The 55140-nt window shown below is 66.1% G+C and carries 53 protein-coding genes (1 of these 53 cut by a window edge); 32 read left to right on the top strand and 21 right to left on the bottom strand.

All coding sequences use genetic code 11. The features are described from left to right. Nucleotides 1–70: 70 nt before the first annotated feature. Complete coding sequence (locus C6P61_RS04185) at nt 71–586, bottom strand: porin family protein (RefSeq protein WP_105728666.1); 516 nt, start codon at nt 584–586, stop codon at nt 71–73. A gap of 137 nt (nt 587–723) precedes the next feature. Then, the gene (locus C6P61_RS04180; RefSeq protein ID WP_105728665.1) at nt 724–2136 is read right to left on the bottom strand and encodes an ATP-binding protein; all 1413 of its coding nucleotides are present in this window, start codon (nt 2134–2136) and stop codon (nt 724–726) included. A gap of 120 nt (nt 2137–2256) precedes the next feature. Here C6P61_RS04180 and C6P61_RS04175 point away from each other — a divergent pair, with 120 nt between their 5' ends. Continuing rightward, nucleotides 2257–3975, top strand: a complete 1719-nt coding sequence (locus tag C6P61_RS04175; protein WP_105728664.1) for an AMP-binding protein — start codon at nt 2257–2259, stop codon at nt 3973–3975. A 7-nt stretch (nt 3976–3982) separates the two neighbouring features. Further along, nucleotides 3983–4738, top strand: coding sequence for a 5'-methylthioadenosine/adenosylhomocysteine nucleosidase (locus C6P61_RS04170; RefSeq protein WP_105728663.1), 756 nt, complete (start codon nt 3983–3985; stop codon nt 4736–4738). Nucleotides 4739–4780: 42 nt separating this feature from the next. Here C6P61_RS04170 and corA read toward each other — a convergent pair whose 3' ends face one another. Further along, nucleotides 4781–5767 carry a magnesium/cobalt transporter CorA gene (corA, locus tag C6P61_RS04165; RefSeq protein ID WP_105728662.1) on the bottom strand — a complete coding sequence of 329 codons (987 nt, stop codon included), beginning with the start codon at nt 5765–5767 and terminating at the stop codon, nt 4781–4783. A 393-nt stretch (nt 5768–6160) separates the two neighbouring features. Here corA and hpf point away from each other — a divergent pair, with 393 nt between their 5' ends. The 3 genes from hpf to hprK all read left to right on the top strand — a co-directional run bounded on the left by hpf (nt 6161) and on the right by hprK (nt 8058). Beyond that, nucleotides 6161–6493, top strand: a complete 333-nt coding sequence (gene hpf, locus C6P61_RS04160; RefSeq protein WP_105728661.1) for a ribosome hibernation-promoting factor, HPF/YfiA family — start codon at nt 6161–6163, stop codon at nt 6491–6493. Nucleotides 6494–6623: 130 nt separating this feature from the next. Beyond that, nucleotides 6624–7094, top strand: a complete 471-nt coding sequence (locus C6P61_RS04155; RefSeq protein ID WP_105728660.1) for a PTS sugar transporter subunit IIA — start codon at nt 6624–6626, stop codon at nt 7092–7094. Nucleotides 7095–7104: 10 nt separating this feature from the next. Continuing rightward, nucleotides 7105–8058, top strand: coding sequence for an HPr(Ser) kinase/phosphatase (gene hprK / locus C6P61_RS04150; RefSeq protein ID WP_105728659.1), 954 nt, complete (start codon nt 7105–7107; stop codon nt 8056–8058). A 10-nt stretch (nt 8059–8068) separates the two neighbouring features. On the opposite strand, the gene fur is transcribed toward hprK, so the two are convergent. Beyond that, nucleotides 8069–8506: a ferric iron uptake transcriptional regulator gene (gene fur / locus C6P61_RS04145; protein ID WP_105728658.1), complete on the bottom strand. Its 438-nt coding sequence runs from the start codon at nt 8504–8506 to the stop codon at nt 8069–8071. A gap of 154 nt (nt 8507–8660) precedes the next feature. Here fur and C6P61_RS04140 point away from each other — a divergent pair, with 154 nt between their 5' ends. From C6P61_RS04140 to C6P61_RS04120, 5 genes are all read left to right on the top strand, one after another. After that, complete coding sequence (locus C6P61_RS04140; RefSeq protein ID WP_202428120.1) at nt 8661–9230, top strand: outer membrane protein assembly factor BamE; 570 nt, start codon at nt 8661–8663, stop codon at nt 9228–9230. 6 nt (nt 9231–9236) lie between these two features. Continuing rightward, entirely contained in the window at nt 9237–10046 is an 810-nt protein-coding gene (gene dapB / locus C6P61_RS04135) for a 4-hydroxy-tetrahydrodipicolinate reductase (protein ID WP_105728657.1), read from the top strand. Between the two features lie 38 nt (nt 10047–10084). Next, nucleotides 10085–13237 carry an MASE3 domain-containing protein gene (locus C6P61_RS04130; protein ID WP_105728656.1) on the top strand — a complete coding sequence of 1051 codons (3153 nt, stop codon included), beginning with the start codon at nt 10085–10087 and terminating at the stop codon, nt 13235–13237. A gap of 112 nt (nt 13238–13349) precedes the next feature. Further along, nucleotides 13350–16166, top strand: a complete 2817-nt coding sequence (locus C6P61_RS04125) for a leucine--tRNA ligase (protein WP_105728655.1) — start codon at nt 13350–13352, stop codon at nt 16164–16166. 5 nt (nt 16167–16171) lie between these two features. Further along, complete coding sequence (locus C6P61_RS04120) at nt 16172–16759, top strand: LPS-assembly lipoprotein LptE (RefSeq protein ID WP_105728654.1); 588 nt, start codon at nt 16172–16174, stop codon at nt 16757–16759. Here the strand turns inward: C6P61_RS04120 and C6P61_RS04115 are convergent. Further along, nucleotides 16690–16992 carry a DUF2917 domain-containing protein gene (locus tag C6P61_RS04115; protein ID WP_105728653.1) on the bottom strand — a complete coding sequence of 101 codons (303 nt, stop codon included), beginning with the start codon at nt 16990–16992 and terminating at the stop codon, nt 16690–16692. The genes C6P61_RS04120 and C6P61_RS04115 overlap by 70 nt on opposite strands. A gap of 183 nt (nt 16993–17175) precedes the next feature. Between C6P61_RS04115 and C6P61_RS04110 the strand changes: the two genes are divergently transcribed. Next, nucleotides 17176–18651, top strand: a complete 1476-nt coding sequence (locus C6P61_RS04110) for an aminotransferase-like domain-containing protein (RefSeq protein ID WP_105728652.1) — start codon at nt 17176–17178, stop codon at nt 18649–18651. An 18-nt stretch (nt 18652–18669) separates the two neighbouring features. Here the strand turns inward: C6P61_RS04110 and rocF are convergent, their stop codons facing one another. After that, the gene (rocF, locus tag C6P61_RS04105) at nt 18670–19620 is read right to left on the bottom strand and encodes an arginase (protein ID WP_105728651.1); all 951 of its coding nucleotides are present in this window, start codon (nt 19618–19620) and stop codon (nt 18670–18672) included. A 47-nt stretch (nt 19621–19667) separates the two neighbouring features. Here rocF and holA point away from each other — a divergent pair, with 47 nt between their 5' ends. Beyond that, on the top strand, nt 19668–20720 hold the full coding sequence (gene holA, locus C6P61_RS04100) for a DNA polymerase III subunit delta (RefSeq protein WP_105728650.1): 1053 nt from the start codon (nt 19668–19670) through the stop codon (nt 20718–20720). A 64-nt stretch (nt 20721–20784) separates the two neighbouring features. On the opposite strand, the gene C6P61_RS04095 is transcribed toward holA, so the two are convergent. After that, the gene (locus C6P61_RS04095; protein WP_419889356.1) at nt 20785–21756 is read right to left on the bottom strand and encodes an AraC-like ligand-binding domain-containing protein; all 972 of its coding nucleotides are present in this window, start codon (nt 21754–21756) and stop codon (nt 20785–20787) included. A 157-nt stretch (nt 21757–21913) separates the two neighbouring features. Here C6P61_RS04095 and C6P61_RS04090 point away from each other — a divergent pair, with 157 nt between their 5' ends. The 5 genes from C6P61_RS04090 to C6P61_RS04070 are packed head-to-tail and all read left to right on the top strand — an operon-like array spanning nt 21914 to nt 26736. Beyond that, entirely contained in the window at nt 21914–23365 is a 1452-nt protein-coding gene (locus tag C6P61_RS04090) for an aldehyde dehydrogenase (RefSeq protein ID WP_105728649.1), read from the top strand. Nucleotides 23366–23418: 53 nt separating this feature from the next. Next, nucleotides 23419–23706 (top strand): c-type cytochrome, encoded by a 288-nt coding sequence (locus C6P61_RS04085; protein WP_105728698.1) that lies wholly within the window; start codon nt 23419–23421, stop codon nt 23704–23706. A gap of 11 nt (nt 23707–23717) precedes the next feature. Further along, on the top strand, nt 23718–24242 hold the full coding sequence (locus C6P61_RS04080) for a hypothetical protein (protein ID WP_105728648.1): 525 nt from the start codon (nt 23718–23720) through the stop codon (nt 24240–24242). 16 nt (nt 24243–24258) lie between these two features. After that, nucleotides 24259–25809, top strand: a complete 1551-nt coding sequence (locus C6P61_RS04075) for an FAD-binding oxidoreductase (protein ID WP_105728647.1) — start codon at nt 24259–24261, stop codon at nt 25807–25809. Nucleotides 25810–25851: 42 nt separating this feature from the next. Beyond that, nucleotides 25852–26736, top strand: coding sequence for a SphA family protein (locus C6P61_RS04070; RefSeq protein ID WP_105728646.1), 885 nt, complete (start codon nt 25852–25854; stop codon nt 26734–26736). A gap of 63 nt (nt 26737–26799) precedes the next feature. Here C6P61_RS04070 and C6P61_RS04065 read toward each other — a convergent pair whose 3' ends face one another. The 4 genes from C6P61_RS04065 to C6P61_RS04050 form a co-directional block, all read right to left on the bottom strand. Next, on the bottom strand, nt 26800–27180 hold the full coding sequence (locus C6P61_RS04065; protein ID WP_105728645.1) for a rhodanese-like domain-containing protein: 381 nt from the start codon (nt 27178–27180) through the stop codon (nt 26800–26802). Nucleotides 27181–27253: 73 nt separating this feature from the next. Then, nucleotides 27254–28363, bottom strand: coding sequence for a 3-deoxy-7-phosphoheptulonate synthase (locus C6P61_RS04060; protein WP_105728697.1), 1110 nt, complete (start codon nt 28361–28363; stop codon nt 27254–27256). 14 nt (nt 28364–28377) lie between these two features. Beyond that, on the bottom strand, nt 28378–28995 hold the full coding sequence (locus tag C6P61_RS04055) for a 3'-5' exonuclease (RefSeq protein WP_211296920.1): 618 nt from the start codon (nt 28993–28995) through the stop codon (nt 28378–28380). 45 nt (nt 28996–29040) lie between these two features. Continuing rightward, nucleotides 29041–29466 (bottom strand): hypothetical protein, encoded by a 426-nt coding sequence (locus C6P61_RS04050; protein WP_105728643.1) that lies wholly within the window; start codon nt 29464–29466, stop codon nt 29041–29043. 110 nt (nt 29467–29576) lie between these two features. Between C6P61_RS04050 and C6P61_RS04045 the strand changes: the two genes are divergently transcribed. The 3 genes from C6P61_RS04045 to C6P61_RS04035 all read left to right on the top strand — a co-directional run bounded on the left by C6P61_RS04045 (nt 29577) and on the right by C6P61_RS04035 (nt 32213). Beyond that, nucleotides 29577–30827 (top strand): diguanylate cyclase domain-containing protein, encoded by a 1251-nt coding sequence (locus C6P61_RS04045; RefSeq protein ID WP_170067319.1) that lies wholly within the window; start codon nt 29577–29579, stop codon nt 30825–30827. Between the two features lie 148 nt (nt 30828–30975). Continuing rightward, nucleotides 30976–31530: a TIGR01841 family phasin gene (gene phaP, locus C6P61_RS04040; protein WP_105728641.1), complete on the top strand. Its 555-nt coding sequence runs from the start codon at nt 30976–30978 to the stop codon at nt 31528–31530. A gap of 74 nt (nt 31531–31604) precedes the next feature. Then, a complete protein-coding gene (locus C6P61_RS04035; RefSeq protein WP_105728640.1) occupies nt 31605–32213 on the top strand; it encodes a BLUF domain-containing protein in 609 nt (202 codons plus the stop codon). Nucleotides 32214–32326: 113 nt separating this feature from the next. Here the strand turns inward: C6P61_RS04035 and C6P61_RS04030 are convergent, their stop codons facing one another. Next, nucleotides 32327–34036, bottom strand: coding sequence for an ABC transporter ATP-binding protein/permease (locus C6P61_RS04030; protein WP_105728639.1), 1710 nt, complete (start codon nt 34034–34036; stop codon nt 32327–32329). 177 nt (nt 34037–34213) lie between these two features. On the opposite strand from C6P61_RS04030, the gene C6P61_RS04025 reads away from it, so the two are divergent. Beyond that, nucleotides 34214–34774, top strand: coding sequence for a superoxide dismutase family protein (locus C6P61_RS04025; RefSeq protein ID WP_244908767.1), 561 nt, complete (start codon nt 34214–34216; stop codon nt 34772–34774). A gap of 70 nt (nt 34775–34844) precedes the next feature. Continuing rightward, a complete protein-coding gene (gene ydfG, locus C6P61_RS04020; RefSeq protein ID WP_105728638.1) occupies nt 34845–35591 on the top strand; it encodes a bifunctional NADP-dependent 3-hydroxy acid dehydrogenase/3-hydroxypropionate dehydrogenase YdfG in 747 nt (248 codons plus the stop codon). 20 nt (nt 35592–35611) lie between these two features. Here the strand turns inward: ydfG and C6P61_RS04015 are convergent, their stop codons facing one another. Then, nucleotides 35612–36646 carry a TRAP transporter substrate-binding protein gene (locus C6P61_RS04015; protein WP_170067318.1) on the bottom strand — a complete coding sequence of 345 codons (1035 nt, stop codon included), beginning with the start codon at nt 36644–36646 and terminating at the stop codon, nt 35612–35614. Between the two features lie 150 nt (nt 36647–36796). Between C6P61_RS04015 and C6P61_RS04010 the strand changes: the two genes are divergently transcribed. Beyond that, entirely contained in the window at nt 36797–37225 is a 429-nt protein-coding gene (locus C6P61_RS04010; protein WP_105728636.1) for an acyl-CoA thioesterase, read from the top strand. 12 nt (nt 37226–37237) lie between these two features. Here the strand turns inward: C6P61_RS04010 and C6P61_RS04005 are convergent, their stop codons facing one another. Continuing rightward, on the bottom strand, nt 37238–38179 hold the full coding sequence (locus C6P61_RS04005) for a LysR family transcriptional regulator (protein ID WP_105728635.1): 942 nt from the start codon (nt 38177–38179) through the stop codon (nt 37238–37240). Nucleotides 38180–38396: 217 nt separating this feature from the next. Between C6P61_RS04005 and C6P61_RS04000 the strand changes: the two genes are divergently transcribed. The 5 genes from C6P61_RS04000 to egtD all read left to right on the top strand — a co-directional run bounded on the left by C6P61_RS04000 (nt 38397) and on the right by egtD (nt 43588). After that, nucleotides 38397–38693 carry a DUF4148 domain-containing protein gene (locus C6P61_RS04000; protein ID WP_105728634.1) on the top strand — a complete coding sequence of 99 codons (297 nt, stop codon included), beginning with the start codon at nt 38397–38399 and terminating at the stop codon, nt 38691–38693. 195 nt (nt 38694–38888) lie between these two features. After that, nucleotides 38889–39650, top strand: coding sequence for a gamma-glutamylcyclotransferase (locus C6P61_RS03995; RefSeq protein WP_105728633.1), 762 nt, complete (start codon nt 38889–38891; stop codon nt 39648–39650). 557 nt (nt 39651–40207) lie between these two features. Then, nucleotides 40208–41773 (top strand): methyl-accepting chemotaxis protein, encoded by a 1566-nt coding sequence (locus C6P61_RS03985; protein ID WP_105728632.1) that lies wholly within the window; start codon nt 40208–40210, stop codon nt 41771–41773. 166 nt (nt 41774–41939) lie between these two features. Next, complete coding sequence (gene wrbA, locus C6P61_RS03980) at nt 41940–42542, top strand: NAD(P)H:quinone oxidoreductase (protein ID WP_105728631.1); 603 nt, start codon at nt 41940–41942, stop codon at nt 42540–42542. A gap of 74 nt (nt 42543–42616) precedes the next feature. Continuing rightward, on the top strand, nt 42617–43588 hold the full coding sequence (egtD, locus tag C6P61_RS03975) for an L-histidine N(alpha)-methyltransferase (RefSeq protein ID WP_105728630.1): 972 nt from the start codon (nt 42617–42619) through the stop codon (nt 43586–43588). A gap of 32 nt (nt 43589–43620) precedes the next feature. Here egtD and senA read toward each other — a convergent pair whose 3' ends face one another. The 7 genes from senA to dnaA all read right to left on the bottom strand — a co-directional run bounded on the left by senA (nt 43621) and on the right by dnaA (nt 53403). Further along, nucleotides 43621–44784 carry a selenoneine synthase SenA gene (gene senA, locus C6P61_RS03970; RefSeq protein WP_105728629.1) on the bottom strand — a complete coding sequence of 388 codons (1164 nt, stop codon included), beginning with the start codon at nt 44782–44784 and terminating at the stop codon, nt 43621–43623. A gap of 81 nt (nt 44785–44865) precedes the next feature. After that, nucleotides 44866–46050 (bottom strand): acetyl-CoA C-acyltransferase family protein, encoded by a 1185-nt coding sequence (locus tag C6P61_RS03965; protein ID WP_105728628.1) that lies wholly within the window; start codon nt 46048–46050, stop codon nt 44866–44868. Nucleotides 46051–46198: 148 nt separating this feature from the next. Continuing rightward, a complete protein-coding gene (locus tag C6P61_RS03960) occupies nt 46199–46672 on the bottom strand; it encodes a hypothetical protein (RefSeq protein ID WP_105728627.1) in 474 nt (157 codons plus the stop codon). A gap of 436 nt (nt 46673–47108) precedes the next feature. Further along, nucleotides 47109–48107, bottom strand: coding sequence for an Abi family protein (locus tag C6P61_RS03955; protein WP_105728626.1), 999 nt, complete (start codon nt 48105–48107; stop codon nt 47109–47111). A 6-nt stretch (nt 48108–48113) separates the two neighbouring features. Further along, nucleotides 48114–50744: a DNA topoisomerase (ATP-hydrolyzing) subunit B gene (gyrB, locus tag C6P61_RS03950; RefSeq protein ID WP_105728625.1), complete on the bottom strand. Its 2631-nt coding sequence runs from the start codon at nt 50742–50744 to the stop codon at nt 48114–48116. Nucleotides 50745–50836: 92 nt separating this feature from the next. Then, nucleotides 50837–51943, bottom strand: coding sequence for a DNA polymerase III subunit beta (gene dnaN / locus C6P61_RS03945; RefSeq protein WP_105728624.1), 1107 nt, complete (start codon nt 51941–51943; stop codon nt 50837–50839). A gap of 56 nt (nt 51944–51999) precedes the next feature. Next, nucleotides 52000–53403 carry a chromosomal replication initiator protein DnaA gene (gene dnaA / locus C6P61_RS03940; protein WP_105728623.1) on the bottom strand — a complete coding sequence of 468 codons (1404 nt, stop codon included), beginning with the start codon at nt 53401–53403 and terminating at the stop codon, nt 52000–52002. A 248-nt stretch (nt 53404–53651) separates the two neighbouring features. Here dnaA and rpmH point away from each other — a divergent pair, with 248 nt between their 5' ends. The 4 genes in view from rpmH to yidC are tightly spaced (at most 42 nt apart) and all read left to right on the top strand, a layout consistent with a single transcriptional unit that may run on beyond the window. Beyond that, nucleotides 53652–53786, top strand: a complete 135-nt coding sequence (rpmH, locus tag C6P61_RS03935; protein ID WP_105728622.1) for a 50S ribosomal protein L34 — start codon at nt 53652–53654, stop codon at nt 53784–53786. A gap of 42 nt (nt 53787–53828) precedes the next feature. Next, a complete protein-coding gene (locus C6P61_RS03930; protein ID WP_244908765.1) occupies nt 53829–54284 on the top strand; it encodes a ribonuclease P protein component in 456 nt (151 codons plus the stop codon). A gap of 1 nt (nt 54285) precedes the next feature. Then, on the top strand, nt 54286–54561 hold the full coding sequence (yidD, locus tag C6P61_RS03925; protein WP_105728695.1) for a membrane protein insertion efficiency factor YidD: 276 nt from the start codon (nt 54286–54288) through the stop codon (nt 54559–54561). After that, on the top strand, nt 54554–55140 hold the 5' end (the start) of the coding sequence (gene yidC, locus C6P61_RS03920) for a membrane protein insertase YidC (protein ID WP_105728620.1). It continues 1093 nt past the right edge of the window; 587 of the gene's 1680 nt are visible here — the first part of the coding sequence; its start codon is at nt 54554–54556; the stop codon falls past the right edge of the window. Before yidD ends, yidC begins: the two co-directional genes overlap by 8 nt.

Raw genomic sequence — 55140 nt, 5'->3', positions numbered from 1 at the left:
CGCCAAAAACGAACCCGGCCAGCAGCCGGGTTGTCATCAATCCAGGGCCGGTCAAGGCCGCTGGTCGATATCAGAACTTCATGCCGACGCCGATCGTGATGCCGTCACCCTTGATGTTGTCCTTGTCGTAGAAGCGCAGGTAATTGGCGCTGACATAGCTGTTGCGGTCGAAATAGTAGTTGCCGCCCAGCCCGTAAGCCCAGTCACCGTCGGTGTCGGTCAGCGAGCGATAGCCCGGGGCCGAGGCCTTGAGCTTGCTCTCCACATAGCCGAGGCGGCCGAACAGTTCGAAGTTCGGGCTCAGCATGATGCGGGGCTTGGCGAACAGGCCATAGCTGTGTTCGAGCTCGACCTTGGCGCCGCCGATCTTGTCGTCCTGGACGCCGAAGGCCAGCATGCCCTCCACGGCAAGGTTCTCGTGCACGCCGTAACCGATGGTACCGCTCAGCGCCCCCAGATCGACACTGCTGCCGGCGCCTTCGACATCGAGGGCCGAGTAGCCAAGCTCGCCGTACAGCTGGGCTTGCGCACCTGCAGCGGCCAAGGCCAGGGCGGCGATCGCGGCGGTCTTGATAACGAATTTCATAATCTCCCCTTCAGCGTGTGACGAAAAGGGCAGTCTACCCCCGAGGTGCTGGGTGCCATGTATTCATTTGTATCATTGTTGTTCCAGGGCAACAACTAGCTGATGGCGGCGCGCTGCCACCGGACGATGTGCTGGTTTCAGTGGCCCAGCCAGTGCCGCAGCTTGTCCAGCAGCACCTGGGCCGTGATCGGCTTGGAGATGTAGTCGTCCATGCCGGCCGCCAGGCATTTCTCGCGATCGCCAATGATCGCGCCCGCCGTCATCGCGATGATCGGATGGTGCTTGTCCCGGCGTTTGCTTTCCTGCTTGCGGATCAGGCGCGTGGCCTCGAAGCCGTCCATCACCGGCATCTGCACATCCATCAGCACGGCGTCGAAGGCCAGCGCGGTCATCAGCCGGACGGCTTCGGCGCCGTTCTCGGCCAGCGTGACCTGAAAGCCGTGGCGCGTCAGCAGCCAGGTCGCGAGCTTCTGGTTGGCCGGATGGTCCTCGACCAGCAGCACCCGGCTGGCGCGCGCGCGCCGCTCGGGCTGGTTGGGCGGCGGGCCGCTGGACGGACGCGGCTCGGGCAGCGTCTCGCGCCGGCAGGGCAGCGTGAAGTAGAAGCGGCTGCCCAGTCCGGGTTCGCTCGTGAAGCCGATATGGCCGCCCATCAGCTCGATCAGATGGCGCGATATGCTCAGGCCCAGGCCGGTGCCGCCGAAGCGGCGCGCGGTCGAGGCGCTTTCCTGCGCATAGGGATTGAAGACCTGGTCCTGCTGTTCGTGCGCGATGCCGACGCCGGTATCGGTCACGACGAACCTGAGCAGTTCGTTGCCGTCCCCATCGCCGCTGACGCTGATATCGAGTTCCACGCAACCCTGGTGGGTGAACTTGAGCGCGTTCGAGAGCAGGTTGAGCAGCACCTGGCGCAGCCGGGACGGGTCACCCAGCACGACAGCGGGCACGTCGGGTGCCAGCGCGCAATGCAGCGCCAGTCCCTTCTCGCGCGCCTGCTGCGCCACCAGGCCAACGGCGTCGTCCACCATCGCCTTCAGCGCGAACGGCAGGCGCTCGATCGTGAACTTGCCAGCCTCGATCTTGGACAGATCCAGGATGTCGTTGATGATGGCCAGCAGCGCATCGGCAGAACTCTTGACAATGCTCAGGTATTCGCGCTGCTGCGGGTCGACCGTGGTCTCGAGTGCGAGCGCCGTCATGCCCAGGATGCCGTTCATCGGCGTGCGGATCTCGTGGCTCATATTGGCCAGGAACTCGCTCTTGCGCCGGTTGGCCGTCTCGGCGATCGCGTGCGCGCGCTCGAGCTCGAGCCGCTCAAGCTCGCAGGCACGCGCCTGTCGAGCGATGCTGGCGGCCAGCTGCAGCAGCTCATCGTCGGCCGCACCGCCAGCTGCCGGACCGGGCGGCACCATGTCGGCCTGCTGCGCCAGAGCCTCGCGCAGACAGGCGATGGCCTGCGCACGCACAGCGGGCCAACGCGCCGCATCGAGAGGCATTGCGATGGCATCGGCCGCCACAGGGGCGGGAGTGGGTGGCAGGTGCTGGCTCATGTGTATTTATCAATTGTACTGGGGTGCAAATCAATCGCACTCGAGCCCTTCCCGACGCAATAATGGACCGCCGACCAGCCTGCCAGGCTGGGCCCCGTCCGCAGATGATCCGGAGACGACATGGCCATCACCGCAGCAGATCGCCCCTGGCTGGGCCATTATCCGCCCGGCATGCCCGCCGCCATTGACACCAGCCAGTACCGTTCACTGGTCGAACTGCTCGAGACCAGCTTCAGCCAGTATGCCGGTCGCAAGGCCTGCAGCTTCATGGGATGTGATTTCAGCTATGCCGAACTCGACCATCGCTCGCGCGAGCTGGCGGCCTGCTTCCAGTGCCTGGGTCTGCGCCGCGGTGAGCGGATCGCGGTCATGCTGCCCAATATCCCGCAGTATCCGGTCACGGTCGCGGCCATCCTGCGCGCCGGCTGCGTGGTCGTCAACGTCAACCCGCTCTATACGCCGCGCGAGCTCGAACATCAGCTCAATGACTCGGGCGCCAGCGCCATCGTCGTGCTCGAGAACTTCGCTGCCACGCTGCAGGCCTGCCTGGCGCGTACCGGGCTGCGGCAGGTCCTGCTCTGCGCCATGGGCGACATGCTCGGGCTATTCAAGGGGGCGCTGGTCAACCATGTGGTGCGGCGCGTGCGCCGGCTGGTGCCGGCCTACGCGCTGCCGCAGGCGCTGCGCTTCAATACCGCGCTGGCCTGTGGCCGCGGGGTCAAGCTGATCCGGCCAGCGCTTGGGCCCGACGACCCGGCGCTGCTGCAATACACCGGCGGCACCACCGGTATCGCCAAGGGCGCGCTGCTGCTGCACCGCAATCTGATCGCCAACGTGCTGCAGTCCGAGGCCTGGAATGCTCCGGCATTGCGCCGGCTGGCGCCCGGCGAGCCGGTCTGCTATGCCTGTGCCCTGCCGCTGCACCATATCTTTGCCTTCACGGTGTCGATGATGCTGTGCCTGCGCAACGGTGGCCAGTTCGTGCTGATCCCGAATCCGCGCGATCTGCCGGCCACGATCCAGGAACTGGCGCGGCACCGCATCCATATCTTTCCGGCCGTCAACACCCTGTTCAAGGCCTTGCTGGCCCACCCCGATTTCGACCGGGTCGACTGGAGCCATCTGCTGGTTTCGGTCGGCGGCGGCATGGCGGTGCAGCCCGAGGTCGCGCAGCGCTGGCTGGAACGCACCGGCAGCCCGATTTGCGAGGGCTATGGTCTGTCCGAGGCCAGCCCTTCGGTCAGCTGCAATCCGGTGCTCGGTGGCGAGTTCGACGGCTCGATCGGCATGCCGCTGCCGGGCACCGAGATGATGTGCGTCGACGAGGCCGGCGCCGAGGTCGCCTCGGGCCGGCCCGGCGAGATCGCGATCCGCGGCCCGCAGCTGATGGTGGGCTACTGGCAACAGCCCGAGGAGACCGCCCAGGCTATGCTGCCGCGTGGCTGGTTTCGCACCGGCGACATCGGCGTCATGGATGAACGCGGCTATTTTTGGCTGGTCGACCGCAGGAAGGACCTGATCCTGGTCAGCGGCTTCAAGGTCTATCCGAGCGAGGTCGAGGCCGTCGTGGCCGAGTTGCCCGGGGTGCTCGAGTGCGCCGCCGTGGGCATGCCTGACCCCCATTCCGGCGAGGCGGTCAAGCTCTGGGTCGTCAGGCGCGATTTGCAGCTCGACGAACGCCAGATCCGCGACCATTGCCGCACGCGACTGACCGGCTACAAGCGGCCACGCCGGATCGAATTCTGCTCCGAGCTGCCGAAGAATCCGATCGGCAAGGTGCTGCGGCGCCGGCTGCGCGACGCCGACTCGTGCCAGCCTGGGGCTGGCCAGGCGCAATAATCGCGCCATGGGACAGACTATCGCGATCATCAGTGCCTTGCACGAGGAACAGGCCGGCCTGCTGGCGCTCATGCCCGGGCAGCGGCCCGAGCGCCTGGGCGGACGCGAGTTCTGGCGCGGCCAGCTGCAGGGTCACGAGGTGATCGCGGTGCTGTCGGGCATCGGCAAGGTGGCAGCGGCCACCACCACGGCGGTGCTGATGGAACGCTTCCAGCCGCAGCAGGTCATCTTCACCGGCGTGGCGGGTGGCATCGCCAGCGGGGTGGCGGTCGGCGACATCGTGGTCGGCAGCAGCTACCTGCAGCATGACATGGACGCCTCGCCGCTGTTTCCGCGCCACGAGCTGCCGGGCTACGGCCGCTCCCGCCTGCCGGCCGACCCGCGCCTGCTGGCGCTGATGCAGCAGGCGGCCGAAGAGGCCATCGCCTGGCTGCCGCGCCAGCTCGGCCCTGCCACCCGCACCGCCTTCAGCCTGCACTCGCCGCGCGTGCACAGCGGCAAGATCGTCACCGGCGACCGCTTCGTCGCCACCGCAGCCGAGAGCCGCGCGCTGCGCAGCGAACTCGGCGCGGCGCTGGCAGTCGACATGGAGAGCGCGGCCGTGGCCCAGGTCTGCCACGACTACGGCGTGCCGTTCTGCGCCGTCCGCACGATCTCGGACCGGGCCGACGACCAGGCCCATGTCGACTTTCCGGCCTTCCTGCAGCAGGTCGCACGCCATTACAGCGGCCGCATGCTGGAGACGGCGCTCAACCTGCTGTGAGTCGCCGCCTGGACCGGGCTTGCGGGCTGCAGCCCGCCCGGCTCACTTGAGCCAGCCGCGCTTGCGGAAGTAGAGCATCGGGCCGACCGCGGACGCGACCATCAGGCACAGCGCAGCCGGATAGCCCCAGGTCTGGCTCAGCTCGGGCATGTACTGGAAGTTCATGCCGTAGATGCTGGCGATCAGCGTCGGTGGCAGCAGCGCCACGCTGGCGACCGAGAAGATCTTGATGATCTTGTTCTGGTTGATGTTGATGAAGCCGACCGTCGCGTCCATCAGGAAGTTGATCTTGTCGAACAGGAAGGCGGTGTGGCTGTCGAGCGAGTCGAGGTCGCGCAGGATCTGGCGCGCGTCCTCGAACTGCTCGGCGCCGAGCATGCGGGTGCGCATCATGAAGCTGACCGCGCGTCGGGTATCCATCACGTTGCGCCGGATCCGGCCCGCCATGTCCTGGTGACGCGCGATCGCGGCCAGCACCTCGCCGGCCATGTTGTCGGTCACGTCGCCGGCCAGCACCTGGCGGCTGACCTCGTCGAGTTCGTCGTAGATGTCCTCGACCGTGTCGGCGCAGTATTCGGCGTCGGTGTCGAACAGGCTCAGCAGCACGTCCTTGGCGTCGGCGATCAGGCCCGGCATGCGACGCGCGCGCAGCCGCAGCAGGCGGAACACCGGCACATCCTCGTCGTGGATCGAGAACAACACGCCGTGGCTGTTGAGTTCGGTGTTCTGCTGGTTCAGGATGAAGGCCACCCGCACCGAGCGCGGCTTGTCCTCGTCATCGATCAGGAAGTCGGAGCGGATGTGCAACTCGCCGTTGTCTTCCTCGAAGAAGCGCGCCGACTCCTCGATGTCCTCGTCCATCGCGTCTTCGGGAATCGAGAGTCCGAAATGCTGGCGCACCCAGCGCCGTTCTTCGGGCGTGGGTGATTCGAGATCAACCCAGATCGGCTTGAAGCGGGTCAGTTCCTCAAGGGATTCGATTTCTTCCTGGAACAGGCGGCCGTTGGCCAGGGTGAAGACGTTGAGCATGGGCGGGCTCCCGTGACAAGTTGGGGGGCGAACAGGGTTCGCGAGGGCGGTGAGGTGCTTTCAGCCGCCAGCCCGGCCCCCTAGCCAGCCCGAGCCGGTGTCAGGAGCGCAGCGCCGGCACTGAAAGCATGCGACTGGGGCTGCTTTCCATGGTGGTTTCCGGAGGTGAGTTCAACTCGGATTATGGCATTGGAGCCGGCGCTTTTTTGCCCTGGGCCGGGATGGCGCGAACGTCGATCGGGCGACTGCGACGGTGCCGAATTTGACGATCGAAAAATCGGACAAACCCGCTTGCCAGGCACGACCGAAGGGGGCATAGTGGAGACGGAAATCGAGATTTCCGCCGTTGTCCGAACACAGCGGCATGGTCAATCCGAGCATAGGAGGCTCTCTATGAACCTGACGATCAGCGGTCATCACCTCGAAGTCACGCCTGCCCTGCGCAGCTACGTCGCTGAAAAACTCGATCGCATCACCCGGCATTTCGATCAGGTTGTCGATATCAAGGTTTTGCTCTCGGTGGACAAGCTCACCGAGAAGGATCTGCGCCAGAAGGCAGAGTGCAACATCCACGTCAAGGGCAAGGACATCTTTGCCGAAAGCGCGCATGCCGACCTCTACGCGGCAGTCGACGAACTCGCCGACAAGCTCGACCGCCAGGTCCTGCGCCACAAGGACAAGCTTCAGGAGCACCACCACGACAGCGCCAAGCGCACCCTGCAGTGAGCCCTGAGCCCGCTGTGGCACAATGCCTGTAGCGCAAAAAGCCGCTTGACGCCTCAAGCGGCTTTTTCGTTTTTCCGCGTCAGCTTGATGTGGTTAGGCATAATTTGCGCTCCCATCCCGAGGCTGTCACATGAACCGACTCTCCGTCATATTGCCTGCTGACCAAGTTCTGGTGGCCGTTGATGCCACCAGCAAGAAACGCGCGTTCGAGGAAGCAGGCCTGTTGTTCGAAACCCTGCATGGCCTCAACCGGGCGCTGGTCACCGACAGCCTGTTCGCCCGCGAACGTCTGGGCTCGACCGGCCTGGGCCACGGCGTGGCCATTCCGCACGGTCGCATCAAGGGCCTCAAGCAGCCGCTGGCTGCGGTGTTCCAGCTCGCGCAGCCGATCGGCTTCGACGCGCCTGACGAGTCGCCGGTCGGACTGCTGATCTTCCTGCTGGTGCCCGAGGCTTCGACCCAGAAGCATCTCGAGATCCTGTCCGAGATCGCCGAGCTGCTCAGCGACGGCGTGCTGCGCGAGCGCATGAAGGGCAGCACCGATGCCGCCGATCTGCACCGGATGATTGCCGCCTGGCAGTCGGCCCACAGCGCCGCCTGAGGCCCGTGCCATGAAACCCAAGCTCATCAGCGCCGACGCGCTGTTCGAGGACCACCGCGAGAGCCTGGGCTGGCAGTGGCTGGCCGGCCAGAGCGCGTCCGAGCGTCGCTTCGACGAACTCGCGATCCAGCAGGCGCGCTCGAGTGCCGACCTGGTCGGTCACCTGAACTACATCCACCCCTACCGCATCCAGGTGCTGGGCGAGCGCGAGGTGCGCTACCTGATCCACTCGGGTCAGGACGACTGCCGGCGCCGGGTCTCGCGCATCGTCACGCTCGAGCCGCCGGTGCTGGTGGTGGCCGACGACCAGCCGGCGCCCGACGCGCTGGTCTCGATGTGCGAGCGCGCGCATATTCCGCTGTTCTCGACCCGCGGCTCGTCGGCCCATGTGATCGACGTGCTGCGCGCCTATCTGGCGCGGCATTTCGCCGAGCGCGCCACGCTGCACGGCGTCTTCATGGACATCCTGAGCATCGGCGTACTGATCACCGGCGAGTCCGGCCTCGGCAAGAGCGAGCTCGGCCTCGAGCTGATCTCGCGCGGCAACGGCCTGGTGGCCGACGATGCGGTCGATCTGTTCCGGATCAACCAGAACACGATCGAGGGCCGCTGCCCCGAATTGCTGCAGAACCTGCTCGAGGTGCGCGGCATCGGCCTGCTCGACATCAAGCAGATCTTTGGCGAGACCGCCGTGCGGCGCAAGATGCGGCTCAAGCTGATCGTGCACCTGGTGCGCAAGGAGACGATGGAGCGCGACTACGAGCGCATGCCGTCCGAGCCGCTGTACCAGGATGTGCTGGGCGTGCCGGTGCGCAAGGCCGTGATCCAGGTCGTGGCCGGGCGCAACATCGCGGTGCTGGTCGAGGCTGCCGTGCGCAACACCATCCTGCAGCTGCGCGGCATCGACACCTATGCCGAGTTCACGCAGCGCCAGCGCGAGGCCATGGAGCGCGGCCCGCGCTGAAGCTGCTGCTTCAGCGCTTGGTGCGCGCGCGGTGCTCGCAGTCGGGCTTGCTGCAGCTGGCGTAGAGCGACAGGGCGTGCTCCTGCAGCGTGAAACCGCGCTCCTGCGCGATCTGGTGCTGGCGCCGCTCGATCTCGGGGTCGTAGAACTCCTCGACCCGGCCGCAGTCCAGGCAGACCAGATGGTCGTGGTGCTGACCTTCGTTGAGCTCGTAGACCGCCTTGCCCGACTCGAAGCTGCTGCGCGTCAGCAGGCCGGCCTGCTCGAACTGCATCAGCACCCGGTAGACGGTGGCCAGGCCGATGTCCGAGCGGCTTTCGAGCAGGACGCGGAACACGTCCTCGGCCGTCATGTGGCGTTGGCGGCTGTTCTGGAACACGTCCAGGATCTTGAGCCTGGGCAGGGTGGCTTTGAGTCCGGTGTTCTTGAGTTCTTCGATGTTGGACATGGCTGACTGGCTGGCTGGGGTCCGTCGCGGACCCGGGCCCGGCGGGGCCCAAGCCGGGCACGGCTGGGTCGCGCCCCAAGGGCTACAATGCCTCGGATCATATCGCCATGCGCTCCAGCCTGCGCAGGGTTTCACCTTTGACCGCAGAGACATGATGTTCATCCCCTCCCCGCTGCGCATCCGCACCTTTGGTGCAACCCTGCTCGCCGCCTCGGCGCTGCTGGCGCTGTCCGCCTGCTCCAGTGTGGGCAAGGTCGGCGAGGCAGTCGGCTCGCTCGGTGGTGTGCTGACGCCTTATCAGAGCGATGTACTGCAGGGCAATGTCGTGACGCGCGAACAGGTCCAGGCCTTGCAGATCGGCATGCCGCGCGAGCAGGTGCGCAGCATCCTGGGCACCCCCCTGCTGACCAGTGCCTTCCATGCCGACCGCTGGGACTATGTGTTCGGCTTCCGGCGTCAGGGTCAGCCGCCCCAGCAGCGCAAGGTGACGGTGTTCTTCAAGCGCGAGGCGCTCGAGCGCGTGCAGGCCGACGACCTGCCGTCCGAGCAGGAGTTCGTCTCCTCGCTCGACGTGCGGCGCAAGGGCGCCAAGGTGCCGCCGCTGGTGGCGACCGAGGCCGAGCTCAAGGCCTTCGCGACCAAGAACCGCCAGCCGGCCGAGCCCGAAAAAACCGCTCCCGCCGCCGCGCCTGCGGCGAGCTACCCGCCCCTCGAATCCCGTTAATCCGCCATGAGCAATTCCCTTCACCGCGTCTGCATCGCAGGCGCCAGCGGCCGCATGGGCCGCACGCTGATCGAAGCCGTCCAGGAAGCCGATGACTGCACCCTCGGTGCCGCGCTCGACCGCGCCGGCAGCCCGGCACTGGGCCTGGACGCCAGCGGCTTCATGGGCCAGGCCAGCGGCGTGGCGATTGCGTCCGACCTCGACGCGATGGCCGGCAGCCAGTATCTGATCGACTTCACCCGCCCCGAGGGCACGATGGAGCATCTGCGTGCCTGCGTCCGGCATGGCGTCAAGCTGATCATCGGCACCACCGGCTTTTCCGACGAGCAGAAGGCCGAGATCGCCGAGGCGGCCAAGAGCATCGCGATCGTGATGGCACCGAACATGAGCGTCGGCGTCAACGTCACGCTGAAACTGCTTGAGATGGCCGCCAAGGCGCTCTCGACCGGCTACGACATCGAGATCATCGAGGCGCACCACCGCCACAAGGTCGACGCGCCGAGCGGCACCGCGCTCAAGATGGGCGAGGTGATCGCCGACGCGCTGGGCCGCGACCTCAAGGACTGCGCGGTCTACGAGCGCTACGGCCACACCGGCGAGCGCGACCCGTCGAGCATCGGCTTTGCGACCGTGCGCGGTGGCGACATCGTCGGCGACCACACCGTGCTGTTCGCCGGCATTGGCGACCGGATCGAGATCACGCACAAGTCGAGCAGCCGCGCCACCTATGCCCAGGGCAGCCTGCGCGCCGCCCGCTTCCTGGCCGACAAGCCCAACGGCCTGTACGACATGTTCGACGTGCTCAGCCTGCGCTGACATAAGCCCCGGCAGTTCCCCAGGCTGCAGAGCACCGCATGAGCATATTCGGCATTAGACAAGGCGATGTCCGTCAGCCAGACGAGGGCAAGCGCTACGAGCCATTCGGCTTATGGGTGTTTCTTGTACTGGCGCTGGTGATCATGGTGCTGGCGCGCCGCGAGCATTACCTGCTGTTTCACACGATGGCCGAGATCATCGCCATCATGGTGAACTTCTCGATCTTCTCGCTGGTCTGGACGGCGCGCCGTCAACTGTCGAACCACTATCTCACCTTGCTCGGATCGGCCTATGGGGCGATCGGTCTGGTCGATATCTTCCATGCCCTGACCTTCAAGGGCATGACCCTGCTGCCGGATGTCACGACGAATTATCCGACCCAGCTGTGGTTGATCGCCCGGCTGATCGAGGCGGTCGCAGTCGTGCTGGCGCCGCTGCTGATCCGGTGCCAGCTGGGTTTCCTGCGTCCGGCGCTGGCATTCGGTCTGGTTGGCGGCATCGGCGTGTTGTCGGTGTTCAAGGGCTGGCTGCCGCCTACCTTCGAGGATGGTGTCGGCCTGACGCCGTTCAAGATCGTCACGGAATACGTGATCATCGGCCTGACGCTGGTCGGCATGGTCTTGCTGTGGCGCCACCGTGATCAGTTCACGAAAAAAGTCTTCTGGCTGCTCGTGGGCTCGCTGTCGTCGGCGGCGATCACGGAATTCTGCTTCACCCAGTATGTCGATTTCTACGATTTCTCGAATGAAATCGGACATTACTTCCGCATTGCCTCCGCCGTGTTCGCCTACTTGGCGATCGCCGTCACCGGGGTACGACAGCCCGCCGAGCTGCTGATCGCCCGCCTGAAGCAGGAAGAGCGCAAGCTGCACGACACGAATCAGCAACTGCTCGAAACCAGCCGTCAGCTCACTCAGGCGCAGAGCATTGCCCATCTCGGCAGCTGGTATCTGGACATCCCGAACAACCGGCTCGCCTGGTCTGACGAGACCTACCGCCTGTTCGGCATCCCGCTGGGTACGCCGATGAGCATCGATCGCTTCTGGTCCTGCCTTCCAGCGGAAGATCTGCCTGCCGTCATCGAAGCCTGGAATGCCGCGCTGGCGGGTGCCGAATACGACCTCGAACACCGGATTGTCGTGGCGGGCGAGGTCCGTTGGGTCAGGGAGCGGGCCGAGATCCGGCGCAGCGCGACCGGCGTGGCGCTCGAGGGCGTGGGAACCGTGCAGGACATCACCGAGCGGATGCAGACCGAGCTGATCTTGCGTGAAAGCGAGAACCGGTTGCGCGCGATCATCAATGCCTCGCCGGTTCCGATGGTCATCAACAGCGGGTCGCAGGTCACCTATGTGAACCGGGCTTTCGTCAAGGTACTCGGCTATACCCTGGACGACATGCTCAAGCTGGAGGAATTCCGCGCCCAGGCCTACCCCGATCCCGACTACCGTCAGCAGTTGATCGAGGAATGGCGGTTTCGGCGCGAAATCTCGGTGCGCGACGGCAGCCCGTTCGAACCGATCGAAGTACGCATCTGCTGCAAGGACGGCAGTTTCAAGACGCTGCTGGCTGAATCGGCCATCCTGCCGGGACGCGACCTGCATCTGGCCACGCTGGTGGATATCTCCTCGCAGAAGAATGCCTTGACTCGCATGGAGTGCTTGCTCGAGACGGCCATCGACGGCATCCACATCATCGACGAAGCCGGCAACCTCGTGGAATGCAGTCCGTCCTTCGCGCGCATGCTGGGCTACCAGCAGCAGGAAGTCCTGGGCCTGAACCTCACCGACTGGGATACTGGCCTGCCCAGGGACCAGATCACGGCCGGGGTCCGTCGCCTGATGAAGCAACCGGCCGTCTTCGAAACCCGCCATCGCCGCAAGGATGGCTCGTTCTTCGACGTGGAAATCAGCGCCAAGGGCATCTTGCTCGACGGTCAGCATTATCTCTATGCCTCGAGTCGCGACATCACGGAGCGCAAGCGCATGGAGGCGGTGCTGGTGGTGGCCAAGGAAACCGCCGAGGCCGCCAACCTCGCCAAGAGCCAGTTTCTGGCCACCATGTCGCACGAGATCCGCACGCCGATGAACGGCATCCTCGGCATGGCACAGCTGCTGTTGTCGTCCACGCTGCCGGATGCCGAGCGCCTCGATTACGCGCGCATCATTCTGAATTCCGGCCAGATGCTGTTGACCCTGCTCAACGACATCCTCGACATGGCCAAGGTCGATTCGGGCAAGCTGGTGCTCGAGGCGGCGGTCTTTGATCCGGCACAGCTGCTGGGCGAGCTCAAGTCGCTCTTTTCCACATCGGCGCACAGCAAGGGGCTGGAGATCGAATTCCGCTGGCTCGGAGGGGCAAGGCGTTATCGCGGCGATCCGCATCGGCTGCGCCAGATGGCAACCAACCTGATCACGAATGCGATCAAGTTCACCGAGCAAGGTTCAGTCATCATCGAAGCCAGCGAACATGACGCACAGGGCGGCAAGACCCTGCTGAAGTTCGCGGTCACGGACACGGGCATCGGCGTTCCGCCCGACCGGCTGCCCCATCTGTTCCAGGCCTTCAGCCAGGCCGACAGTTCGATGACCCGCAAGTACGGCGGCACCGGCCTGGGCTTGTCGATCGTGCGCAGCCTGGCCCAGTTGATGGGCGGTACGGTCGGGGTGGAGAGCCAACCCGGCCAAGGGTCGTGCTTCTGGTTCCAGGTCTGTCTCGAGACGGTTGACGCGGTCGAGGACCGGCGCCAGGTCGCCCGGACCGGCGTCGCCAATCGCGACAACAGCAATCAGGCCGGAGACGAACGGCTGACGGGCCGCATCCTGGTGGTCGAGGACAACGCCACCAATCGCATCGTCATCCAGTCCATGTTGCGCAAGATGGGACTGGAAGTGGCGATGGCCGAGGATGGTCAGCAAGGCGTCGCGGCGGTGCAGGGCCAGGCCGCCTTTGACCTGGTCATCATGGACATACAGATGCCGGTGATGGATGGCCGCTCGGCCACCCGGGCCATCCGCGAATGGGAAGGCCGCGAGCAACGCGCGCACCTGCCCATCATCGCCTTGACCGCCGATGCCTATGCCGCCGATTGCCAGCAAGCCTTGGCTGCGGGCATGGACGATTTCCTGTCCAAGCCCGTCCTCTATGAGGCTTTGCGCGCTGCCTTGCTGCGCTGGTTGCCCAGGCGCAGCTGACGCCCCGTTTCGGGATCTGGCCGGCTGCCCCGGCGGCGTCATGAAGACAACGGCCTAAAATGCCATCCATTGACCGGGAAACACACAGCCGGTTTTTGTTGCCAATATCGCCATGCAAGACAAATACCAGCACCAAGAGATCGAACGCGCCGCGCATGCCCACTGGACGGCGGCTGACGCCTACCGCGTGAGCGAGGACAGCAGCAAGCCCAAGTACTACGCCTGCTCGATGCTGCCTTATCCGAGCGGCAAGCTGCACATGGGCCATGTGCGCAACTACACGATCAACGACATGCTGACGCGCCAGCTGCGCATGCAGGGCTACAACGTCCTGATGCCGATGGGCTGGGACGCCTTCGGCCTGCCGGCCGAGAACGCGGCGCTCAAGAACAAGGTGCCGCCGGCGCAGTGGACCTACTCGAACATCGCCTACATGAAGCAGCAGATGCAGGCGATGGGCCTGGCGGTCGACTGGTCGCGCGAGATCGCCACCTGCTCGCCCGAGTACTACAAGTGGAACCAGTGGTTGTTCCTCAAGATGCTCGAAAAGGGCATCGCCTACCGCAAGACCCAGGTCGTGAACTGGGACCCGGTCGACCAGACCGTGCTGGCCAACGAGCAGGTGATCGACGGCCGCGGCTGGCGCACTGGCGCGCCGGTCGAGAAGCGCGAGATCCCGGGCTACTACCTCAACATCACGTCCTATGCCGAGGAGTTGCTGCAGCATGTGCAGCTCGGCAACGAGGCGGCGACGCTCGACGGCTGGCCCGACAAGGTGCGCCTGATGCAGGAGAACTGGATCGGCAAGAGCAGCGGCGTGCGCTTTGCCTTCCCGCACCAGATCCGCGGTCATGACGGCAATGCCATCCAGGACGGCCATCTCTACGTGTTCACGACGCGCGCCGACACCATCATGGGCGTGACCTTCTGCGCCGTGGCGGCCGAGCACCCGCTGGCGCTGCACGCGGCCGAGACCAACCCGGCGCTGGCCGCTTTCCTCGAGGAATGCAGGCAGGGCGGCACCACCGAGGCCGAGCTCGCGACGCAGGAAAAGAAGGGCATGCCGACCGGCCTGCTCGTGACCCATCCGCTGACCGGCGAACAGGTACCGGTCTGGGTCGGCAACTATGTGCTGATGAGCTACGGCGACGGCGCCGTGATGGGCGTGCCGGCACACGACGAGCGCGATTTCGCCTTCGCGCTCAAGTACGGCATCGCCATCAAGCAGGTCGTTGGCGTTCCGGAGGGGGTGAGCCAGGGCGCAGGGGACGGAGCGGTCAGGCCGCCGCGCGACGAATCGGAGCTTGTGACTGAGGAGCGCGGCGGACTGGCCGCTTCGGCCCCGTCCGGCTTCAAGGTGTTCGATGACACCCGCTGGCAGGACTGGTACGCGGACAAGACCGGCGCGCTGGTGTGCGTGAACTCCGGCGCGCTCGATGGCCTGGGTTACAAGGCGGCGGTCGACAAGGTGGCCGAACTGCTGGGCGCCAAGGGCCTGGGCGAGAAGAAGACCACCTTCCGCCTGCGCGACTGGGGCATCAGCCGCCAGCGCTACTGGGGCACGCCGATCCCGATCATCCACTGCGCCCAGCACGGCTCGGTGCCGGTGCCGGAAAAAGACCTGCCGGTCGTGCTGCCCGAGGACTGCGTGCCGGATGGCTCCGGCAACCCGCTGGTCAAGCACGAAGGCTTCCACGCCGGCGTGACCTGCCCGATCTGCGGTGCCGCGGCGCGGCGCGAGACCGACACCATGGACACCTTCGTGGATTCGTCCTGGTATTTCCTGCGCTACTGCGACCCGAAGAACGCCGAGGCCATGGTGGCCGAAGGCGCCGACTACTGGATGCCGATGGACCAGTACATCGGCGGCATCGAGCACGCGATCCTGCACCTGCTCTACGCGCGCTTCTGGACCAAGGTCATGCGCGACCTGGGCCTGGTCAAGGTCGACGAGCCGTTCAAGAAGCTGCTGACCCAGGGCATGGTGCTGAACCATATCTATTCGCGCCGCACCGAGAAGGGCGCCAAGGAATATTTCTGGCCGCACGATGTCGAGCATCTGCTCGACGAGGGCGGCAAGATCGTCGGTGCCCAGCTCAAGAACGCGGTGGAAAGCGCCGACGGCTTGCTGCCGGTCGGCACCGCGATCGACTACGAGGGCGTGGGCACCATGTCCAAGTCCAAGAACAACGGCGTCGATCCGCAGGACCTGATCGAGAAGTACGGCGCCGACACGGCCCGCCTCTACACCATGTTCACCGCGCCGCCCGAGGCGACGCTGGAATGGAACGATGCCGCGGTCGAGGGCAGCTACCGCTTCCTGCGCCGGGTCTGGAACTTCGGCTACAAGCTGTCGCACACCAACTGGACCCAGGCGATCGAGAGCGTGGCACAGGCGCACAAGCTCAACGATGTCGCGTTCGGCAAGGAAGCCAAGGCGCTGCGCCGCGAGCTGCATACCGTGCTCAAGCAGGTCGACTACGACTACCAGCGCATGCAGTACAACACCGTGGTCTCGGGCACGATGAAGATGCTCAATGCGCTTGAGGGCTTCGACGCCGATGCCACGGCCGGCGGCCAGGTCGCGCTGATCGAGGGCTTCGGCATCCTGCTGCGCTGCCTGTACCCGGCGACGCCGCATATCACGCACCAGCTCTGGAGCAGCCTCGGCTATGCCGGCGAGCTTGGCGAGCTGCTCGACGCGCCCTGGCCCAAGGTCGATCCGGCCGCGCTGGTGCAGGACGAGATCGAGCTGATGCTGCAGATCAACGGCAAGCTGCGCGGTTCGATCCTGGTGCCGGCCAGCGCCGACAAGGCCGCGATCGAGGCGGCTGCCGTCGCCAGCGAGCCGGTGCAGAAGCAGGCCAACGGCGCGACACCGAAGAAGGTGATCGTGGTGCCGGGCCGCCTCGTCAACGTGGTGCTGTAACCCCGATGCGCGCCCCGACCTCGCACCCGCCATCCGGCTCGCTGCTGGCCGCCGATGCCGCGGCCTTGGCGGTTGGGGTTGACCGCCGCGCCTGGCTGCGGGCCGCTGCAGCTGGCGGACTGACGCTGGCGCTGGCCGGCTGCGGCTTCCGGCTGCGCGGCGCGCTCAAGCTGCCCTTTGCCAGCCTGCGCAGCAACCTGTCGGAGCACAGCGAGATCGGGCGCGAGCTGCGCGCCCAGTTGCAAGCCAGCGGTGTGCAGCTGGTCGAGCCGGCGCTGGCAGGCCAGTTGCAGGCGCCGGCCGAGGTCGAGCTGACGGTGCTCAACGAGCAGCGCGAGCGCGCCGTGGTCGGCATTACCTCGATTGGCCAGGTGCGCGAACTGCAGCTGCGCGTGCGCTTCAAGTTCCGCGTCCGCAGCGGCAAGGGCCGCGACCTGATTGATGATCTCGAACTGCTGCAGGAGCGCGACCTCAGCTACGACGAGGCACTCGTGCTCGGCAAGCAGGCCGAGGAAGAACTGCTCTACCGCGAGATGCAGTCCGACATCGTGCGCCAGCTGATGCGCCGGCTGGCAGCGATCAGGCCCGACTGAGCTGCAGCCGGGCGGATCAGCGAGTAACGAGCTGGTCCGGCGTCGGCTTCGAGCACCAGCAGGCCTTGGCCCAGGGTCAGGGTCTGGCCAGCCGCCACGAAATAGTCGTTCGGATCGCCCGAGCCAGTGATCCAGAGCCGGCCGCTCCAGACTCGCAGCCGCAGGCCTGGGGCGGCGCGCAGGGTCCGGGCCTGTCCGGGCCACAGTTCGATCAGGGATGGTGAAGAGGTCATGGGCGGGTTCCTTCCTGTATGGCTCCACTGTCCGCTGGCGGCACCAGGGCGCCAAGCCACAACACGGCCCTATTCGCAGCCTGTCAGGCCCGACGGCGCGCCGATCTGTGTAGTGCGAGCCGGTGGCAATCTGTACTGTGTGCTTCCTCGGGTTCCGGGCCTGGATTCGGCACAATAGCCCGCATGAGCAATCTGTCGCCCTCGGTCAAGACACCCCTGTATGCCCAGATCGGGCAGCGGATCGGGCAGATGATCGACGCCCAGGTATTCCGGGTCGGGCAGCGTCTGCCATCGCTGCGCGACCTGGCGTCGCAGAACGGGGTTTCGGTGTCCACGGCGGTGCAGGCCTTCCAGTGGCTCGAGGAGCGCCAGCTGGTGGTGGCCCGGCCGAAAGCGGGCTATTTCGTGGCGCCGCGCAGCCGCCGGCCGGCCTTGCCCGCGGTCAGTCGCCCGCCCCGGCACAGTCTGGTGCTGCAGCGCAAGAGCCGCACCGAAACCATCGCGGTGTTCCAGCCCCAGGGCCGGGAGGTGACCTTCGGCGCGGCCTACCCGGTGGTCAGCTTTGGTGGCGCCTGTCCGAAGGACCCCCTGTTCTTCGATGACGACCGCGTCCGCGTCGCGCTGGCGCGGGCCACCCGCATCCATCGCCAGAGTCTGATCGAATACAGCGACTCGCCGGGCACGCTGGCCTTGCGCGAGGCGGTGGCTCGGCGCGCCCTGCACCTGGGCTGCCAGCTGCTGGCCGACGACCTCATCATCACGTCGAGTTGCATTCATGCGGTCGGCCTTTGCCTGCGCGCCGTGACCAAGCCCGGTGACGTGGTGGCGCTGGAGTCGCCAACCCATTTCGGCTTCCTGGACTTGCTGGAGTCCCTGAACTTGCGCGTGCTGGAGGTGCCGACCCATCCGAAGCAGGGCCTGTCCTTGCCGGCCTTGCAACTGGCGCTGGACACGCAGCCGGTCAAGGTCGTGCTGTCGGTGCCGACCCTGTCCAATCCGCTCGGGGCGGTCATGAAGCACTCGGACAAGCGTGCCCTGGTGCAGATGCTGGCCAGCCGGCAGATTCCCCTGATCGAGGACGTGGTCTTCAACGACCTGCTGGCGGCGGACGAGCGGCGCAAGGCCGCCAAGGCGTTCGACCAGGACGGGGGTGTGATGGTCTGCGGCTCGTTCTCCAAGACCGTGGCACCCGGGCTGCGCCTCGGCTGGGTCGAGGCCGGGCGCTGGAAGGACAGCGTGAGCATGCTGAAACGGGTGCAGGGCGGCCCGACCAATGTGGTGCTGGAGCAGGCACTGGCCGATCTGCTGTCGCAGGCCGGCTACGAGGCCCGCATGCGCCGTCTCGGCGCCTTGATGAAGGACCGGCTGCAAGAGGCCCGCGGCCTGATCAGCGACGGCTTTCCACGTGGCACCCGGGTCAGCGATCCGTCGGCGGGCTATACCCTGTGGGTGGAGCTGCCCGGACAGCTCGATGCCATGACCCTGTTCCAGCGCTGCGTCGCCGAGGGCATCACCTTCGGGCCGGGCGCGCTGTTCACCGCGACCGATCGCTTTCGCCACTGCCTGCGGCTGAGCTTTGCCGGCGCCTGGACCGACGTGGAACGGCGGGCGCTGGCGCGGATCGGAGAACTGGCGCGGCACCAGGGCGATGCGCCATGAGCGGGATCGAGCGAGCGCTCAGTTCCCGCCGGCTTCGGCCCGCGCGCGTGGTCGCATCAGCGTGCTCTTGCCGAACAGGCTCTCGATCAGGTCGACCGCCAGCCGCGCGCTGCGGTTGCGCAGATCGAGCGCCGGGTTGAGCTCCATCAGGTCCAGGCTGGCCAGCCGGCCGCTGTCGGCGATCATCTCCATGCAGAGCTGGGCCTCGCGGTAGTTCGGTCCGCCGCGCACCGGGGTGCCGACGCCGGGCGCGATCTCCGGGTCCAGGAAGTCCAGGTCCAGGCTGAGATGCAGGTGGGTGTCGGCATCGACACCGAGCAGGGCCTGTTCCATCGCGTGGCGCATGCCGTGTTCGTCGATGTAGCGCATGTCGTAGACCTCCAGGCCCTGTTCATGCACCAGCCGCTTCTCACCCGGGTCGACGCTGCGGATGCCAAGCTGGCGCAGCTGCCCGGGCTGCAGCGCCGGCGCATCGCCGCCGCCCAGCCGGGTCAATCCGGGCGGTCCGAGGCCGCACAGGCAAGCCACCGGCATGCCGTGCATATTTCCGCTCGGCGTCAGCTCGCGGGTATTGAAGTCGGCATGGGCATCGAGCCAGAGCACGCGCAGGCGCCGGCCGCGCTCGCGGCAGTGAAGCGCGACCGCGCTGATGGAGCCGATCGCCAGGCAATGGTCGCCGCCCAGCAGCAGCGGCAGCCGGTCCTGCCGCAGCTCGGCCAGCACCGCCTCGTGCACGCGCTGGTTCCAGGCGATCACCTGGGCCAGATGACGGTAGCCGCCTTGCGCCGGCAGGTCGGGGTTGGCCGGCCCGGCCAGGTTGCCCTGGTCAAGCACCCGCAGCCCGCGCTGTTCGAGCGCCGCTTGCAGGCCGGCGACCCGCATCGCCTCCGGCCCCATCGAGGCGCCGCGCACGCTGGCGCCGATGTCGGTCGGCGCGCCGATCAGGCTGATGCAGGTTGAGCTGTCCATGCGGTTTTCCTCCGGGTGACAGGCCACTCTACAATCAAACGCACACCATGCAAGTCCCCGCCCTCCAATTACCCGCGCAGCTGCAGCGCGGGCTGAAAACCCTCTACACCCTGCACGGTGACGATCCGCTGCTGCAGCAGGAGGCGGCCGACGCGATCCGCGCTGCTGCACGCGCCCAGGGTCACAGCGAGCGCAGCGTCTTCACCGTCGCCGGCGCGCATTTCGACTGGAGCGCGGTGATGGCCGCCGGCGGCTCTCTGAGCCTGTTCGCCGACAAGCAGCTGGTCGAGATCCGCATCCCGTCCGGCAAGCCGGGCAAGGAGGGTTCGGTCGCGCTACAGCAGATCGCCGCCGGGGCGGCCGGCAACGACAGCATGCTGACGCTGGTGCTGCTGCCGCGGCTCGATGCCGCGACCCAGAAAAGCGCCTGGTTCGGCGCCCTCGACGCCCATGGCGTGACGGTGCGGATCGATCCGGTCGAGCGGGCCCAGCTTCCGGGCTGGATCGCGCAGCGCCTGCAGCAGCAGGGCCAGCGCGTCGCCGCGGGCGAGCCGGGCCAGCGCATCCTGGCCTTCATGGCCGACCGGGTCGAGGGCAACCTGCTGGCCGCGCACCAGGAGATCCAGAAGCTGGCGCTGCTTTACCCGCAGGGCGAGCTCAACTTCGAGCAGGTCGAGAGCGCGGTGCTCAATGTCGCGCGCTACGACCCGTTCAAACTGGCCGAGGCCGTGCTCGACGGCCAGCCGGCGCGGGTGCAGCGCATGCTCGACGGCCTGCAGGCCGAGGGCGAGGCCGCCGTGCTGGTGCACTGGGCGCTGGCCGACGATATCCGGGCCCTGAACCGCGTCAAGCGCGCGGTCGCCGACGGCCGGCCGCTGCCGATGGTGCTGCGTGAGCAGCGGGTCTGGGGCGCGAAGGAAAAGCGCTTCGAGCGCGTGCTGCCGCGCCTGGGTCCGGCCCAGCTTGCGCAGTGGCTGCAGGACGCGCACAAGGTCGACGGCATCGTCAAGGGACTCAAGGACGCCGACTGGCCGGCCGACCCCTGGCAGGCGCTGCACCGGCTGGCGCTGGCGGTCTGCCGCGGCTGCGCGGCGCGTTAGCCGGCGGTCGCGCGCCAGTCTGGGGTAGCCTGGGCGTTGCGCGCGCGCCAGCGGCTGACGGCTCTCAGTGCGGCAGCAAACCCGCTGCCAGCGAGGCGGCGCGAAAATCGCTCGGCGACAGCCCGGCATGCTCGCGGAACACGCGGCTGAAATGGGCGCCGTTGTTGAAACCCCAGGAAAACGCGATGTCGGTGATCGTGCGCGGCTGGTACTGGGGATTGCGCAGGTCGCGCATGCAGGCCTGCAGCCGGCGCTGCAGGATGAACTGGGCCAGCGTGACTTCCTCGTCGGAAAAAGCCTGGTGCAGATGGCGCTTGCTGCACCTGAGCACCTCGGCAATCCGGTCGATCGACAGCGCCGGGTCGCGCAAATGCTGGCCGATGTAGTCGCGAATCCGGTCCTTGAACGCCTCGCGCTGGGTCGCGCCATTGCCCCGGCCTGCCAGCTCCTGCAGCGACAGCCGCACCATTTCCAGGATCAGGTCGCCAGCACCGCGCGCGGCCTCGGGCGTCATGCTCGGCAGCTCCTGGTAGGTATGGCGCATGGCCTCGAGCGCCACCCGTGAGATGCCGCTGGCCCCGCCCACATGCCGGCCCATCAGCGGGTCGAGCCGCAGGCCGCGCTCGATCAGCTGCTCCTTGGGCAGCATCACGATCAGGTGCTGCGAACGCTCGGGGTTGGCGACTTCGTAGCTGCCGGTGGTGTCGTAGATGGCCCAGCCACCGGGCCTGACCCAGGCCTGGCGGCCATGCTGCTCGACGGCGGCATTGCCTTCCCAGGGCGCGATGATCTTGAGGTAGCTGGCCTCGCTGGCACGCGCCAGTCCGGGGCTGCGGATCACGCGGTGGCGGTTGGCATCGAGCCGGGTCATCAGCACGTCGCCAGCGCGCGCATTGCTCAGATGGCCGTCGAATACCTCGGCGCCGTACAGGTCGGACTCCAGCCCGAAGAACAGCGTCGACATCCAGTCGCGCCAAGCCTGGGCCCGTTCGTTCGACGGGAGCTCATCGGTGGAAAGGATGGAGCCGGTCATCATTTTTTCATTATCCGCCGGACCCGGCGCAGCGGCAAGCCGGTGCATTCCCTAGCGGCCTTGCGCTGTCAGTCAAGACTTTTGTGCACTCCAGGACAAGCCGGTTCGGCCCTGCCTTCCTACCATTCGGTCCTCTTCAGATTTTTCCGGGACGAACGAAATGAACGAAATCCAGATGCTGATCGGTGGCCAGCAGCGGGCTGCATCGAACGGCGTGACCTTCGAACGCCGCAATCCGCTCGACCACAGCGTGGCCACGCGGGCCCCGGCCGCGACGGTCGCCGATGCCCAGGCCGCCGTCGAGGCGGCGGCCCAGGCCTTCCCGGCCTGGGCCGCCATGGGTCCGGGCGAACGCCGCGGCCTGCTGATGAAGGCCTCGCAGTCGCTGGCAGCCAAGGCCGATGCCTTCGTCGCCGCGATGGCGACCGAGACCGGCGCCTCCGGCATCTGGGCCGGCTTCAATGTCCATCTGGCGGCCGACATGTTGCTGGAAGCCGCAGCCCTGACAACCCAGATCAGCGGCCAGGTGATTCCGTCGAATGTGCCGGGCAACGTTGCCATGGCTGTGCGCCAGCCGGCTGGCGTGGTGCTGGGCATCGCGCCCTGGAACGCGCCGGTGATCCTGGGCGTGCGCGCCATCTCGACCCCGCTGGCCTGCGGCAACACCGTGATCCTGAAAGGCTCCGAGCTGTGCCCGGCCACCCACGGCCTGATCATCGAGGCGCTGCAGGAAGCCGGCCTGCCGCCCGGCGTGGTCAACTTCGTCACCAATGCCCCGGCCGATGCCGGCGCGGTGGTCGAGGCCATCGTGGCGCACCCGGCGCTGCGCCGGGTCAACTTCACCGGCTCGACCAAGGTCGGCCGGCTGATCGCCCAGACCTGCGCCAAGTACCTCAAGCCGGCCGTGCTCGAACTCGGCGGCAAGGCACCCTTCGTGGTGCTCGATGATGCCGACATCGACGCTGCGGTCGCCGCCGCGACCTTCGGCGCCTTCGCCAACTCGGGCCAGATCTGCATGTCGACCGAGCGCCTGATCGTCGACCAGGCCGTGGCCGACGAGTTCGTCGCCAAGCTGACGGCACGCGCGCAAAGCCTGCCGCTCGGCGATCCGCGCCAGGGTCCGGTGGTGCTGGGTTCGGTGGTCGACCAGGCTACGGTCACACGCTGCAATGCCTTGATCGACGACGCGCTGGCCAAGGGTGCCAAGCTGCTGTGCGGCGGCAAGGCCGACAGCACGCTGATGCCGGCCACGCTGCTCGACCATGTCACGCCCGCGATGGAAATCTACCGCGAGGAGTCGTTCGCGCCGGTCAAGGCCATCGTGCGCGTCAATGGCGTCGAGGAGGCCGTGGCCTGCGCCAACGACAACGAGTTCGGTCTGGCTGCCGCCGTGTTCGGCCGCGATGTCTCGCGCGCCTGGCAAGTTGCGGGCCGCATCGAGTCCGGCATCTGCCATGTCAACGGCCCGACCGTGCATGACGAGGCCCAGATGCCGTTCGGCGGCGTCAAGTCTTCTGGCTACGGCAAGTTCGGCGGCCAGGCTGGCATTGACTCCTTCACCGAGCTGCGCTGGATCACGATCCAGAACCAGCCGCGTCACTACCCGTTCTGATCGGGTCGATTCCGAGCCACTACATCACAGAGGAGAAGCAATTGATCAACAAGATGACTTCAACCCTAGGCCTGGCCCTGCTGGCACTGGCTTCAGTCCAGCCGGCCACGGCACAGTCCGTCAACGCGGGCCAGCAGTTCTACCAGAAGATCTGCGCCAAATGCCATGAGGCGGGCATCGGCCCCGTCATCACGGGCCGCGGTCTGCCCGCGATCACCTATGTCAGCATCGCGCGCAACGGCAACCGTGCCATGCCGGCCTTCCGCGTCACCGACATCGACGACGCGACGCTGCAGCAGCTGGCCGATTACCTGGCCAGCACCCCGGTCAAGAACCCGTAAGGAGAGCCGTCATGAGCAATGACCGACGTTTTGTCCTGAAAGGCCTGGCTGCGGCCGGCCTGCTGGCCGCCATGCCCTGGGCGCAGGCGAGCACCAGCGCTGCAGCACCGCTGGCTGATGCCGGCGTGGCCGATGCAGCGACCCGCGTGACCCCGCTGGTCAGCGGCAGCGCGCTCGACGCCGCCTTCCTGGCCGGCGTGCGCCAGGCCACGGCCCAGCCGGCGAGCAGCCTGGTCACCCCGCCGCTGCAAGGCCTGGAGGCTTCGACCTATCAGCAGCTCAACGCGCTGCTGAACGACGACACCCCGACCCTGCTGGTCGGACTGCTCGACGATGCCGCCGCCATCCTGGTGCTGGACCTGGTGCGCTCGGCCGGTGGCCGCGTGCTGTCGGCCGAGCCGCACCGGATCGGCCGGGACAGCACCGGTCAGCAACGGGCTGGCGCGCTGGGCCAGGCCCTGGTGGCCGGTGCGGCCACTGCCGGCCGCGGGCAAGAGAACGGCAACGCCTATGTGGCATTGCGCTGCGTGATCTGAACAGGAGCAAGATTCCATGAAAAGCAAATACCAGGCCCTGCCCAAGGGCGTGAGCGAGAACCGCTTTGATGCGGCGATCAAGAAGTTCCAGGCTGCCCTCGGCGCCGATCAGGTGCTGACCTCGGCCGATCATCTGCGCCCTTACACCAAGGTCATGATGTCGGTGCCCGATGCGCGGCACCAGCCGTCGGCCGTCGTCACCGCGACCAGCGTCGAGCAGGTGCAGGCCGTGGTCAAGATCTGCAACGAGTACAAGATCCCGGTCTGGACCATCTCGACCGGTCGCAACTTCGGCTACGGCTCGGCGGCGCCGGTCGAGCGCGGCCAGATCGTGCTCGATCTGAAGAAGATGAACAAGATCATCCACATCGACCCCGAGCTCTGCACGGCTCTGGTCGAGCCTGGCGTGACCTACCAGATGCTCTACGACTACATCGAGGAGAACAAGCTGCCGCTGATGCTGTCGTTCTCGGCGCCGTCGGCGATTGCCGGCCCGGTCGGCAACACGATGGACCGCGGCGTCGGCTACACCCCGTACGGCGAGCATTTCCTGATGCAGTGCGGCATGGAAGTGGTGTTGGCCAACGGCGACGTGCTGCGTACCGGCATGGGCGGCGTCAAGGGCGACAAGGCCTGGCAGGTGTTCAAGTGGGGTTACGGCCCGACCCTGGACGGCATGTTCACCCAGTCCAACTACGGCATCTGCACCAAGATGGGCTTCTGGCTGATGCCCAAGCCGCCGGTGTTCAAACCGTTCGAGATCAAGTTCGACAACGAAGCCGACATCAACGAGATCGTCGAGATGCTGCGCCCGCTGCGCATCGCCAACATCATTCCGAACGCGGTGGTGATCGCCGGCACCTTGTGGGAAGCCGCCACCTGCGGCGTGCGCCGCTCCGACTACATCACCGAGCCGGGCGCCACGCCGGACTCCGTGCTGGCGCAGATCCGCAAGGACAAGCATCTGGGCGCCTGGAACGTCTACTGCGCGCTGTACGGTTCGCCCGAGCAGGTCGAGGTCAACTGGAAGATCGTCACCGAGACCATCAAGCGCGCCGGCAAGGGCCGCATCGTCACGCAGGAAGAGGCCGGCGACACCCAGCCGTTCAAGTACCGCGCGCAGCTGATGTCGGGCGTGCCTAACCTGCAGGAGTTCGGCCTCTACAACTGGCGTGGCGGCGGTGGCTCGATGTGGTTCGCCCCGGTCAGCCAGGCCCGCGGCAGCGAGTGCGACAAGCAGTACGCGCTGGCCAAGAAGATCCTGAACAAGCATGGCCTGGACTATGTCGGCGAGTTCATCGTCGGCTGGCGCGACATGCACCACGTGATCGACGTGCTGTACGACCGCAGCAGCGAAGAGGAAACCCAGCGCGCCAACGCCTGCTTCAACGAGCTGCTCGACGAGTTCGAGAAGGAAGGCTACGCCGTCTACCGCGTCAACACCGCGTTCCAGGAACGCGTCGCCAACAGCTACGGTCCGGTCAAGCGTTCGGTCGAACGCAAGATCAAGCGCGCGCTCGATCCGAACGGCATCCTGGCGCCGGGCAAGAGCGGCATCAACATCTGATTCCGTTGGAGAGTCCCCCCTGCGGGGGGGCAGAGGAGACTTATGAAATTCAACACAACGAGCGCAGCGCTGGCCCTGGTGGCCACGCTGGCAGGCGGAGCCGTGCAGGCCGAAGGCCATTACGTGACCGGCGTCGAGGGGCTGCAGGGCTCCAGCGTGCCGCCGGCCGGCAACTACTACCTGGGCTATCTGGTCAACTACGACATCAACGGCTTCCAGGCCCCGGATGCCAAGGATGGCATCGGCGGCTCCGGCCAGGTCACTGCGCTGGCCAACCGCCTGGTCCACATCACCGACACCAAGTTGTTCGGTGCCGACTACGGTTTCGAGACCATCATCCCGGTGCTGCGCAGCTCGGTGAAGGTCGGCCCGCTGGACGCCAGCGACAGCGGCGTGGGCGATGTCTATGTCGGTCCGCTGGTGCTGGGCTGGCATGGCGCCCAATGGGATGCCGTGGCGGCTGCCGGCATGTGGCTGGACACCGCGTCCAACACCCTGGGTGACCCGACCTCGCCGGGCAAGGGCTACCAGTCCACCATGTTGACCGGCGGCCTGACCTACTACTTCGACCAGCAGAAGTCCATTTCCGGCTCGGCGCTGTTCCGCTACGAGTACAACGGCAAGAAGGACAACGGCGTGCGCCCGGGCGACCAGCTGTCGCTGGAGTGGGGCCTGGGCAAGAACTACGGCGCCTACTCGCTGGGCGTGGTGGGCTACAGCCAGTGGCAGCTGAGCGACGACAAGGGCGCTGGCGCCAAGCTGGGCAAGGCCGAGCGCCATGCGCTGGGCGCCGAGCTGGTGTACCCGGTCGCCTCAGCGGGCCTGTTCCTCAAGGGCGCGGCCTACAAGGAATTCAGCGTGCACGGCGGCAGCGGCCCCGAGCCCAAGGGCAATCTGTTCCGTTTGAGCCTGGTCAAGCCGTTCTGACGCAGCCTGGCACCTTGCCAATGAAGGGCGGATGGGGCTTGCGCTCCCTCCGCCCTTTGCGCTTCAGTCAAACGACGGCAACTCGGGCTTGTGTACCGGCTTGCCGGCAGCGGCCCAGGCATCGAAGCCGCCGGCGATCGACTTCACATTCAGATAGCCCATCTCCCGCATCGCAACAGCGGCCAGCGCGGCGCGACCGCTGGTCTTGCAATAGATCACGAAGCTCAGGTCGCGGCTGGCCAGCTGCGGCGAGCCGCTGAGCTTGAACTCCAGCAGCCCGCGCGAGGCGTGGACGGCACCGGGCAGATGGCCGGCAGCGAATTCCTCGGCCTCGCGCACGTCGAGCAGCACATCGGCATCGCGGATGGCTGCCTCGGCGTCAGCGACGGGGATTTCGGCGACCTGCGCCTTGGCGGCAGCGACCAGATCCATGGCGGTTTTCATGCGGCAAGCTCCTGTCTGGGAAAGGGTAGGGGGTATCTTGGGATTGTCTGCCAGCGATAGGTTCGGGGCAAGTTCAGTCCGCGTCAGGCTCGGTGGCCGGCAGCGTGCGCCGGGTCCGCACCGCCTGCGCGAGCTGCTGCAGCAACGGCAGCGTCTGCTCGAAGCTGATGCAGGCGTCGGTCACCGAGACCCCGGGCTGCAGCGGCTGGCCCGGCACGATGTCCTGCCGGCCCTCGTGCAGATGGCTTTCGATCATGAGGCCGGTGATGCGGCGCTCGCCAGCGGCGATCTGGCCTGCCACGTCGGCGCCGACCTCGATCTGGCGCCGGTGCTGCTTGCTGCTGTTGGCATGCGAGCAGTCGACCATCACCTGCTCGCGCAGGCCCGAAGCGCGCAGCACGGCGCAGGCCGCCTCGACATCGGCGGCCGAGTAGTTGGGCTGCTTGCCGCCGCGCAGGATCAGGTGGCAGTCCTGGTTGCCGCGGGTCTCGAAGATCGCCGCCAGCCCCATCTTGGTCATGCCCATGAAGGCGTGCTCGGACTGCGCGGCGACGATGGCGTCGGCCGCGACCTTGACCCCGCCGTCGGTGCCGTTCTTGAAGCCGATCGGGCAGCTCAGGCCGCTGGCGAGCTGGCGGTGGCTCTGGCTTTCGGTGGTGCGCGCGCCGATCGCGCCCCAGCTGACCAGGTCGCTGATGAACTGCGGCGACAGCAGATCGAGGAACTCGGTGCCAACCGGCAGGCCGATCTGCAGCACCTCGAGCAGCAGTGCGCGGGCGCGCTCCAGCCCTTCGTTGATCGCGAAGCTGCCGTCCAGGTGCGGGTCGTTGATATAGCCCTTCCAGCCCACCGTGGTGCGCGGCTTCTCGAAATAGACCCGCATCACGATCAGCAGATCCTGTTGCAGCGCGTCGGCCTGTCCTTTTAGCCGGCGCGCGTAGTCGAGCGCCTGCTCGTGGTCGTGGATCGAGCAGGGCCCGACCACCACCAGCAGCCGGTCGTCCTGGCCGTGCAGCACGCGCGCGATCTCGGCCCGGCTGGCTTCGACCAGCGCCTGCGCCGGCTCGGGCGTCGGCAGCCATTCCTGCAGCAGCGCGGGTGTCAGCAGCGGGCGCACGGCGCGGATGCGCAGGTCGTCGGTACGGGTCTTGTCCTGGGTATGGGTCTGGCTGGGGGTATGCATGTCGAGCGGGAAAATCAGGCGGTGGCGCCGGCCTGGCGTTGCCAGAAGCGCGGCAAGGTGGCCTTGGAGCATTGCTGCAAGGCCTGCAGGAAATCATGATCGGGTGCGTCCACGCCGTGGCGCTGGCGCAGATCGCGCTGGATGCGCAGCAGCAGCTCGGCCGTGACCTCGGCATCGGACAGGGCCCGGTGCGCGCGGCCATTGCGCGGCAGGGCGTGGAATTCGGCCAGGGTGCCGAGCTTGTGGTTCGGCGCGTCCGGGTAGAGCCGGCGCGACAGCAGCACGGTGCAGGCGAAGGGCTGTGCCGCCACCAGGCCGACGCGCGCGAGCTCGGACTGCCAGAACTTGCGGTCGAAGGAGGCGTTGTGCGCCACCAGCGGTCGGTCGCCGACGAATTGCGCCGCCTGCGCCATCACCTGTGCCGCGGCTGGCGCGGCGCGCACCATCTCGTTGCTGATGCCGGTCAGCTCGGTGATGAAGGGCGGAATCCAGACCCCGGCATTCATCAGGCTGGCAAAACGGTCGATCACCCGGCCCTGCTCGACCAGCACGATCGCGACCTCGGTCGCACGGCCGCCGGCTTCGGGCAGCAGCCCGCTGGTTTCAAAGTCTATGACGGCAATCGCGCTCATGATGGCGCTAGTCTAAGCGCTGCTCGCGGGCCGGCCCCGCCGGACTCAGCTGGCGCTGGAGCGGGTGAGCAGACCGCCGCGCCAGGCCGACCGCATCTCGCCTTGCAGCCAGTCGCGCGCTTGCGGCAAGGTCTCGAACAGCATCACCTGGTAGACCGAGCGGTGCGAGCCGATCAGGATTGAGCGCAGCAACTGCGCCAGCACCGGATCGCGCCCCAGCCCGACATAGACCGCCCTGACCTGCGGATTGCTGGCCTGCGCGCCGTACTGGATCGCAGCGAGCTCCTGCAGCAGATCGGCGTCGAGTTCATGGCTGCTGACCTGGCTGAAGTCGTTGATCACATAGCGGATGTCATCGAAACGCGGATCGGCCTGTATCGCCTCGACCGAGTGCACGAATTCGTCAGCCGACACATGACCCGACAGGCGCTTGAGCACCCCTTTGTTTTCCCAGATGGTTTCGCAAGTCATGGCGGTAAATCGGTTCGATGTCCGGTATTGAGTAAGGCTGCCCCATGGTAGATCATCCTAATGGTAATTACTATGAGGAAACAGCGCTGGAATCCCTATCATCAAATGCTATGTCTGCTAGAGAATGCGCGACTGCTCCATCGGCTGCCCCCTCATTGACGGTCGGGCTCATCAGCCTGGCTGGCCTGCCGATGCCGGCCTGGGCCAGCTCGGTCGAGCCGTCAGTGGCCGCTCCGGTGACCGGAGTGATGCTGGTTGCCGCTCTGGTCGCGCTCTGGCTCGCGAAGCGGCGCGCCGACCTGGCCTTGCGCCAGCACCAGGCCAGCCTGGCCTCGTTGCGACAGGACTGGCAGGCTGCCGAAACGCGCTGGCAGGCCGTCGTCGAGCAGTCTGACAACGCCAGACAGGCTGCCAACCGCGAGCGCGACCGGCTCGAGCAGGCGCTGTTCAGCAGCGAGCAACGACTGCTGCGCCACCTCGAATGCGCCAGCGAGCTGGTATTCGCGCTCGACCTCGATGGCCGCATCCAGCAGCTGTCGGCCAACTGGCGCCAGGCGCTGGGCGTGGACCCGGAGCACCTGCTCGGCCAGAGCCATGCCTGGCTGGTGCACTCCGACGACCTGCCGGCCTGCCAGCAGATCATCGAGCGCGCGCTGGCCAGCCGCCGCCTGCAGGGCGAAGTCGAGTACCGGATCCGTCATGCCGAGGGCGACTGGCACTGGCATGCGGCCAGGGTCGCGCCCCTGTTCGACCCGGGCGGGCGCATGGTCGGCCTGCTCGGCGTCGCGCGTGAACTCGGTGCAGACCGGCGGCCGGACGCGCTGCAGCGGGCGCATTTCGACGCGCTGACCGGGCTGCCCGGCCGCATCCTGTGCCTGGATCGGCTGCGGCAGGCCTTGCTCCAGGCCGAGCGCCATGGCGAGCGAACCGCCTGGCTGCAGGTCGAGCTCGACCATTTCAAGTCACTCAATGAACGCTGGGGCCATGCCATCGGCGACCTCGTGCTGCTGGAAGTGGCGGCCCGGATCGCCGCCTGCGTGCGCCGCTCCGATACGGTCGGCCGCGCTGGCGGTGACCAGTTCATGGTGCTGCTGCCCGCTGTCGGCTGCGAACGCGAGGCGCTAGAAGTGGCGGACAAGATCCGTCGTGCGCTGCGCGAACCGATGCCGCTGCGCGGCCAGCGGCTGGCGTTGACGAGCAGCGTCGGCGTTGCGCTCTATCCGCTGCACGGCATGGACGAGGACGAGTTGAGCCTGTGCGCCGGGCTTGCCATCCAGCGCGCCAAGGACGCTGGACGCGACCGCATCGCGTTGCCGGACCGCCTGCCAGACGACTTGCCCGAGATCCTCGAGGCAGCCTGAATTTTTTTGTTGCACCGCAACAAAAAGTCTTGCACGAGTCCGAGACCACTCCTAGAATGGAATCCATGTTGCGGTGCAATATAAGTCTTGGGAGCCTCCTGAGACCGGCGTCGCGGCAGAGTTCATATCCATATTCAGGAGGATTACCATGCTGACCGTTGAACAAATCGTCTCGACCCAGAAAGACCAAGCTGCCGCTTTCTACGCGCTGGCCAACCAGGCTGTCACCGGCGTCGAGCGCCTGACCGATCTGAACCTCAAGGCACTCAAGTCGACCATGGCCGACAGCGCCGCCCAGACCGAAGCCCTGTTCAGCGTCAAGGACGTGCAAGGCATCATGGCGCTGCAGAACAGCGACCTCAAGGCTGCCGCCGAGAAGGCCAGCGCCTACGGCCGTGAACTGTATGAAATCGCTTCCGGTTTCGGTGGCGAATTCGCCAAGGCTGCCGAAGTCCGCGCCGCCGAAGCCCAGAAGCAGATCAGCGCTTTCGTTGACAGCGCGGTCAAGAACGCCCCCAAGGGCACCGAGCAGGCCGTCGCCGCGCTCCAGAGCGCTGTTGCCACTGCCGGCAATGCGTTCGAATCGGTCCAGAAGGCTGTCAAGCAGGCTTCCGAGCAGGCCGCTGCCAGCATCGAAACCATGACCCACGGCGCGACGAGCACCGCTACCGTCACCGACGTCAAGGCCAAGAAAGCCGCCTGATCGTCCGGCTCGCTTAAGCCAACCAGCCCCGCGCGCCCTTGACTGGGTTGCGGGGCTTTTTCACAGGAGCGCCCATGGGACTCCAGCCCTTGGCAACAGCAATCGAAGGCCTGTTGTACCGATCCCGGATTGTCAACCGCATCGGGCCGCTGCACATGTTCCTGCTCGTGGAGCGGGCGCGGCTGGCCAATCAGGCCGAGGGAATCACCGGACAGTTGATCTACCTCGATCACAGCTTCATGGAATATCTCGAGGGGCCTGTGGCGGCACTCGATGCCCTGTGGCGCAACCTCAGGCAGGACCCCAGGCATTACGACGTCGAACTGCTGGCGCGCTTTCCGCTGACACAGCGGCGCTGCGCCAGCTGGCCGCTGATGTTCTCGAGCAATGCCTACTTCCAGCAGTACCAGATGACCGGCTTTTCCACGGTGCAGCCGGGCGACATGGACGCCCTGCTCGAGGACTGTCTGTTGCGGCAACAGGCAGCGGCGGCCGCTCAGCCGCCAGCGCGCTTCGAGTGCCTGGAACACCGTGGCGAGAGTAGCCAGCTGCTTGCTAACAACCCTGTGTACAAGATTGAAGGTATTGCAGGCTTATCCACAGCCCGGATCGATGTTGTGAACTTGCCCCTGGTGGTTCCCGCTCCATCTGCGCATCGATCCACAGACTTGTCCACTGGATAGCGATTTGATTCGATGGCGCAAAAACCCCTTGTCCACGGAAACCTGGGGGGCTCTACTACTACAACTATTTCTTTTATATATTAAAAAGGTTAATAAAGAAGCATTCATGATGGTCAATGCTCGAATCGGTAGCCTTGGGCCAGATGGGTCTGCCAGCCTCCGTTGCCATCGAGCTCAAGCACCTGGCTATGGTAAGTCAGCAAGGTCGAACGATGACCGACGCTGATCAGCGTGGTCTGGCCGTCCATCAATTGCTGGTAAAGCCAGCGTTCGTTGGCCAGGTCGAGCGCGCTGGTCGCCTCGTCCAGAATCGCATAGCGCGGCTGAGTCAGCAACAGGCGGGCAAAGGCCAGCCGCTGTTGTTCGCCCATCGACAGGGTCTTTTCCCAGTCGAGCTCGGCATCCAGGCCGCCCGAGCGCTCGGCCAGATCGGGCAGGTTGACGCGCTCGAGCAAGGCGAGCAGCTCCTGGTCGCCGACCTGGCGCTCCTGCCGGGGGTAGAGCAGCTGGCTGCGCAAGCTGCCCAGCAGCATGTAGGGCTGTTGCGGCAGGAACATGATCTCGTCCGGATGGGGGCGCAGGATCTTGCCGCTGCCACTGTCCCAGAGGCCGACGATGGCGCGCAACAGCGAACTCTTGCCGCAGCCGCTGGCGCCGACCACCATCAGGCCCTGGCCCGGTTCCACCGCCAGCGACAGTTCCCGCACCAGCACCCGCTCGGCGCCCGGGGTCTGCAAGGTGACGCGCTCGAGTGCGAGCTGGGGCGCGCCCTCGATCGATTCGATGCGGCCGGCGGCACGCTTGTCACCCGCAGCGGCCGGGCCGTCGAGCTGGTGCGAGAACACATCGAGGCGCTCGATGCCGGCGGCAAAGCGGCTCAGGCTTTCGAAGTTGTCGATCACGACCGATACCGCGCTCAACACGGCGGTGAAGGCCCCGGCGGCGCGCACCGCCATGCCGACCTCGAGCTCGCCCGACAGCACGCGCTCGGCGATTAGCATGCTCGGCAGCACGAGGGTCAGCATGCTGTAGCCATACTGGAACAGGTTCAGGAAGAACTGACCCCGGATCAGCTGTCGGAAGTTGTCGTAGGCCAGGCCGAAGCGGTGCCGGATCTGCTGCAACTCCTGTTGTTCGCCGCGGTAGAGCGCGATCGATTCGGCTTTCTCGCGCACCCGCACCAGGCTGTAGCGCAAGTCCGCCTCGCGCTTGAGCTGGCGGAAATTGAGCCCGGTCAGGGGCTTGCCGTAGACGCGCAGCGTGATCACGGTGCCGCTGATCGCGTACACCACCAGGAAATAGACCAGGGTGTGCGAGATGCCCCACAGCACCTGGCTGAAGGCGGTCAGCTGCATGGTCGCGCCGATCAGGATCAGCAGGAAGAACAGCGAGCGCTGGGTGAAGGTGTTGATGTCCTCGGCGATGCGCTGGTCCGGGTTGTCGAGCGCCGCCAGGCCATTGAGCGAGTAATAGTGGCGGTCGCCGAAATAGCGCAGCAAGAAGCGCTGCGTCAGCCAGCGCCGCCAGTGGTTGCCCAGCGTGTCGCGCACCCAGTAGTAGCAGGCGTAGGTCGGCACGGCGCCGACCAGCAGGCCCAGGCAGAGCAGGATCGCCTGCCAGAAACGGTGTTCATCGCGCGCCGCCAGCGCCGAGGTGAATTCGCCGGTCTGCTCGTTGAGCAGCACCGCAAAGGCGGTCTGGCCCAGCAGCAGCAGCAGCAGCAAGGCCAGTCGGCCCCAGGCCGACCAGCGCTCTTCCGAGCACCAGTAGGGCGCTGCGATGTCGAGAAAGCGCTGCCAGAGTTGACGATTGACGGATTTCATGTTAGACAGGTCGGTCCCGCTGAACGAGACGGATTCCGATCATGCCCGCAAAAAAGCGCTGCAGAACAAAATCTTTGCCCACTCGCCCCGGCTGTTTGCTGCTATTGTCATGGTAAAAATCAGCTCTATCTGATGCACTGACTGGGTTGATTCGTCATGAACAAGGAGAACTTGACTATGAAATATAAGAAAACTGCTTTCCTTTCGGCTGCCTTGGCCTTGGCCGCGCTGTCCGGTTGTTCCTATCTGCCGACCCAGCTGACGCCCCAGCTGCCGGGCCAGCAGCCGGTGGCCAAGGCCATGCTCGAACCCCGTTCGGGCAGCCAGGTCAGCGGCAAGGTCAGCTTCACGCCCGTCGGCGACAAGCTGCTGGTCGAGGCCTACGTCACCGGCCTGACCCCCGGCGAGCATGGTTTCCATGTGCACGAGGGCGGCGACTGCTCGGCCGCCGACGCCAGCGGCGCCAAGGGGCATTTCAATCCGGCCGGCATGCCGCATGGCCATCACCATCAGATGCACCATTCCAAGCGCCATGCCGGCGATCTGCCGAATCTGGTCGCCGACTCGAGCGGGCAGGCCTATTACCGGGCCGAGGTCACCTGGCTCAAGCTCGACGGCAGTGCGCGTGGCATCGTCGGGCGCAGCGTGATCGTGCATGCCGATGCGGACGACTACCAGTCCCAGCCGGCGGGCAATTCCGGCCGGCGCGTCGCCTGCGGCGTCATCAAGGCGCCTTGAGCGCCAGTGGTGGCGCATTGCGGGCGGGTCTGTCGATAATGGTGCTGTCCCATCACCACAGGAGATCGCCTTGATCGTATTCGTCACCGGCGCATCCGCCGGCTTCGGCGCGGCCATTGCCCGCAAGTTCGTACAGGCCGGCCATCGCGTGATCGCGACCGCCAGGCGCCAGGATCGCCTTGAGGCACTGGCGGCCGAGCTTGGCGACGCGCTGCTGCCGCTCGAGCTCGATGTGCGCGACCGCGCCGCCGTCGAGGCCTTGCCCGCCGCGCTGCCGCCCGAGTTCGCTGCCGTCGATGTGCTGGTCAACAATGCCGGTCTCGCGCTCGGGCTCGAACCGGCGCAGCGCGCGAGCCTGGACGACTGGCAGACCATGATCGACACCAACTGCACGGGCCTGGTCCAGGTCACGCGCGCCTTGCTGCCCGGCATGGTCGAGCGCAACCGGGGCCATGTCTTCAACCTCGGTTCGGTGGCCGGCAGCTGGCCCTATGCCGGTGGCAACGTCTATGGCGCGACCAAGGCCTTCGTGCGCCAGTTCAGCCTCAATCTGCGCGCCGACCTGGCCGGCACCGCCTTGCGCGTGACCGATGTCGAGCCGGGACTGTGCGGCGGCACCGAGTTCTCCAATGTGCGCTTCCATGGCGACGACGAAAAAGCCGCCAAGGTCTATCAGGATGTCCAGGCGTTGAGCGCCGAGGACATCGCCGATACCGTGCACTGGATCGCGACCCGGCCCGCCCATGTCAACGTCAACACGATCGAGCTGATGCCGGTGGCGCAGTCCTTCGCCGGGCTGACGATCCACCGCGGCTGAAGCAGCGCAGGCGGCCCCGTTTACTTGTTCAGGTACTTGTTGCCGATGGCATGCACATCGGCGGCCAGCTTGGCGCCGTCCAGGCCCTTGGCCGTGGCCTGCTTGATCCAGTCGGCCTCGACCGGGGCCGTCGTCTTCTGCATTGCCTTGTAGTCGGCTTCCTTGATCACCAGCACCTTGTTGCCGCGCGCCAGCATGGCCTTGCGCGCTGCCTCGTTGCCGTCGTCCCAGACCTTGGCGGTGCGCTCGAGCAGCGGCAGGCCGCTGCGCTTGTCGAGCACGGCCTTGAACTCGGGCGACAGGCTCTCGTACTTCTTCTTGTTCATCAGCAGCGCGAACGGGGTCTGGGTGAAGCCGGGCTGCTTGGCCGGACCCTCGATGTGGTACTTGGTCACTTCGTCGACCTTGACTGCCGGCAGCACCTCCCAGGGCGCCATGGCGCCATCGATGACGCCCTTGGAGATGCCTTCGGTGATCTGTGCCGGCGGCATCGTCACGGGCACGCCGCCGAGCGCCTGCAGGAACAGGGACGGGTAGCGCGAGGGGCTGCGCAGCTTCAGGCCCTTGATGTCATCGGGCACGATGACCGGCTTGCTTGCGGTGCTGATCACCACGCTTGAGCCGCTCCAGATCGACAGCACCTTGAAGTCCTTGAAATCCTCCATCGCGTGCTTCTGCGTGAACTCCCACATCGCCAGCGAGCCGCCCAGGCTGCTGCGCGGCAGCGTGAACGGCAGTTCGAGCGCCTCGGAGCGCGGGAAGCGACCGGTCGAGAAGCTCGGCGAGACCCAGGCGATGTCGGCCACGCCGTTCTTGACCTGGTCGGGCAGCTGACCCACGGTGCCACCGAGCTGCAGCGCCGGGTAGATCTGGCACTTGAGCTTGCCGCCCGAGTCCTTGTCGAGCTCGGCGCACCAGGGTTCGAGCACCTGGCTGTGGAAGTTGTGGTTCGAGCCCAGGTAATGCGAGACCTTGAGCGTGACGGTCTGGGCCTGCAGGGCGGTGGCGCCGAGCGCCAGGGGCAGGGTGGTGATCAGTGCAGTGATCAGTTTCATGTGATGGGTCTCCGGTGACGTTAGGTTAGAGGGACGACCGCCGGCCATCCCAGGCCGGTCTACTGTAATCCTTGTCGGTGCCGTCGCAGGGCGCCGGGCCGAAGTGATACCGTAGCGTTCCGATCCCAGTTGTCTATTCACCGTCCGACCATGCCACGCCTCCAGTTCCAGCCCGCCGCCCACTACGCCTTTGCCACCGAAATGCCGATCGAGCCCGGCCAGATCAACGAGGGCGGCCACCTCGACAATGTCCAGCTGCTGGCGCTGGTGTCGGTCGCCCGCACCCGCTTCTTTACCTGGCTCGGCTACAGCGTGCTCGATGTCGCGGGCCATGCCTTCTTCGTCGCCGACCAGGCGGTGCAGTACCGCTCCGAGGGCCAGCCCGGCGAAGTGCTGCGCATCGAGATGACGCCGGCCGACCTCAACCCCAAGGGCTTCGACCTGCTGTTCCGCGTCAGCGCGGCGCAGTCCGGGCGCGAGGTGGCCCTGGGCAAGATCGGCCTGGTCTGTGTCGACATGGTCAGCCGCAAGCCCAGCCCCATGCCCGAGGCGTTCAGCCAGCGGCTGTGCGCTGATTGAGCCGGCCTGGGGTCAGCTACTACTGCAGTTGCTGCAGGCCTCGAGTGCCTGGCTGGCTTGCTGGCGGGTTTCCTGCAGCAGGAAATCGAGGAAGACCCGGGTCCGCTGCGGGATGAACTTGCGGCTCGGCAGCGCCGCATACATCGCCAGCCGGCCTGTGATCCAGGGCGACAGCACCCGCACCAGTTCGCCCCGGGTCAGGTAGGGGGCCACCAGATCCACTGCGACCGAGGTGATGCCGGCACCGTCGAGCGCCGCGCGCAGCAGTGTGTCGGTGTGGTTGGCCTGCAGCACCGGCTCGATCGCCATTTCCACCACTTGCGCCGACTGATGCGGCTGCCACATGCGCCAGATCCGGGCCCGGCCATTGGGCTGCTTGAGCCGCAGGCATTCGTGCGCCGCCAGATCCTGCGGCTGTGCCGGCACGCCGCGCCGCTTCAGATAGTCGGGTGAGGCCACCAGGATGGCTTCGGACTCCATCACCTTGCGCGCCACGATGTCGGCATCGAAGCTGTCGTCCGCGCCCAGCAAGGTGATGTCGAAGTCCTCGATCGGCGGCTCCTTGATCGACTGGACCTCGATCTCGATCATGATCTTGGGGTAGCGGCGGCGAAACTCCGCCAGCAGCGGGGCGATCACATAGCTGGCCAGCACCGGCGGGGTGTGCAGGCGCAGCAGCCCGGCCAGTTCGGTGGTGTGCGAACTGGTCACGGCATGGGCTTCGTCGATGTCCTGCAGGATGTTGCGTACCCGGCTCAGGTAGCCCTGCCCGGCTTCGGTCAGCGACAGGCGCCGGGTCGTGCGCTGCAGCAGGCGCGTGCCCAGGTGCTCCTCCAGGTCCGCCACCAGCCGGGTCACCACCGGGGCCGACATGTCCATGGCCCGGGCTGCGGCTGCGAAGCCGCCCTCATCCACCACGCGCTCGAATACGCGCATCGACAGCAAGCGGTCCATCTGGTCTCCGGTATCGGACTCAAGTCCTTGATTATTTCTTTATTTGGAACGTATAGATAACGAAACGGTTATTTATCTATTCCCATGGAAATTTTACAGTTGATGCCATCGATGTGAAGACTGCATCCGCCGCCTCATCGACCGGGCTGTGGACCCGATCAGCCGATCGCCCGCTCCGCATGCCCGCTTGCTTGTTGATCTTGAAAGGACTCTTGTCATGAACCGCACCTACGCTTCCATCCTCGCCCTGACCCTGACGGCCTTCTCCGCCGGCTCTGCCCTCGCCAGCGACGCTTCCGCGCCCAAGACCCGCGAGCAGGTCAAGGCCGAACTGGCCGAAGCCATCCGCACTGGCGACATCAGCTACGGCGAGAGCGGCCAGAAGCTCAACGAGCTGTTCCCGCACCAGTACCCGGCCAAGCCGGTTGTCCAGGGCAAGACCCGCGACCAGGTCAAGGCCGAGCTGGCCGAAGCCGTCCGCAGCGGCCAGTTGCCGGCGCACAGCGGCTCCTGAGTCGTCGCTGCTGTTGCGGGTCGCCGGTCGGGCCGGCCCGCAACAGCTCCAGAACGGCCAGAGGTCTTATGCTTGAGCCTCGATCCATCCAGGAGCTGGCATGACCCCCTCGCATCAGACGCCCTTGCAGCCGCCGGCCCATGTCGGGCCGGTCCGGTTCGAGCGCGCCGAAGGCCTGCAGTCCAGCAGCCAGCCATGAACGCTTTTGCCTTCAGGCATCTGCCGGAGCTGTGCGGCAAGATCGTCCCGGCCGAGGCCTCGCGCCTGCGTGCCACCGACGAGGTGCTGGCCAGCTGGGACGAGCAGGCCCTGGCGCTCGGGCTTGGTACGCGCTGGCGCTGCTCCGACGAGTGGTTGGAGGCCTCGCGCCGCGCCTTGCTGTCTGGCCTGGACCGCCGGCAGGACCTCTGGATCTTCGCCTACGGCTCGCTGATGTGGGACCCGGCCCTGCATTTCACCGAGCTGCGCCGGGCCAGGTTGTCGGCCTACCAGCGCCGCTTCAGCTACCTGACGACGATCGGCCGCGGCAATGCCGAGCAAGCCGGCCTGGTGCTGTCGCTCGAGGCGCAGCCGGGTCACTGCGAGGGACTGGCGTTCCGTATCGATGCCAGCATCGCCGAGCAGGAGTCGCGCCTGTTCTGGCGCCGCGAGATGATCGTCGGCGGCTACCAGCCCAGGCTGCTGCCGCTCTCAACCCCGCAGGGCGAGCTGCTGGCGCTGACGCTGGTCTCGAATCCCGGCCATGCCAGCCATGCGGGCGGGCTGAGCCTGGCGCAAGAGGCCGCCATCATCCGCCGTGCCCAGGGCAGCCATGGCACGAATCGCGACTACCTCGAACAGCTGGTGGACCAGCTCGACCGGCTCGGCATCGTCGACGGCTATGTGCAGCAACTGTTCGGCCTGGTCACCGGGCCTGACTTTCCCCTGTCCGCTCCCGGTCGATCTAATTATTTCTGATTTAGAAATATATTATGAATAAAACGGCTATTTGAGCTCTCCTGGGGCAGCTGTACAGTTCATCCATCGAGTCCGGGCCGGCGGCACAACGTTTTCCCTGACCCGGCAAGCCCGATGTGCAACGCGGCAGGCAGCGACCGGTACTATCCCTCGCAGGAGTTGCAGATGATCCAGATTCGTCCCGCACCGAGCGCGGACGCTCGAACTACGGTGGCTGGCTGACAAGCCACCACGGCTTCTCGTTCGGGGACTACTTCGACATCCGCCATCAAGACCACGGCAACCTGCTCGTGATCAATGACGAAACGGTTTCCGCCGGCCGCGGTTTCGCGACCCATGGGTGGCGATGGCGCTCGCCGGTCTGCCTAGCGGCTGGGGTTTGATCTGGTACGCTCTGCGACCCTTTTGCCTCGGCGGCCAAGGCGGCCCATGCATTGCACAAGCGTAGTGGCATGGCGCATGTGCTGCACGGTGGCCTTGATGGGGGAATTCAGGCGGGTCTGCGATTGGATGACCAGGCGCAGCCTATCGATAACCCTCAACCAAAACGGTGAACCATGAACTTCAATTCGATGACAGTGGGCAAGCGCCTTTACCTCGGCTTTGGTGCGGTGCTGGCGATCCTGGTGTTGGTCACGCTGGTAGCAATTGCCAAGGTTAGTGCGATCAACACGGCACTCAAGGTCAACAACGATGAGCATGCGGCAATCCAGCGCTATGCGATCAATTTCCGCGGATCGGTCCATGACCGGGCAATTGCGGTGCGTGACGCGGTGCTCAGCAGCTCAGCGACCGAACGGCAGCAGTTGAGCCATGACATCGAGCAGCTGGCGCATTTCTATGCCGAGTCGGTCGGTCCAATGGAAGGGCTGCTGCAGTCCTCGGCAGATGCCGCGCAACTGCGAGTGCTCTACAGCACGATCCAGGGCATCGAGAAGCAGGCGGTCGTCTCCACCCAGGCCATCCAGGTCAAGCTCGACGCGGGTGACGTGCAGGGCGCGCAGGCGCAGTTGTCGAGCGAGGCCAAGCCCCAGTACGTGGCCTGGCTGGCGGCAATCAACAAGCTCATCGATTTCGAGGAGTCACGCATCCAGACCCAGAGCAAGGTTGCCATGGGCGAGGCAAGCAGTTTCCTGATGGTGATGCTGGCCGCACTGGTGGTGGCGCTGCTCATTGGTGCGGCGCTGGCCTGGGCCATCCCGCGCAGCATCGTGCGTCAACTGGGTGCCGAGCCGGACGAGCTGGGCGAGGTGGCGCAACGCGTGGCCTCCGGTGACCTCAGCGCGGTATCGGGTGCCGATCGCGCACCAGCTGGCAGTGTGCTGGCCTCTCTGGGCGCTATGCAGGCCAGCCTGGCCCATGTGGTGGGTCAGGTGCGCCAGGCATCGGACTCCATCGCCAGCGGGTCGGCCGAGATCGCCAGCGGCAATGCCGATCTATCGCGTCGCACCGAGCTGCAAGCCTCGCACCTGCAGCAGACAGCGTCCTCGATGGTACAGATGAACACCATGGTGCAGGGCAACGCCGATACCGCCAGGCAGGCCACCCAGCTGTCCACCTTGGCCAGCGCTGCGGCCCAGAAGGGCGGCGAGGTGGTCGGCCAGGTGGTCACCACCATGGATGACATTGCACAGAGTTCGCGCAAGATCAGCGACATCATCGGCGTCATCGACGGCATTGCCTTCCAGACCAACATACTGGCGCTCAATGCCTCGGTGGAAGCGGCCCGGGCCAGCGAGCAGGGCCGGGGCTTTGCCGTGGTGGCCGGTGAAGTACGCAACCTGGCGCAGCGCAGTGCCGAGGCGGCCAAGGAAATCAAGGGCCTGATCGGCACCAGTGTGGGCAAGATCGAAGCCGGCACCCGGCTGGTCAGCGATGCCGGCACCACCATGGAAGACATCGTCCGCCAGGTGCGCCATGTCTCGGACCTGATCAGCGAGATCAGTGCTTCCACCCACGAGCAGACCACAGGCATCGGGCAGGTCAGTACAGCGGTCATGCAACTGGACCAGAGCACGCAGCAGAACGCGGCGCTCGTGGAGCAAAGCGCGGCGGCGTCCGCCAGCTTGCAGCAGCAGGCCTCCCGGCTGACCGATGTGGTCAGGACTTTCCGCTTCGACTGAGTGGTGCCGGTGGCGCTGAGCCACCGAGGAAAGCTCCCTTCTGGGGCGATAGACAGAAGCGGCCGCTTGTCCCATCATGCAAGCGGCTGTTCGTAATCCTGCCTGCGGCCGACCCGGTTTTGCTCGCGCGGCTGCTTGCCTTTCTGCTGTCAATTCAGGAGAACCCATGTCCAAAGTCCTCGTGCTCTATTACTCGACCTACGGTCATATCGAGACCATGGCCCAGGCCGTTGCCGAGGGTGCTCGCACCGCCGGCGCCCAGGTGGATGTCAAGCGGGTGCCGGAAACCGTGCCGGCCGAGATCGCCAAGTCGGCCCATTTCAAGCTCGATCAGGCGGCACCGGTCGCAACCGTGGCTGAACTCGAAGGCTATGACGCCATCATCGTCGGCGCCCCGACCCGCTACGGCCGCATGCCGTCGCAGCTGGCGGCCTTCCTCGACCAGACTGGTGGCCTGTGGGCCCGTGGCGCGCTGAACGGCAAGGTTGGCGGCGCCTTCACCTCGACCGCCACCCAGCATGGCGGCCAGGAGGTCACGCTGTTCTCGATCATCACCAACCTGATGCACTTCGGCATGGTCATCGTTGGCCTACCCTACAGCTTCCAGGGCCAGACCACGCTGGACGAGATCGTCGGCGGCAGCCCCTACGGCGCCTCGACCATCGCCGGCGGCCAGGGCCAACGCGTGCCGAGCGCGATCGAGCTCGATGGCGCCCGCTACCAGGGCCGGCTGATCGCTGAGACCGCCAACAAGCTGTTCGCCCAGTAACAGGCACAACCCAGCGGCGCTGCCAGCTGGTCAGGTCGCGCCAGTTCCGGGGCCCATCCCAGATTCGAAGACGCATGAAGACGCCCCATTTCATCCAGTTGCACCACCCCAGCGACCAGCGCCTGGTCGAGGAGGCCGCGCAGGGCCTGTTGCGCCAGCCGGCTCAGGCCTCGCCCAAGTTTTTCTACGATGCGCTGGGCTCGCGCCTGTTCGATGCCATCACCGAGCTCGAGGCCTACTACCCGACCCGGACCGAGGCCCTGGTGTTCGACACCCAGGGCGCTGCGATGGCCGAGGCCGTGCGTGCCTGCCTGGGCCGCCCGCCGGTGCTGGTCGAGCTGGGGGCGGGCAACTGCAGCAAGGCTTCGCGCCTGTTCGCGCTGTTGCAGGCCCGGGCCTATGTCGCGGTCGATATCTCGGTCGAGTTCCTGCGCCAGTCACTGCTGAACCTGCAGCTGCGGCACCCGGAGATGGACCTGGCCGGCGTCGGGCTGGATTTCTCGGCCAGCCTCGACTTGCCGGCTGACCTGCCGGTGCTCGATAGTGGCCCGCGCCTGCTGTTCTACCCCGGCTCAAGCATCGGCAACTTCGCGCCCGACGAGGCGCTGCGCCTGCTGCGCGACATGCACCAGCTGGCCGCTGGCGGGGCGCTGCTGATCGGCGTCGACCTGATCAAGTCCAGCGCGTTGCTCGAGGCGGCCTATGACGACGAGCTGGGCGTGACCGCCGCCTTCAACCTCAACTTGCTGCTGCACCTGAACCGGGTGCTCGGCAGCGATTTCCGGCCGGCCGACTGGCGCCATGTCGCCTGCTTCAACGCCGTCGAATCGCGGATCGAGATGCACCTCGAGGCGCGGCACGCGCTGGTGGTGAGCTGGCCGGGCGGCCAGCGCCGCTTTTCGGCTGGCGAGCGGCTGCACACCGAGAACTCCTACAAATGGACTCCGGCCGGCTTCGAGTCGCTGCTGCAGCGCGCCGGTTTCGGCTCGGTGCAGACCTGGTGCGACCCCAAGGGCTGGTTCGCGGTCTGCCTCGCGTCCGGCTGATTCCCGCTGTCGGGGTCGGTGCCAGCGCTGGCTCAGGGCGCGCAGCTGCGAAAGCCGGCCGCGATGTCGTTGCGCGTGGCCGGAAAGAAGTTGCGGTAGTCCGGATGGCGGACCCTGGGCTGGGTCATGAAGGAGGCGCCGCGCAGCACCGGCCGGCCATCGAACCAGGGCTGCGAGTAATCGCGGTAGGGGTGGGGCTGGAAGCCGGGCCAGGGCGCGAAGGCGCTGGCGGTCCATTCCCAGACATCGCCCCAGCGCAAGCGCTCCGGACTCGAGCGCAGCGCCCAGACCCATTCGGCTTCGGTCGGCAGGCGGCGGCCGGCCCAGCGGCACCATGATTGGGCCTCGTGCCAGCTCAGGTGGCAGGCGGGCTGGTGCAGGTCGAGTGCCTGCCAGCGGCCGTGCCGCCATTGTTCCCACTGCCGGCCCTCGCACCGCAGGTAGCGCGGCATCGGGCCGGCACCGGTTTCGACGAAGCGCAGGTACTCGGCCCAGCGCAGCACCTGGGCATCGATCTGGAATGGCTCCATCTGCTGCACGGCATGGCCCAGCTCGTTGTCGAAGCGAAAGCCGTCCTCCATGCCTGCGCCCAGCAGCAGCGTACCGGCCGGGATTTCCAGTGCCGGACCCGGCGTGGGCAGCACTGGCGCCTGCCAGCGTGCGTTCTCGAGTGGCAGGCCCAGCTGCTGGGCCATGTAGAGCGCGGCTTCGTGGTGCATGTCCTCGTGTTGCAGCGCCAGGCGGTAAAAATACAGCGCCCGCGGGTCGGAGTCGTCCAGTGCCTGCAGGCAGGCCAGGGTCTGTTCCAGCTGTCCGGCGAGCTGGGTGCGCAGGGTGTCGGCGTCGGGCAGCTTCAGCTGCCAGCGGCTGTCGTGCGGCACCGCGCTCGAGTCATAGAGCCGGTCGTCGGCGTCGGCCTGTGCGGCGCCCGGATCGGCGTCCCAGCCCCGGTGCCGCTGCGGGTTGCGGCTGATCCAGTGCTGCTGGAACCAGCCGATATGGCCCAGTTCCCAGAGCGGCGGATTGAGCTCGGGGTGCAGCGGCACCTGCAGCTCGGGCAGCACGGCTTCGAGCGCCGCGAAGGTCGACAGCGTGTCCTGGCGGCTGGCGCGCAGGCACTGCGCCAGCAGCTGCGGGCCGCCCCGGCGCGCGGCCTCGGCGGCTGTTCGGTCCGGACTGATGTCGGTGGCTGGCATGCGGTCCCCCTCGTGAGCGTGATGCTGGCGCCGCTGTTGCTGTTGCTGTTGCCGCTGGCAGGCGGCGCCTGGGGGTAGAGCTTAGAGCCGTTCGAACACGGCGGCGATACCCTGGCCGCCACCGATGCACATCGTCACCAGCGCGTAGCGGCCGCCGGTGCGCTGCAGCTCGTACAGCGCCTTGGTCGCGATCACCGCACCGGAGGCACCGATCGGATGACCGAGCGCGATCGCGCCGCCGTTGACGTTGGTCTTGCTCGGGTCGAGGCCCAGGCCGCGCGAGACCGCGATCGCCTGCGCCGCGAAGGCCTCGTTGCTCTCGATCACGTCGATCTGGTCCAGTGTCAGGCCGGCCTTCTTGAGCGCGAGCCGGGTGGCCGGGATCGGACCCTCGCCCATGACATCGTTCGGCACGCCGGCCACTGCGTAGGAGGCCAGGCGGGCCATCGGCTGGTGACCATGCGCGGCGGCGACCGCGGCGTCGGCCAGCACGAAGAAGGCAGCGCCGTCGTTGATGCCCGAGGCATTGCCGGCGGTGACCGAACCGTCCTTCTTGAACGCCGGCTTCATCTTGCCCAGCGACTCGAGCGTGGTGGCGGGCTTCACATGCTCGTCGGTGTCGAACACGACGTCGCCCTTGCGCGTCTGCCGGACGATCGGCACGATCTGCGACTGGAAGCGGCCTTCGGCGATCGCGGCGGCGGCGCGTCGGTGCGACTCGACTGCCAGCGCGTCCTGCTCCTCGCGCGTGATACCCCATTTGCTGACCAGGTTCTCGGCCGTGATGCCCATGTGGCCGACGCCGAACGGATCGGTCAGGGTGGCGACCATGGTGTCGATCAGCTGGGTGTTGCCCATGCGGGCGCCGTTGCGCATTGCCGCCGACAGGTAGCCGCCGCGGCTCATGACCTCGACGCCGCCGCCGATGCCGTAGTCGCAGTCACCGAGCAGGATGTTCTGTGCCGTCGTCACGATGCCCTGCAGCCCGGACGAGCAGAGCCGGTTGACCGACATCGCGACCGAGTCCATCGGCAGGCCGGCCTGGATCGAGGCCACGCGCGCCACGTAGGCAAAGCGGCTCTCGGTCGGAATCGTGTTGCCCACCGTCACGTAGTTGATCGCCAGCGGGTCGACGCCGGAGCGCTCGACCGCCGCCTTCATCACGCTGCCGGCCAGTTCCGCCGGTTCGATCTCCGACAGGGCGCCGCCAAAAGTGCCAACCGCCGACCGCACCGCACTCAGTACCACCACGTCACGCTGATTCATGTCTGCCTCTTTTTGAAGAAATGCCCTGCGTCTAAATGCGCAAGGTGAACCACATGCTATGCGCCGGGGATTGCCGGGGTCTTACAGCCGCTGGCGCGGGATGCCAAGCAGCGCCACGCGATACGGCCCAGGCTTGGAGGTCAGCGTGTCATTTCGAGGTTTTCGGGCGCTTGGCCCTTGCTGGTGCGGGCAGGCGGTCCACCATCATCTGCATCATCTGTTCCGTCATGGCCATGCGTCGTTCCATCTGCATGTGCATGCCCATCATGTCGCCCATCGCCGGTATTCCCTCGGCACCTGCTGGAGCTGCACTGCGCATCTGAGCCATCATGGCCATGCCCGACTGCATCAGCTTCAGCTGCTCGTCCAGAAGCGCCGCACGCTTGGCCGGAGTCCTGGCGGCCTGCAGCTTCTGGTGCATCGCCTCCATGGCCTGCAGCTGGCGATTGAACGCATCAGGGGCAGGAGTCCGCATGGGCGCTACCTGGATTACAGCCGTGGCGGGGGCACTGTCTTCCGGGTGGAGGGCGGAAGGGTCCTCTTCGGCCTTGGGGGGCTGAGTCACGGCACAGCCGGAAACCAGCAGGGCCGTGATCAGCCCGGTGATGGTGAAAAAACGCATGATGCTCTCCTTGTTGAATCAACTACAAGCTGATGGCGCGCAAGCGGTGCCGCCTGGATGGATGGCTGCAACTCTTATGCTGGAATCCACATGATCTTTCTGAAATCTACCGGGGGTAGTTTCGAGGCGGGTTGTGCCAGAAGTCAATCAAGAAAAATGCCCATGAGCTTTGGGGCTCATGGGCATCAGTTTCGCAGGATTATTTGTTTTTTGACGATCAGATGTGGATATTGCCCGTCTGCAGCGTGAACACCTTGTCGGCCTCGATCGCATCCTCGATCTGTACCTGCAGCAGGCGGCTCACGGTCGTTGCGATGGCGGATTCACGAATTTTCGAGCGTTACGCTACAATATGTCTAACACGGCCCCCTTCGGTTAAGTCGCTTCGGCGGCTAGCTGCTAGGGGGTTTTTTCTTGTTGTTTTGCCACTGGATGGCTACCAGTCTCTGACCTGCCAGTGGTCGTCCACTCCCATGCCGATCAGGTTCAGGTCCAGATGACCGAGTGGCGGGAACGCCTGCAGCAGGTCGCGCAGACGCGAACCCCAGGTTGAGCCCGGGTTGATCCGCTTCATCAGAAGCTGCACGATGCACAGCAGCAGGAATGGCCTGGCCAGCCGGTGCGGGTTGCCGTGGAACGCAGCCAAGGCAGGGATTTCATCTGCCGAAGGCAAGCGTGGCTGTTCGGTGATGTTGCGGTTCCATAGCCGGCTGTGGTGGGCGCAGACGTTGCGCAGGTAGTTCAGGCTGCGCAGCCAAGAGGCGAACACTCGACCATTGCTGATACCGTAGCGCTGTGCAATCTGATCCTGGTCGGGTTCGCGCATGCCGTCGAAGAGTTTGGACATGCAGCCAAAGTCCCAGACCTCGCAGGCGACCCAGATAGCCAAGGGTAGACCGTATTTTTCCCGGTTGTGCCGGATGAAGTCTTCCTTGGATCGGCTGATCAGCGTGGCTTGCTTGGCAAGCCAGTTGTGATGTGTGGTCAGGCCGCTCTGGTGGTCCAATGCGACCGAAAACGAGGGGTGAAACAGTTCCGGGCGCAGGTAGGCAAAACGATCACGCTCGCCCAGTCGGTGCGCTATGTCGACACGCAGACTGATTTCGATGCGCTCCAGTGCATCCATCGCCAGCAGGCGCAGCTTTTTGTCGAAGACGTACAGGTCGACAGCATTCTGGAAACTCGCTCCCAGCTTGAAGTCGTCGAGTGGCAGGCGCGTGGGTTTGGTTTTTACCATCGCGTGCGCGTGCCACGGACAGCACAGTTCGGAGCGCTGCCGAAAGGCGAACCAATACCCGCTGAGCCGGTAGTAGCCGATGCGCTCCAGATAGTCCAGCGCCCTGGCCCGATCCGTCACCACCATGCCGCGCTGGATCAGCTGGTCGAGTTGTTCCTCGGTGCTGAGCCAGGGCTTGTGGTACGAAGAGACGGCCATGACGGCTCAGACGTCGATATTCCCCGCCCTCAGTGCATTGGTCTCGATGAAGTCGCGGCGCGGCTCGACCTCGTCGCCCATCAGCATCGTGAACACCTTGTCGGCCTCGATCGCGTCCTCGATCTGCACCCGCAGCAGGCGGCGCACGGTCGGGTCCATCGTGGTTTCCCACAGCTGGGCCGGGTTCATCTCGCCCAGGCCCTTGTAGCGCTGGCGCGCGGTGGTGCGTTCGGCTTCCGAGATCAGCCAGGCCATGGCCTGGCGGAAGTCGCCGACCTTTTCTTCCTTCTGGCGCTCGCCCTCGCCGCGCAGCGCCTTGGCACCTTCGCCCAGCAGGCCGCGGAAGCTGTGCGCAGCCTCGGCCAGGGTGGCGTAGTCGGCGCCATGCACGAATTCCTGCGTCAGCACGCTGCTCTTGATGTTGCCGTGATGGCGCCGGCTGATGCGCAGCAGCGGCTTGTCGGTGCGCGGGTCGAGCTCGGCGTTCACTTCGGCCGGCACGCCGGTGGTGTTGAGCTCGCGCAGCTTGGCCTGCAGCGCCGGGGCGCAGGCGGTCGCGGCATCGAGCGTGTCGAGGTCGAGTTCCACGCCGTCGGCAATCGCGCGCAGCGCCTCGGCATCAAGGAAGTTGGACAGGCGCGCGATCACATGCTCGGCGATCTGGTGCTTGCGCGCCAGTTCGCCCAGTGTCTCGCCAGTCAGCAGCTGGCTCTGTTCGCCGCCGGTCTGGATGCTGGCGTCCTTCAGCGCGATGCGCAGCAGGAAGCCGTCGAGCGCGGCGGCGTCCTTCAGGTACAGCTCTTCCTTGCCGCTCTTGACCTTGTAGAGCGGCGGCTGCGCGATGTAGATATGGCCGCGCTCGACCAGCTCGGGCATCTGGCGGTAGAAGAAGGTCAGCAGCAGGGTGCGGATATGGGCGCCGTCGACGTCGGCGTCGGTCATGATGATGATGCGGTGGTAGCGCAGCTTGTCGATATTGAAGTCATCGGCACCGCTCTTGCCCTTGGGCGCGTATTCGTCGACGCTGGCCTTGCCGATGCCGGTACCCAAGGCCGTGATCAGGGTCAGGATCTCGTTGCTGGCCAGCAGCTTCTCGTAGCGCGCCTTCTCGACGTTGAGGATCTTGCCGCGCAACGGCAGGATGGCCTGGAACTTGCGGTCGCGACCCTGCTTGGCCGAGCCGCCGGCCGAGTCGCCCTCGACGATATAGATCTCGCACATCGACGGGTCTTTTTCCTGGCAGTCGGCCAGCTTGCCGGGCAGGCCCATGCCGTCGAGCACGCCCTTGCGGCGCGTCATCTCGCGGGCCTTGCGCGCGGCTTCGCGGGCGCGTGCGGCCTCGACGATCTTGCCGCACAGGATCTTGGCGTCCTGCGGCCGTTCCTCCAGGTATTCGGTCAGCGCCTTGGCGACGATGTCTTCCAGCGGTGCGCGCACTTCCGAGCTGACCAGCTTGTCCTTGGTCTGGCTGCTGAACTTGGGTTCCGGCACCTTGACCGACAGCACGCAGCACAGGCCTTCACGCATGTCGTCGCCCGAGACCTCGACCTTGGCCTTCTTGGCCAGTTCGTTCTGCTCGATGTACTTGCCGATCACGCGCGTCATGGCGGCGCGCAGTCCGGTCAGGTGGGTGCCGCCGTCGCGCTGCGGGATGTTGTTGGTGAAGCAGAGCACGTTCTCGTTGTAGCTCTCGTTCCACTGCATCGCGACCTCGACGCCGATGCTGGTGCCCGGGATGCCACCGTAGCTGTCAGCCGGGCGCTCGCCCATGGCGTGGAAGGTGGTCGGATGCAGCACCTTCTTGCCCTGGTTGATGAACTCGACGAAGCCCTTGACGCCGCCGGCGCCCGAGAAGTCGTCTTCCTTGGCCGTGCGCTCGTCCCGCAGCCGGATGCGCACGCCGTTGTTCAAGAAGCTCAGTTCACGCAGGCGCTTGGCCAGGATCTCGTAGTGGAAATCGTGGTTCTGCGTGAAGATGTCGGTATCGGGCAGGAAATGGACTTCGGTGCCGCGCTTGTCGGTCGTGCCGGTCACGCGCATCGGCGAGACCTCGATCCCGCCGACCTGTTCGATCAGCCGGTTCTGCACGAAGCCGCGCGCGAAGTCGATCTGGTGCACCTTGCCTTCGCGGCGCACGGTCAGGCGCAGCCACTTGGACAGCGCGTTGACGCAGGACACGCCGACGCCGTGCAGGCCGCCCGAGACCTTGTAGCTGTTCTGGTTGAACTTGCCGCCGGCGTGCAGCTCGGTCAGCGCGATCTCGGATGCCGAGCGCTTGGGCTCGTGCTTGTCGTCCATCTTGACGCCGGTCGGGATGCCGCGGCCGTTGTCGGTGACCGAGATCGAGTTGTCGCTGTGGATGGTGACGACGATGTCGTCGCAATGGCCGGCCAGCGCCTCGTCGATCGAGTTGTCGACCACTTCGAAGACGAGGTGGTGCAGGCCGGTGCCGTCGCTGGTGTCGCCGATGTACATGCCGGGACGCTTGCGCACCGCCTCCAGGCCCTCCAGGATCTGGATCGCGCCTTCGCCGTAGCCTTCCGATGCGCCGGCCTGATGGGCGTCGATCTGGGGCTGGACGGTGGTGAAGGCCTCACCTTGGGCATCCACTGGGTTGGGCTGGTTGGCGTCGGTCATGGTCAAAAATCTCTCTCGCTTCAATGGCAAAACCCGCACGAAGGGGCGCGGGTTCGGGGGCGGCTAGTGGCAGGTCTGCCGGGTAGTCCGCCTCAGATGCGCATGGGCATCACGACATACTTGAAGTGTTCGTTGTCGGGGATGGTCAGCAGCGCCGAGCTGTTGCCGTCGTTGAGTTCGAGCCGGACCATGTCCTGGCTCATGTTGGACAGGGCGTCGATCAGGTAGCTGACGTTGAAGCCGATCTCGATCGCGCTGCCGTCGTACTGGATGTCGAGTTCGTCGACTGCCTCTTCCTGGTCGGCGTTGTTGGCGGCCACGCGCAGGCTGCCGCGCTCGAGGTTCAGGCGCACGCCCTTGAACTTCTCGCTCGTCATGATGGCGGCGCGCTGCAGCGCGGCCAGCAGCGCGGTGCGGCCCAGGATCACGATGTTGGGGTGGTTGCGCGGGATCACGCGGTTGTAGTCGGGGAACTTGCCCTCGACCAGCTTGGTGACGAACTCCATGCCCTCGAAGCGAAAGCGCGCCTGGTTGGCGGCGAACTGCAGCTCGATCGCGCCGTCCTTGTCCGACAGCAGGCGCTGCAGCTCGAGCACGGTCTTGCGCGGCAGGATGACTTCCTGTTTCGGCACTTCGACGTCGAGCTCGGCGCTGGCGAAGGCCAGCCGGTGGCCGTCGGTCGCGACCAGGCTCAGCTTGGTGCCTTCGGCGACGAACAGGATGCCGTTGAGGTAGTAGCGGATGTCGTGCACCGCCATCGAGAAGCTGACCTGGTTCAGCAGGCTCTTGAGCGTCTTCTGCGGCACGCTGAAGGCGGGGCCGAAGCTCGGCGCTTCCTGCACCAGCGGGAAGTCATCGGCCGGCAGCGTCTGCAGCGTGAACTTGGACTTGCCGCCCTTGAGGATCAGCTTGTTCTGCGCCGATTCCAGGCTCACGAGCTGGTCGGACGGCAGGGTACGCAGGATGTCGATCAGCTTGCGTGCGCCGACGGTGGTCGCGAAGGCGGCATCCTCGCCGCCGAGGTCGACCTGGGTCCGGATCTGGATCTCGAGGTCGGAGGTGGTCAGTTGCACCTCGCCGGCGGTCTTGCGGATCAGCACGTTGGCCAGCACCGGCAGGGTGTGGCGGCGTTCGACGATGCCCGCCACCGATTGCAGGGCGGCCAGCACTTTGTCCTGGGTCGACTGGAAGACGATCATGTTCAGGGCTTTCTTCTGTTTCCGTATGGGTCTGGGCCTAGCTTAAGCGATCCGGCTCAGCCCTTGAGGGTCTGTTCGAGTACATGCAGCTGCTGATTGAGCTCGCTGACGGTCTGGCGCTCGGCGGCGATCTTGCGCACCGCGTGCAGCACCGTGGTGTGGTCGCGACCGCCGAACAGCTCGCCGATCTCGGGCAGGCTCTTCTGCGTCAGTTCCTTGGCCAGGAACATCGCGATCTGGCGCGGCCGCGCGATGTTGGCCGGCCGCTTCTTCGAGTACATGTCGGCGATCTTGATCTTGTAGAAATCGGCGACGGTCTTCTGGATGTTCTCGACGCTGATCTGGCGATTCTGGATCGACAGCAGGTCCTTCAGCGCGTCGCGCGCGAGCTGGATCGAGACTTCCTTCTGGTTGAAGCGCGAGTAGGCCAGGATCTTGCGCAGCGCGCCTTCGAGCTCGCGCACGTTCGAGCGCACGTTCTTGGCGACGAAGAAGGCGACGTCCTCGGGCATGGAAGCGCCTTCGGACTCGGCCTTGCTGATCAGGATCGCGACCCGCATCTCGAGCTCGGGCGGTTCGATCGCGACCGTCAGGCCGGAGTCGAAACGCGAGACCAGGCGTTCATGGATGTCGGCCAGGCCCTTGGGGTAGGTGTCGCTGGTCATCACGATGTGGCTCTTCTTGGTCAGCAGCGCCTCGAAGGCGTTGAAGAACTCCTCCTGCGTGCGTTCCTTGTTGGCGAAGAACTGCACGTCATCGATCAGCAGCAGGTCGAGCGAGTGGTAGCGCTCCTTGAACTCGTCGAAGGTCTTCTTCTGGTAGGACTTGACCACATCGGTCACGAACTGTTCGGCGTGGATGTAGAGCGCCTTGGCGCCGGGCTTGTCGGCCAGCAGCTGGTTGCCGATCGCGTGCATCAGGTGGGTCTTGCCCAGGCCGACGCCGCCGTAGATGAACAGCGGGTTGTAGAGCTGGCCCGGGTTGTGCGCCACATGCATCGCGGCGGCGCGCGCCATCCGGTTGGCCGAGCCCTCGACCAGGGTCGCGAAGGTCAGCGCGTTGTTCAGGCGGTGCTTGTGTGTATCGACCTTGGCTTCCGGCACCGGACTGTCAGGCAGTTCGGCGAACACCGGCGGCTGATACATGTGCGCGCTGCGCTGCGTTGGCATGCTGGTGCGCTGGGCCGGCTCGCGCGCGGCCAGCGTGAGTTCGAGCATCACCTGGCGGCCAGCCGCGGCTTCCAGCGCAGCGCTGATCTTGCCGGCGTACTGGGCGCGAATCCAGTCCATCTTGAAGCGGTTGGCCACGGCCAGCGTGACCCGGTCGCCGCTTTCGGATACGCGCGCCAGCAGCGGGCGGATCCAGGTGTTGAACTGCTGTTCGGGGATCTCCTGCGCCAGCCGCTCGGTGCACGCTTGCCACAGGTCGGACGCATCGGGCAACAGGCTGGGTTGGCTCATGGGCAAGGGGGGGGAGGGTGTGGAAAAACACGGGAAAACTGCGGCGCGCGGGTCGCCGGGGTGCTGATTGTAGTGCTATCGGCGAGTTATCCACAAGCTGGAAAACCGCTCCGGCCGCCGCTTCGAGACAGTTCACGCGAAACAAGGTTTGTCTTTCGGGCCGTTTTTTGTGATAATCATGGGTTTTCCCAATACCGTCAAATTTCAACCCGGCGTGCTGACAGCGGTGCGCCCGACAGGAACCCATCATGAAACGCACCTATCAGCCCTCCAAAATCAAGCGCGCACGTACCCACGGCTTCCTGGTCCGCATGGCCACCAAGGGCGGTCGTGCCGTCCTGAACGCTCGCCGCGCCAAGGGCCGCAAGCGCCTGGGCGTCTAAGCCCCGGCGTCCCGGCGCACCGTGTCGGTCCTGCCGACCCCTGTGTCCACGCAACGCATCCTTCAGCGCGCCCAGTTCGACGCGGTGATGTCGTCCGGCCCTCCCGTGGCCAAGACGGTGCACTTCGCGCTCCACATGGCCAAAAGCCATGAGCCGGGCGGTGTACCGGACTTGTTTCCGGGTGGCGGCGCCTGGCTGGGTGTGCTCGTTCCCAAGCGCTGGGCGCGTCGCGCCGTGACCCGAAATACCCTGCGCCGGCAGATCTATGCCGTGGCGCGGGAATTGACCGCTGGCTTGCCGCAACTCCCGATGGTGGTGCGGCTGCGCAGCGGTTTTTCGCGTGACGATTTTCCGAGCGCGACCTCCGACGCGCTCAAGCGCGAGGCGCGCGCTGAACTGCAGCAACTGCTCGGCGAACGGCTGGCCAGGCGTCAGCGCGCACCGGCTGTCGCTGTGCCCGCAGCCCCGGCGCCCCAGGCTGACGATGCCGCTGCCTGACCTGCCCCGCCAGTGCCTGATGGCCCTGGTCAGGGCCTATCGGCTGCTGCTGAGCCCCTGGGTCGGCTCGGGCTGCCGTTTCGAACCGACTTGTTCCGCTTACTCCCTGCAGGCGCTTGAACGTCACGGCGCGGTGTTAGGCTCCTGGCTCACGCTCAGGCGGTTGGGCCGCTGCCATCCCTGGTGCGCCGGCGGCTGCGACCCTGTGCCTGAGCAGGCCCCGCGCCTGTTCTCCCGCCTCATTACCGACCCTACGGAAACGACCCGTCATGAGTGACATCCGCCGATCCATACTCTGGGTGATATTCGCCTTTTCCCTGGTCCTGCTCTGGGATGCGTGGCAGGTTCACAACGGCCGACCCAAGACCTTCTTCCCGGCGCCGCAGGACCAGCCGGCCGCCAGCGCGCCGGCAACCGGCACCCAGCCGGTCGCGGCCCTGCCCGGTGCGGCCCCTGCCGTGGCTGATGCTGCCACCGCGCCAGCGGTCCCGCGTCAGACCTATGTCGTCAGCACCGACTTGCTCAAGCTGAGCTTCGACAGCGAAGGCGGCTCCCTGATCGGCGCCGACCTGCTCAAGCACCTCAGCACGGGCCAGTCGACGCCGGTGCGCCTGCTGCTGCAGAACGACCAGCACACCTATGTGGCACAGACCGGCCTGCTCGGCAGCTCGGCCCTGCCCAACCACAAGGTGGCGATGCGCCTGGTCGGCCAGGCCCGCGATCTGGCCGAGGGCCAGGACAGCCTGAGCCTGCGCTTCGAGTCGGCCCCGGTCGGCGGCGTGGTGCTGGCCAAGACCTACACGCTCAAGCGTGGCGCCTATGACATCGCGGTCAAGCACGAGGTGATTAACCAGGG

The sequence above is a fragment of the Malikia spinosa genome (genome assembly GCF_002980625.1).
In the GTDB taxonomy this organism is placed as follows: domain Bacteria; phylum Pseudomonadota; class Gammaproteobacteria; order Burkholderiales; family Burkholderiaceae_C; genus Malikia; species Malikia spinosa.
This window is presented reverse-complemented; position numbering and strand designations above follow the sequence as displayed.

Excerpts from the sequence above, each read along its gene's own strand:
- egtD (WP_105728630.1), top strand. The coding sequence starts at position 42,617 with ATGAAGACGCCCCATTTCATCCAGTTGCACCACCCCAGCGACCAGCGC.
- dnaN (WP_105728624.1), bottom strand. The coding sequence starts at position 51,943 with ATGATCGTCTTCCAGTCGACCCAGGACAAAGTGCTGGCCGCCCTGCAA.
- C6P61_RS04010 (WP_105728636.1), top strand. The coding sequence starts at position 36,797 with ATGCCACGCCTCCAGTTCCAGCCCGCCGCCCACTACGCCTTTGCCACC.
- wrbA (WP_105728631.1), top strand. The coding sequence starts at position 41,940 with ATGTCCAAAGTCCTCGTGCTCTATTACTCGACCTACGGTCATATCGAG.
- C6P61_RS04185 (WP_105728666.1), bottom strand. The coding sequence starts at position 586 with ATGAAATTCGTTATCAAGACCGCCGCGATCGCCGCCCTGGCCTTGGCC.
- gyrB (WP_105728625.1), bottom strand. The coding sequence starts at position 50,744 with ATGACCGACGCCAACCAGCCCAACCCAGTGGATGCCCAAGGTGAGGCC.
- hpf (WP_105728661.1), top strand. The coding sequence starts at position 6,161 with ATGAACCTGACGATCAGCGGTCATCACCTCGAAGTCACGCCTGCCCTG.
- rocF (WP_105728651.1), bottom strand. The coding sequence starts at position 19,620 with ATGGACAGCTCAACCTGCATCAGCCTGATCGGCGCGCCGACCGACATC.
- C6P61_RS04050 (WP_105728643.1), bottom strand. The coding sequence starts at position 29,466 with ATGACTTGCGAAACCATCTGGGAAAACAAAGGGGTGCTCAAGCGCCTG.
- C6P61_RS04000 (WP_105728634.1), top strand. The coding sequence starts at position 38,397 with ATGAACCGCACCTACGCTTCCATCCTCGCCCTGACCCTGACGGCCTTC.
- C6P61_RS04155 (WP_105728660.1), top strand. The coding sequence starts at position 6,624 with ATGAACCGACTCTCCGTCATATTGCCTGCTGACCAAGTTCTGGTGGCC.
- phaP (WP_105728641.1), top strand. The coding sequence starts at position 30,976 with ATGCTGACCGTTGAACAAATCGTCTCGACCCAGAAAGACCAAGCTGCC.
- rpmH (WP_105728622.1), top strand. The coding sequence starts at position 53,652 with ATGAAACGCACCTATCAGCCCTCCAAAATCAAGCGCGCACGTACCCAC.
- fur (WP_105728658.1), bottom strand. The coding sequence starts at position 8,506 with ATGTCCAACATCGAAGAACTCAAGAACACCGGACTCAAAGCCACCCTG.
- C6P61_RS03985 (WP_105728632.1), top strand. The coding sequence starts at position 40,208 with ATGAACTTCAATTCGATGACAGTGGGCAAGCGCCTTTACCTCGGCTTT.
- C6P61_RS03995 (WP_105728633.1), top strand. The coding sequence starts at position 38,889 with ATGAACGCTTTTGCCTTCAGGCATCTGCCGGAGCTGTGCGGCAAGATC.
- dnaA (WP_105728623.1), bottom strand. The coding sequence starts at position 53,403 with ATGAGCCAACCCAGCCTGTTGCCCGATGCGTCCGACCTGTGGCAAGCG.
- C6P61_RS04085 (WP_105728698.1), top strand. The coding sequence starts at position 23,419 with ATGACTTCAACCCTAGGCCTGGCCCTGCTGGCACTGGCTTCAGTCCAG.
- dapB (WP_105728657.1), top strand. The coding sequence starts at position 9,237 with ATGAGCAATTCCCTTCACCGCGTCTGCATCGCAGGCGCCAGCGGCCGC.
- C6P61_RS04090 (WP_105728649.1), top strand. The coding sequence starts at position 21,914 with ATGAACGAAATCCAGATGCTGATCGGTGGCCAGCAGCGGGCTGCATCG.
- C6P61_RS03955 (WP_105728626.1), bottom strand. The coding sequence starts at position 48,107 with ATGGCCGTCTCTTCGTACCACAAGCCCTGGCTCAGCACCGAGGAACAA.
- C6P61_RS04015 (WP_170067318.1), bottom strand. The coding sequence starts at position 36,646 with ATGAAACTGATCACTGCACTGATCACCACCCTGCCCCTGGCGCTCGGC.
- C6P61_RS04110 (WP_105728652.1), top strand. The coding sequence starts at position 17,176 with ATGAGCAATCTGTCGCCCTCGGTCAAGACACCCCTGTATGCCCAGATC.
- senA (WP_105728629.1), bottom strand. The coding sequence starts at position 44,784 with ATGCCAGCCACCGACATCAGTCCGGACCGAACAGCCGCCGAGGCCGCG.
- C6P61_RS04025 (WP_244908767.1), top strand. The coding sequence starts at position 34,214 with ATGAAATATAAGAAAACTGCTTTCCTTTCGGCTGCCTTGGCCTTGGCC.
- C6P61_RS04175 (WP_105728664.1), top strand. The coding sequence starts at position 2,257 with ATGGCCATCACCGCAGCAGATCGCCCCTGGCTGGGCCATTATCCGCCC.
- C6P61_RS04055 (WP_211296920.1), bottom strand. The coding sequence starts at position 28,995 with ATGAGCGCGATTGCCGTCATAGACTTTGAAACCAGCGGGCTGCTGCCC.
- C6P61_RS04075 (WP_105728647.1), top strand. The coding sequence starts at position 24,259 with ATGAAAAGCAAATACCAGGCCCTGCCCAAGGGCGTGAGCGAGAACCGC.
- hprK (WP_105728659.1), top strand. The coding sequence starts at position 7,105 with ATGAAACCCAAGCTCATCAGCGCCGACGCGCTGTTCGAGGACCACCGC.
- C6P61_RS04130 (WP_105728656.1), top strand. The coding sequence starts at position 10,085 with ATGAGCATATTCGGCATTAGACAAGGCGATGTCCGTCAGCCAGACGAG.
- C6P61_RS04095 (WP_419889356.1), bottom strand. The coding sequence starts at position 21,756 with ATGATGACCGGCTCCATCCTTTCCACCGATGAGCTCCCGTCGAACGAA.
- C6P61_RS04170 (WP_105728663.1), top strand. The coding sequence starts at position 3,983 with ATGGGACAGACTATCGCGATCATCAGTGCCTTGCACGAGGAACAGGCC.
- C6P61_RS04030 (WP_105728639.1), bottom strand. The coding sequence starts at position 34,036 with ATGAAATCCGTCAATCGTCAACTCTGGCAGCGCTTTCTCGACATCGCA.
- C6P61_RS04115 (WP_105728653.1), bottom strand. The coding sequence starts at position 16,992 with ATGACCTCTTCACCATCCCTGATCGAACTGTGGCCCGGACAGGCCCGG.
- C6P61_RS04005 (WP_105728635.1), bottom strand. The coding sequence starts at position 38,179 with ATGGACCGCTTGCTGTCGATGCGCGTATTCGAGCGCGTGGTGGATGAG.
- holA (WP_105728650.1), top strand. The coding sequence starts at position 19,668 with ATGCAAGTCCCCGCCCTCCAATTACCCGCGCAGCTGCAGCGCGGGCTG.
- C6P61_RS04180 (WP_105728665.1), bottom strand. The coding sequence starts at position 2,136 with ATGAGCCAGCACCTGCCACCCACTCCCGCCCCTGTGGCGGCCGATGCC.
- C6P61_RS04045 (WP_170067319.1), top strand. The coding sequence starts at position 29,577 with ATGTCTGCTAGAGAATGCGCGACTGCTCCATCGGCTGCCCCCTCATTG.
- C6P61_RS04140 (WP_202428120.1), top strand. The coding sequence starts at position 8,661 with ATGTTCATCCCCTCCCCGCTGCGCATCCGCACCTTTGGTGCAACCCTG.
- C6P61_RS03965 (WP_105728628.1), bottom strand. The coding sequence starts at position 46,050 with ATGAATCAGCGTGACGTGGTGGTACTGAGTGCGGTGCGGTCGGCGGTT.
- C6P61_RS04125 (WP_105728655.1), top strand. The coding sequence starts at position 13,350 with ATGCAAGACAAATACCAGCACCAAGAGATCGAACGCGCCGCGCATGCC.
- C6P61_RS04070 (WP_105728646.1), top strand. The coding sequence starts at position 25,852 with ATGAAATTCAACACAACGAGCGCAGCGCTGGCCCTGGTGGCCACGCTG.
- corA (WP_105728662.1), bottom strand. The coding sequence starts at position 5,767 with ATGCTCAACGTCTTCACCCTGGCCAACGGCCGCCTGTTCCAGGAAGAA.
- C6P61_RS03960 (WP_105728627.1), bottom strand. The coding sequence starts at position 46,672 with ATGCGTTTTTTCACCATCACCGGGCTGATCACGGCCCTGCTGGTTTCC.
- C6P61_RS04080 (WP_105728648.1), top strand. The coding sequence starts at position 23,718 with ATGAGCAATGACCGACGTTTTGTCCTGAAAGGCCTGGCTGCGGCCGGC.
- C6P61_RS04060 (WP_105728697.1), bottom strand. The coding sequence starts at position 28,363 with ATGCATACCCCCAGCCAGACCCATACCCAGGACAAGACCCGTACCGAC.
- C6P61_RS04035 (WP_105728640.1), top strand. The coding sequence starts at position 31,605 with ATGGGACTCCAGCCCTTGGCAACAGCAATCGAAGGCCTGTTGTACCGA.
- C6P61_RS04120 (WP_105728654.1), top strand. The coding sequence starts at position 16,172 with ATGCGCGCCCCGACCTCGCACCCGCCATCCGGCTCGCTGCTGGCCGCC.
- C6P61_RS04065 (WP_105728645.1), bottom strand. The coding sequence starts at position 27,180 with ATGAAAACCGCCATGGATCTGGTCGCTGCCGCCAAGGCGCAGGTCGCC.